The organism is Thermoplasmata archaeon, from assembly GCA_038851035.1.
Taxonomy (GTDB): Archaea; Thermoplasmatota; DTKX01; order VGTL01; family VGTL01; genus JAWCLH01.
The window spans coordinates 1-45,600 of the sequence record JAWCLH010000024.1 but is presented as its reverse complement, the minus strand read 5'-3'; the positions used below and the strand labels follow the sequence as shown (position 1 = coordinate 45,600).

Below are 45,600 nucleotides of genomic sequence, written 5' to 3'. Positions count from 1 at the left end.
GTCCCGTCATCTCCGTAGCAAAGCCTATCCAGGAGAACAAGGGTTGCCACATCATAGTCCTCGAACCTTATCCATCCTTCCTCTTTCTTTGTAGCAAAGCCTGTCCAGGAGAACAAGGGTTGCCACAACACTGTTTCCGCCGGAGTATCACAATCCCGGCAGGGTGTAGCAAAGCCTCTCCAGTAGAACAAGGGTTGCCACAACAGTACCTGCTTTCCGAACTTTCCCTCGACCTCTTGTAGCAAAGGCTCTCCAGAGAACAAGGGTCGCGCACGCGTGCATATCTTTATTATCGCCCACTCCTTTTATTTCCGCGCACCGGCAGGAGGGGATGGGTGGATGAGCTCCGGACCCCTGCGTCTCACCGGCGCCGCCGTCGGGCTTGGAGCGCTCTGCGCCCTCGCTCTTCTCATTCTCCTCCCGCGGCCCGCGGCCGCCCACACCCCGCCCCCGGAGTCGGGCGACTGGGAGATACGCGACAACACGACCTTCAGCTCCACGCTGGTCATGATGGGCAGCATAATCATTTACGAAGACGGCACCCTGAACCTGAGGGGCGGGGAGATAGTGTTCGACTGCTACGAGAGGGGTGAGTTCAGAATCGAGGTGAAGAGGGGCGGGGCCCTCCTGGCCGATGGAGTGACATTCTCCGCATCGGACCCCGCGAAGCCCTACAAATTCATCATCAACTCGGGCGCGAGGGCCGAGCTGCGCTCCTGCACCATCCGGAACGTCGGCTTCTTCGAGGCGAACATGACCTCCTGGGGCATCTATGTCCACAGCTCCGAGGCCTCCTTCGTTGACACGACGATAACGGACTGCAACGCCGGCCTCCTCATCCACGGCCAGGTCTCTCCGACGGTCTCGGGCTGCAACGTCTCCGGAAACGCTGACAGGGGAATCTGGTGTCGCTACTCCTCGCCGGAGCTCAGGGGCTGCACGATATCCGGGAACGAGTGGGGGATTTACATCGAAAACTCATCCTCTCCAAGGCTCCTGAACAACAACATCGCTGGCAACAGGAGGGGCGGGGTTTACGTGAGCCCGGACTCCAGCGCCGAGTGGAGCGTCAATACCCACACGGAGTGGCTCGGCTCATCCGTCTCCCTCCGGGGGAACCTGACGGTCGAGGGTGGAGGGGCGCTGACCCTGCGCTCCTCGTCGCTCCAGATGCTCTCGAGCGCCGGGGACAGGAAGCGCGTCTTGGTCCGCGGGGGCGGGGAGCTCCGGCTTCTCGAGGTCAGCTCGCTGGGCGCGGCGAAGGGTTTCGGGGCCTACGGCCTCTGCGTGGAGAGCGGAGGGCGGCTGGTGGTGGAGAATTCCTCCATCCGCGACGCGGGCTGGGAGGGCGGGGAGCTCGCCGACTCCGGTGTTTGTATCAGGGGCTCGGCTTTGATAGCGGGCGCGGAGCTGGCCGGGGGCCCGGGCGCCCTGATATGCGACGGAGCGAACCTCTCCGTGCACAACACCACCCTCCGGGGCACTGTTCTGGACATCTGGCTCGCCCGCTGCGCCCTGAGGCTGACCAACGTGAGCTTCCGGGCCGACCGGGTCCATTTCAACGATTCCAGCTCCAGCATGGAGGTCGCATGGCACCTATCGGTGGCCGCGATCTGGCAGAGCGGTGCCGGTGTGGAGGGCGCCAGAGTTGTGATAAGGGACTCGCGTCAGCTCGTCCTCTTCGACGGGCCCGTGGGACCCGACGGCCGGGTGAGGTGGGTGAGGGCGGTTCAGGAGCTCCTGACCAGGGATGGGTCCACCAACCTCAGCGCCCACACGATTCTCGGTTCAAGAAGCGGTCTGGAGGACGTCAGCCGCTCCGTCGCCGTTGACCGGAGCATGGAGGTCGCCCTCGTCTTCACGGACGGGGAGCCGCCGGAGGCGAGAATTCTCCAGCCGGAGGACGGGAGCGGAACCAACAGCACCACGCTCGTCGTCAAGGCCCTTTGCAGAGACAACCAGAGCAATACTATCGCCGAGCTGAGGCTCGACGGGGTGCTGGTGTGGAGCGACAGGGCAAGCGGGGAGTGGTCCCGCGAGCTCTCCGGTCTCGCGGACGGAGAGCATGTCATCGAGCTCAGGGCGAAGGACGCCGCGGGCCTCTCGTCCTCCTCCCGCGCGAGCTTCTTTGTTGACACCGAGCCCCCCACGCTCGAGCTCGAGGAGCCGTTTGAAGAGAGCCTCCTGGTCAACAGGACAGGAATCGTTTTCAGGGGCACGACCGAGAGGGGCTGCAGCCTGACAATCAACGGTGAGATGACCACGGTGCAGGCCAGTGGAGCGTTCGAGACAGTCGTGGAGCTGGGGGAGGGGACCCATGAGGTCCTGGTGGTCGCTAGGGACAGGGGAGGCAACACGGCGTGCGTTGTCCGAAGGATAATCGTGGACCTCATCCCGCCGACGATAACGATTCTGTCGCCGGCAAACAGGAGCGTGGTCAGGGCCTCCGAGGTCGCGCTCGTGGGCGTGGTGGAGCCCGGGGCGCGGCTGACAGTGGACGGCAGCACCGTGGAGCTATCGGCCGACGGCGGCTTCAGCCACACGGTCCTCCTGTCCGGTGGAACGAAGACAATTGAGCTCTGCGCCCGGGACGCGGCCGGCAATGTCAGGATTATGGAGTTCGTGCTTGAGAGGCCGATAGACGCCGGTGGAGGCCAAGCGGGCCCTCTCGAGGGCGGCCGTGTCCTGATTCTTGCTGCGCTCACGGTCATTGCCATTCTTGTCGCTGGCGTGGTTCTCTGGGCGGCGCGGCGAGCGAGGAAGCGCGGCGGCGGGAAATGAGGTGGCTGGCGGTACGGTGAGCGCCCGCCCCTGTGGCTCCCCGTGGGATTGCGCGCGCTCGCAGGCGGCGTCGGCAGGGCAGATTTGATAAGCCCCGCGCCCCATTCCCGTCACGCTGGTGGGGCCGATGGGGACGGACGGAGGGCCCGGTATCAACGAGTTCATGGACTGGTTTCTGACGGAGGAGGAGGCGGATGCCCCTTCACCCCCGGAGCCGATATTGATGAAGAAGGTCTGCATGCTCGGCGACCCGGCCGTCGGGAAGACGAGCCTTGTGGCGCGTTTTGTCTTCAGTGTCTTCGACGACAGGTACATCGAGACCATCGGGGCGAAGGTGGTCAAGAGGACGATGGCTGTGGAGAGGGTCTCGACGGGTGAGCGCTACAGGCTGAAGATGATAATATGGGACATCGCGGGCCAGAGGACGCTCGACTTCATCAAGCCGACCTATTACAGGGACGCGGAGGGCGCCATCGTCGTTGCCGACCTTACCCGCCGGGAGACGCTGGGCAACGTCCCCCGCTGGGCGGAATCGATACGGAGGGTGTGCGGTGAGATTCCCATCGTGCTCATAGTAAACAAGAGCGACCTGAAGACCCACGCCCAGTACACTGAAGCGGAGGCGGCGTCGGTGGCGGATGGGATGGGGGCCAGTCTCTTCATGAGCAGCGCAAAGACGGGGGAGAACGTCGAGAGCGCATTCGGCGCTCTGGGGAGGGCCCTGATTCAGAACACATTCGCCCGGGGGAGGGGAGCCCCCTCCAACTGAGTTGCGGGTGATGGAAATGGTGGGGAGGCGGTCCTCGGCAGAGGGCGCTCACGGGAACGGCAAAAGGGCCCGGGGCGGGCCGGGAGGCTCTGGCGGGCTGGACACGATTCTGATTCTGGACTTCGGGGGCCAGTACTGCCACCTCATCGGGAGGAGGGTGAGGGAGCTGCGGGTCTACTCCGAAATCGCTCCTCCGGACATCTCTCCTGAGGGGATAACGGCGATGGGGCCCCGGCTGCGCGTCCGGGGCCTGATTCTCTCGGGAGGGCCCTCGAGCGTCCACGAACCGGGTGCTCCGCGATTCGACCCCCGCATCCTCGAGATGGGACTGCCGGTTCTGGGCATCTGCTACGGCCACCAGCTCCTCGCCCTTCACTTCGGGGGCGACGTCAGGCGCTCGAGCGGCAGGGAGTACGGGGCGACGACGGCGACCATCCTTCGCCCCGGCACGCTTCTCGCCGGTCTGGGGCGCCGGGAGAGGGTCTGGATGAGCCACGCCGACACCGTTTTCTCCCTGCCCGAGGGCTGGGAGACCCTCGCCAGAACAGCCGACGCTCCCGTGGCCGCCTTCAGGGAGCCTAGGAGGAGAATCTACGGTGTGCAGTGGCACCCCGAGGTCGTCCACACCCCGCGCGGCCGGAAGATTCTCTCGAACTTCGTCTTCAGGGTTTGCGGCTGCAGGCGCGGCTGGACGATGGCCGGGTTCGTCAGGAGGGCGGTCTCGGAGCTCCGAGCCACAATAGGCAGGGGAAGGAGCATCATGGGCCTCAGCGGCGGAGTCGATTCTAGCACCGCGGCACTGCTCGCCTCGAGAGCGATAGGAAAGAGGCTCGTCGCGGTCTTCGTGGACCACGGTTTCATGAGGGAGGGGGAGCCGGAGCTCATAGCGCGGACCTTCTCGAGGTTCCCGATGAAGCTCGTCTGCGTCGACGCGAGGGAGCGCTTCATGCAAAAAATGAGGGGCGTCGCGGACCCGGAGCAGAAGCGCAGGATAATCGGCGAGGAGTTCATCCGCGTTTTCGAGGAGGTCGCGCGGCGCGAGGGCGCTGAGTACTTGATTCAAGGGACCATATATCCGGATAGAATAGAGTCTGGGTTCAGGAGGCACTCGGACAGAATCAAGACACACCACAATGTCGCGGGAATTCCAGCGGACATAAAATTCAGGGGAATCGCGGAGCCGCTTCGTGACCTCTACAAGGACGAGGTCAGGAGGGTGGCGCGCCAGCTCGGCCTGCCACGCCAGCTGGTCTGGAGGCAGCCCTTCCCCGGGCCCGGTCTGGCGGTCCGGATAATGGGCGAAGTGACTGAAGAAAAGCTCAATATCGAGAGGAGGGCAGACCGGATAGTCACTGAGGAGATCGAGCGGGCGAGGCTCGAGAGGAGACCCTGGCAGTACTTCGCCGTCCTCACGGACACGAAGAGCGTCGGGGTGAAGGGCGATTCGAGGTCCTACGGTTATGTTGTTGCGGTCAGGGCCGTGGTGAGCAAGGAGGCAATGACCGCGAGCTTCTTCCCCCTGCCCCACAGGGTCCTCGAGCGCATCTCGACCAGAATCACGAACGAGATTCCCCAGGTCACCAGGGTCGTCTACGACATCACCCACAAGCCGCCGGGAACGATTGAGTGGGAGTGAGCCCTGTAGCGCCCTCAGCCGATTCTTATCACCGACGGCATCTCGAAGCTCCTCGCCTCGGGCGGGGGCCGCTTCCTCTTCCGGGCCACGGCCCCCTCCTTTCGGAATTCGCTTCCCTCCCTCTCTCGCCTCCCGCGCCCCTCACCGACCGCAGCGGGTCCCACGCCCCCCTCCTCCTCAACAAGCTCTCCCACAACAACACCCTCCTCTCCAGCCCGCCCACCTCTCCCGTAGCTTTCATCCGCTTCATCCCCAGCCGCCCCTACCTCCTCCTCAGCACCGCGTCCCTCCGCCCCCTCATCGCCCTCGGAACCCTCCTCACCCCCTTCCTCATGGTGCCCTCCTTCCTCCCCACCCTCCTCATAATCCTCCCCCTCCGCCTCGCCCCCTCCGTAATCTCCTCCCTCGCCCTCCTCCTCTTCGTATCCCTCCTCCCCCGGCTCGCCGCACCTCCGGCGCAATCGGCCCGGCCTCGTCCCGCCCCTGCGGCTGTACAGGATGTAGCCCGCGGATGCGGCCGCCAGAACAACCGCGAGAGCCGCGAGCGCGCCCCATGGCACCTCCGCCTCGCCCTCCCCGACCTGCACGTACCTTGAAACATCATTGTTGATGTAGCTCAGCTCTTTGACCCGTGTGTGGGACGGGTGCTCAGGGTTGACCACGGCCTTTATCGTGTGGCCACCCGCGACCGCCTTCCACTCCGTTTGCACCTCGACTGCGGAGCCGAAGGGCACCGGCTGGGAAATCACCTCAGCCAGAATTCTCTCGCCGTCGTAGAAGCGCACGAGCACCGGCGGAGAGTCCCAGAAGCCCTGGTTCCGGATGCTCACGGAGAGCCTCGCTCTCTCTCCAGCGCGCGGGCTGGTCGGGCTGAGTTGAATCGTTCGCTCGATGTAAAGGTCCGGACGCTCGATCGCGAGGGAGAGGATGCTGGAGTGGGAGCTGGAGGGGTCGGTGGTCGAGCTCGCCGTCAGGTTGAAGTTCACCCTCGAGATGCCGGGGGTCTCGGCCGGGGGCTCGACCCTGAGCTCGAGCCGGAGGCTCTCGTCCGGGTCCAGGGTAACGCTCGAAACCTGTGCGCCATCCCTTCTTATCGAGTAGCTCCAGTCCCCGGGGAGGCTGGAGGGGCTGTCGGGCCTCACGCTCAGCAGGAACGTCTCCCTGATGTTGCCCGTGTTTCTGGCCGTGAAGTTCACGCTCCCGTACTCCTCCTGCTGGAGAGACCCCACGCCGCCCGTGACCACGACGCGGTATGTGAAGGGCTCCACGACGACCCTGATGTCCGCCCTCGACTCGAGCACCGCCGGCGAGTAGCGGGAGCGGGCCGTCGCGCTGAGGTTGTAGGTGCCGGGTTGTAGCGAGAGCGAGAGCGTCAGGTTCAGCCGGACCACAGTCTCCTCAAAGGGCCCCAGCTGGGCGCTCGGGGAATCGAGCTCCGTAGCGATGCCCGCGGGTGCGCTCACGCTCAGGTCGAAGGTGTCATTGCCGTTGCCGGCATTCCTGATGGTGAGCGAAGCGGAGCCGCTAGCGCCGGGGCTCAGGCGCGGGGGTTGAGAGGCCTCCAGCGCCACGCCGAACACCTGATTAACGGTCGTGACGGTGTCGATGTATCTGGAGACGGAGCTCTCGTTCAGGGAGGTCGCCGTCACCCTCACGCCGGCCCTGCTCCCGGCCCTGGCAGTTGCGGGCGGGGTGAGGCCGAGCTGGACATAGTCCGTCTGGTTGGGCGCAAGGGTGAGCAGCGAGGCCTGTTTTCCGGAGGAGTCGAGCAGCGCCGCGGTCCAGCCCTGGGGGAGGGTGGAGTAGTTGACGAGGAGCGTGTTGGGTTTGGAACCCACGTTGGTCAACCATATCTTGTATAGCGCCGGAATCTGGGGGTCGGTGTTGAGCTGAGTCCTCTCGGCGGCCATGAAAAAGTCGTAGGGTCCGGGGATGAGGAAGAGGTCCACCGTCTTTCCCCCATCCTCGGAGTAGACGAGGAGCGTTGTCGAGCAGGTTGTGAGGCCGTCCGTGGCGGTCAGCATCACCCTGTCCTCCTCCTGGTAGCCCCCGGGCATGGCGGACAGCTCTGTGGAATATTTCCCTAGGCCATTGGTGGTCAGGGAAACGTTCTCCATCGTGCGGAGGTTGCTTACCACCACAGACGCGCCTGAAACCGGCACGCCCCCGCGCTTGTAGACCGTCCCGCTGAGAACGTAGGGCCCTGAGGGGTATCGGGATTTCACATCAACGACGGCTGAGAGTATGTTGTTGGTCTCGTCAGTCTCTTTGATCATGTTCTCTGGGTCCACGGATGCGGAGAGATAGTGCCGGCCTTCCCCGGGGGTCCAGGGAATTCTGACGCTGCAACCGGCGCTCTTCTCTAGAAGTCCCAGTGACTCCTGTCCGATGCTGATCTCCCCCTCCTCGAGAACCACCCTCACCCCGCCCACGTCCACGTTCTCCCTGAGGTTCATCACGCTCAGGACCACCGTGGCGCTCCCGTTTTCAACAAGGTGAACTCTCGAGCCGTCGGCCTCCACTCCGTCGGCCCTCAGGAACCTCATGTCCACGACCGCCAGGTCCGGAATCGCCACGACGACCTGCAGCGTGGCTGTGTCCGTCTGGGAGGGGTCGCCCGCGGACCTTGCGATGAGCTGAATTGTGGCGGCGTCCCCCTCGGTAGCATAGGGAGGGGGCTTGACGCTCGCGCTGAGAATCATGCTCGCGCCCCCCTCGAGCCCGACCGAGTAGTGGCTGAGGAAGACCCGCCAGTCCGGGGGCGGGGTGGTGTTGTCGAGCGTTATTGTGTCGGCGGCATTCCCCACGTTGGTCACGGTCAACCTGATGAGCGCCCAGTCGTCCGGCATGACGGCGGTGGAGCAGTGGGCCGGCGAGATTCTGACGCCGTAGCGGCCCCTGATAAAGGTCGTGAGGGTGACTGTCGCCCTGTTCACGGGCGACTCCCCGGACCACGCGGTCACGTTCACGACGTACCCTCCAGCGGAGGCGTTCGATGGGGACCTGACGGTCACTAGGACGCTGGCGCTCTCGCTCGGGTCGAGCTCGAGGCGCTGTGGGTTGAGCGCGGCCGTCCAGTGCGCAGGTGCGCGTGTGACGTTGACGGACACGCTCTGCGCGACCGATCCCAGGTTCCTCACCTCGACAAAGTAGGCGGCCTCTTCTCCCGCGTTGATATAGCTCTCGTTCGTCCCGCACGAGGCGCCCAAGGTGTAGGGCGAGCTCACGTTGAGCTCCCGCCAGGCCCCGTTGTTCCCTTCAGAAACCTCCTCGAGCTCGTTCGAGGGGTCTGCGAGGGCGACTATCCTGTGTCTCCCTCCCCCCGCCGTGGGCCAGGTCACGGTCGCCCCCGCGCTCCCCCTCGCGCTCACGTTCACAACAGCCCTCGCGCTCCAGACCTCGGTCCCGTCGTAGACATCGGTGAAGAGCACCGAGACGTTGTTGAGGTCCTTGGTGCCCGTATTTCGGACGAACGCCGTGACCTGGACGCGGTCCCCCTCGTCGGGCGCGTCGTCAGAGAGCACGAGGTCCTCTGGGGAGAGGACGAGGTCCCCTATCCTCTCCGTGAGCGCTAGCCCATCGGCGAAAACTTCCGGAAAGCCATCGAGCTCGGCGTCTGCGATGGAGGGGCTCGAGAGGACCGAAGCGCGCGCAGAGCTTGTGTAGCTCCAGAGGTCCCTCCCATCCTTCCCATCGAGGGCCTCAACCCTCCCGTTCCACAGCGAGAGGACGATGTCGCTCCTGCCGTCGCGGTTCAGGTCCGCGAGCGCGGGCGCGGAGACGACCCTCTCCGTCATTAGAATGTCGCTCGTGCGGTCAATCGTCCTTGTCCAGAGCTCCGTTCCGTTCCTCCCGTCCACGGCGGCCACGGAGACGCGGGCGTTGCCGGTCATCAGCGTGAAGTTCCAGGAGGCCACTATGATGTCTGGAGTTGAGTCGTTGTTCAAGTCCCCGACTGCAGGGGGGGCCTCGCACTGGCCCGCCATCTGGATGGGGCTCCAGACAGGCGAGCCGTCCTGCTTGAAGGCGTGGAGCCTCCCGCTCCCGGACTCGAACGGAGAGAGGATGAGTAGCTCCGGGAAGCCGTCCCCGGTCAGGTCCGCGGCGACGGGCGAGGGGAGTGAGGTGAAGGTTGTGAAGGTTGTGCTCAGGGAGATGCTCCTGTTCCAAGACTCGAGGCCCCTGTTGCTGAAGAGGGTCAGATATGTCTTGTCTAGGAAGAAAGGCGTGATTGTTCCATTGAACGACTGTGCCGCGACCCAGAGGCCCCCGCCGCCGTAGTCTAGTAGTACCGGTGAGGAGGCGAGATTCCCGGGTAGCCCGGCGCTCCACAAGACGCTTCCGTTCGCTCCGTTGAGGACGTAGAGCGTCGCCCCCGCGCAGACTGCGAGGTCCGGCGTCCCATCTCCTGAGATGTCCCCAACCGCGGGTGAGGAGTAGATGACCTCGGCCCCAAGTGACCTCTCCCAGAGCCTCTGTGAGGTCAGGTTCGTGTTGTTCCACTGGTACGCCGACCCGTTCCACTCGAGAATGGGCTCGTAGCAGGTGACCGTTCCCTGCGCCGAGACCACGACTAGCTCCTGCCTCCCATTGTCGTTGAAGTCGGTGAGCGTCGGCGCCGCGAGGAGCGTTCCGGTCAGGGGTGCCTGCCACATAAAGACCCCCGTCGCGGCCTCCGCAACGACTGCCTGGCCCCCGTCAATGAAGGCGATGTGGAGGGTTCTCCGTCCATAATCTGGGGTTGCGTTGAGCATAATGTTGGCGGTGAAGTTGCCGATAGTCATTGTGTGGGACTCGACCGACGTGTCGGTGCTCCAGAGCAGCAGGGGGTCGGTCAGCTTCCGCGCGAACGAGCCCGCGTTGGATGTGTGGGATGGGTCCCTCATAAACATCGGCCATGGGTTGTTGCGGATGGCGCGACAAGTAGGCTCCGTGTCCTGGGAATCTCCCACGGCTCTGTCGGAAGAGGACGGGGAGCCAGCCGGAATCGTCTGGAGGGATGGGAGAAGCAGAATCGCGATGAGGACCGCTGGTAGCCATCCGGACAGGCGATGGCGGCGCCTCTTCTGGAACGCTCTCTCCGGACGCTGCCCGGGGACAGTGCTGCGCTCAGGCCTGGGGCTGGTCATGAATCTACAATGCAAGAGCCAATATAATAATATCTTTCTCCCTCCCAGTGCGCCTCGCCATCTCAGGCGTTTCAGGAGGCCCCACTGCGAAGTTGGCCGCGCCATGGGCCCCGGATGCGGAGGCCTCGCGAGCAGCAGAGGCCCGGGAGCGCTCCATCTTGTTGGTACCTACCACGCGCTCTTAATAAACAGGCTGTGAGTTTTTTTCTGATGGTGAAAGGAAAGGGTGGGTTGAATGGACGGCAAAGTGAAGGCAGCCGTGATGCTTTTCGCCTTTGCGCTCTCGAACGTTTGGGCCGCCGCTGGAGCGGCGGGAGTTACGGGCAGTATCCCAGAAACGGGTCAGACCGAGGGAGATGGGGCCGGGCCGCCCTCAGGCGAGCCATCAGGCGAAATCGGGGGCGCGGTTTCCTCTCGCACAGTCATCACGTTTCCATTCTCGGGGGGCTCCGACACTTCATTCAGGATATCCGCTCCAGTGCCGGCGAGGGTTCTCAAAGCCTCGCTCGAGCTCGAGGGCCGCTCCGCCCTGCCTCCCCCGAGCGACCGGAGGACGAATCCCTCCGGAGCGGGCAACAGGGCCTACGAAGGGGCGACGAAGGAGGCCTCGCCGAAGAGTCCCCCGTCATCGTTCCAGTCCCAGGTGATTCCACAGGCGGCCTGCGCCGACCTCTCTTACGAGGACGGCGTCGGCCACACCACCATCACTTATGGCCCCGGCAGCCCCTACCAGCTCTTCAGATTCAAAATCACGGAGGCGAGTGTTTCGGGGCTCAGGGTGAGGTGGGTTGGCACAGGCTTCGACCTCCTTCTGGACTGGACCGAGGCCTCCGTCTATCTCTACCGCTCAGGCTCGTGGGAGTGCGTCGGGAGCGTGGAATACGAGGGCGCGGACTTTGAGTACCACTCCGTCTCGCGTGCGATTCAGGCCGGTGCCCAGGGATGCGTCGACAGCGAGGGAATGGTCAATATTCTCGTGATGGGACCTTATGGGTTGATATATTGTGGAGTGGAGACGGAGCTCGTCGAGCTCACCGTGACCGGCTCCTCCCCCGTCTGGCCCACAGACCTCTCGGTAGATATAGGCGCCGATGGAATTGTCGAGTACCAAATGGCGGGCGAGCTCAGAGGCACCGTGGTCATCGGTGACGATTTCCTCAGGCCTCCGGCCCAGGCTCTGATCGACTCCTTTGCGGGCTCCGGGATGGTGGCCGAGGTGGTCCTGTGCATGGCCTCGAAGACAGGTGGCGTGGTCGCGGTGAACCGCGCGGAGTTCGACTTCGATCGGCCGCCGGAGTTCCGGCCCGTCCCTCCCGGCGCGGTGTGCTTCGACGAGGACACCGACGCCCCGGCGCTCCTCGACCTTGACGACTACGCCACCGACGACCGCGACAAGCGGCTGGGGTACGAGCTCGTCGTCTCGCCCGAGGACGGGAGGATAACGGCCGAGCTCGGCGCCGACGGCCACACGCTCGACTTTCGCTCGCCCTACTTGAACTGGTTCGGAACAAGGGAGTTCGCGGTCAGGGCGACGGATTCATCGGGACTCACAGCGGTCCTGTTCTTCAACGCCACCGTCCTACCCGTGAACGACCCTCCGACGGTATCCAATATCAGGGATCAGATCGCACCCGAGGACCTCCAGTTCTCCCTCGCGGTCCGGGCCCACGACGTCGACGACCCGAGCTACAACCTGAGCTTCTCCGACGACTCGCCCCTATTCGACATCGACCCCGTCTCTGGCGCCATCGTGTTCACACCGACGAATGAGCAGGTGGGAAGGTATCTTGTCACGATATCCGTGGAGGACACGAAGGGCGCCTCCTCGAGCGCTTCCTTCAACCTCACCGTGGAGAACCGCAACGACCCCCCAGAGCTCGAGTGCCCCGAGCGTCTGGAGGCCCTCGAGGACGAGCTTTTCGAGTACCGGATCGTCGCTGAGGACATTGACGCCGGAGACTCGCTGAGCTACTCTGTGGAGAGCGACATCGAGGGCCTCTCGGCCGACCCCGCGACGGGCGAGCTCAGCTTCTTTTTCGAGAACTCCCACGTCGGAGAGCACATTCTTAAGTTCTCCGTCTCGGACAGCGTGGGTGAGCTCGCCACCCGTCCCTGCCTGCTCGTCGTCCAAAACGTTAACGACCCGCCGGTCGTCGAGGACGGCCGGGAGCTGACGGTCAAGCAGGGGGAGGAGGTGGAGTACGTGCTTGAGGCGTACGACGTCGACCCCGGTGACTCCCTGACCTTCTCCACGACCTCCAGACTCGTCGAGCTGGACTCCTCAACGGGGGTTCTGAGGTGGGTTCCGGGCAACGAGGACGTCGGAATTCACAGGGTCCGAGTTCTGGTGCGCGACAGGGAGGGAGCCGAGGCCTCGGGCACGCTGACGATAGTTGTCGAGAACGTGAACGACCCACCAGTGAGCGTCACCATCGTGGCTCCGGGCAATGAGAGCCGTTTCATGGAGGGCGATAGAATCACCTTCATCGGGAGCGCGGTCGACCCCGATGCCGGGGACGTCTTGACCTACACATGGAGGGAGGGAAGAACCGTTCTCGGGCGCGGAGCCTCGATGGAGGCTAGGCTCGGGCCCGGCAAACACTTAATAGTTCTCGAGGTGTCTGACGGGGAGCTCGCGGCGACGGCGTCCGTCACCGTGAGCGTAGAACGGGCATCGAATTCCGGCGGGCTTCGTGATGTGCTCTCTGGATTCTGGCCGACCCTCCTTTTTGCTGCCGCGGGGAGTGCCCTAGCGGTTTGTGCAGCGGCGCTCGCGGTGCGCAGGAAGCGTAGAGGCGGAGCCAGGGAAGGCGCGTCGCAACTCCCTGCGCACTCACGCGATTCGCTCCCGCTCACGCCGTCGGCGGAGTCATCCGGCGCGCCTAGGGCCAACGAGGCGGGGGCCGACATGCCGCCCCCATCAGCCACCAGCCCTTCGCACCTTCCGCAAGACCCCGCTCTCAGGCCGCTCCATTCGCTCTCACCACCCACGGGTCCGGCCACCGCACTTCCCACTTCCCCCACCCAAGCGAATGACTTTCACCTAATCCAGAGCCCCGTGGCTCCTCCCGTCACCTCCCCCTGCGCGTATCCCCCATTTCCACCCGCAGCATCGGCGTCCCCAACAGTCCCATTCCATCCGGGCAGCGCGGCCGGGGGGCGGCTCGGGGAAGTCAACGCTTTGCAGCCTGCGAGTGCAAGGAGTTACCCATTGATTGCCAACGGCGGCTCCGGATATTCTGCCGGCGGGAGGGAATCGGGTCGGGACCCGCCCGAGGCGGAGCCCGTGCCGGAACCCGCGCCGGATGGAGAGAATGGGGAGGGAATTCCCGTCGGTTTCTTCAGGAACCTCAGGCCGCTGGAGGACGGCGCCGTCACGAAGGACGCTATGAGGGCCGCGATTCTCGATGCCAGAGAGGCGATTCGCGCTGGGAAGGCCGCCGGTCTCGAGCTCCGGGAGTGCGAGAGGCTTCTGGCGGAGGCAATGGCCGCCTCATACAGAATGGACTACAACAGGGCGCGAAACCTCGCTAAAAAGGCGGAGGCGGTTGCGCTCTCACTTCTCGAGCGGATCTCCGCTGGAGAGTAGAATTTGCGGGGGCCATAAATTAATTGAGCCGCGGTGAATTCAGGGCGGAGGGGAGGAGGGGGCGATGGTGCGCGCGCGTTTTCAGTTAAAAGAGGGGGGCGGGAGCGGCAGGCCCGCAGGGTCTCCTCCCCCACCCTCCCAGCGAGCCACGGTGGCCGGGAAGCCAAGTGGCCCCGGACATTCAGAGCCACAGCCCTCCAGAGTGTCTCCCTTGAACCGGGGGCCTCAGCGCCGGGAGGAATCAGGGGGTCCGAGAGTCGATAGAGAGCGCCGCTTTCATCCGGGCGAGGGTTCACGTCAGATGGGAGTCGAGAAAGAGAGGGAGTCGGGCACCCTGCCCGGAGACCGCCGGTACCGCTTCCACCTCCCGATGCTCCTCCTCTGGCTGTTCCTCGGAACATTGATCGCCTTCACGAGCGTGCTGGCGCTACAGCTCGGCGTCGAGGCCCTCTACCTTTTGGTCACCGGTTGGATAATCGCACCATTCTTTCTTCACTGGCTATACAGAAAGCTCAAGAGGAGGTCCGGGAGATAGTCAGAGACCTGCTCAGAGAGGCGGCGCTCTCCATTACCCTGCGGCCATTGCTCAGTGGGACCCGGTGCGAGAATCGCAGTGCCAGAATCGAGTTCTCGAGAGGAGTCCGAGGGTGCGATGGGGCTGATGCCCCGCTCAGCCCTCTGCCATGAACTCAATGAATTCTTCTTTAGACCTCGGCTCTAGAACGTAATTGGTCCTGCGCTCCTGACCTAGCGAGGAGGTTGGCCTCGGGCCGTAGTCGTGGCCCGGGTAGACCTCGACCTCGTCCGGCAGCTTGAGAAGCTTCCCGAACAGGCTGTCGTAGAGTGCCCCAGAGTCACCCCCGGGGATGTCCGTCCTTCCGCACTCGCCGACGAACAGCGTGTCGCCGGTGAAAAGCTTTCCGTCGATGAGGTAACAGACGCTGTCGCGTGAGTGGCCGGGGGTGTGGATGACCCTGATTCTTAGTCCCCCGACCTCGAGCGCACTCCCATCATCGAGCGCGAGGTCCTTTTTTATACCAGCGCCCCTGTGCGCGCCAACCCTCGCTCCCGTCTCCGCGAGCAGCTGCTTGAGTCCTGAGGTATGGTCGGGGTGGGAGTGGGTGATGAGGACGAGTTCGATTCTAAGCCCCTCGCTTTCGACCATGCGCATGACCTTCGAGAGGGTCCCGGCAGTAGGGTCAATCACGACCCCCCGGCCCGAGTCCTCGTCCGCAATGAGATACGTAAAATTGGCCATGACGCCCTCCTTGAACTGTCTGAGGAGCATGGTCGATGAATTAAGAGTGACGGTTAATATTTTTTATGCATGCATGTCCATCCGGCCGAAGCTGAGGCCGGTCCCGATAGCCTCCCGTGGGCGGCGGTTCCCCTGTGCCGCAGCGCCCCTCACCGCCCCACCCACCCCCGCCCGCCCCCCCTCCTCCGTCGCAACCCCCCACTCAACGCCTCCCCCTCCCGACCTAATACTTTCCAAACGGCTTAATACGGCTTAATAAAACCAACGGGTTGTGGAATATTATTAAATAATTAAATCATTGTAGAGATATACCGACCAGTAGGGGTGAAATGAATGGCAAGAAGAGCACTCGGCGCCGCCCTCCTGGCATTGATCCAGCTCGGGACATTCCTTTGCGTCCTTCCCGGCCTCACGGACGAGGCGGAGGCTGAGAAGGGGCTGGTCAATGCGTTCACCAATGGAAACAGTGTCCATGAGATGATTCTGGAGGAGCGCGGCGAGAACTGGAGCCTTGCATTCAGGCTTCCAGCCAACGCCACCGTCGTGAATGCCACTTTCAAGGTGACGGGAGAGTTCCTCGAGAGGGTGCGGCACGTCGACCACACAAACGACGCCCCCGAGGGATGGGGCGGGGAGGGAATGAACCAGCCAGAGGCGAACAACACGACCAGCGCAGACAACGGTGAGAACCTCGTCCTGCACCTATCCCAGCTCGGGCCCCTCTTGCCGCGCGTGACCTTCGGCGCCGGCAGCAACCCCACTGGCATCGCGGTCGGTGACATCGACTCGGACAACAAGAACGAGGTGGTGGTCTGCAACCAGGGCAGCAACAACATCACCGTCTACGACACAGGCTCCAAGGGCCTGACCTATAAGGCCACATACTCCACCAGCTCCGGCCCTTGGGACGTCGCCATAGGCGACCTGAACAACGACGGCAGGAAGGACGTGGTGGTATCCTGTGGGAACAACGCCATCTGCTACATCGATGTGTTCCTGCAGAAGAGCGATGGAACGCTTAGCTCCAAGGCATCGTACCAGGCGAGCACCTCGAACTCGAAGGTCTACTTCGTAGACGTCGGTGACGTCAACTCCGACGGCCTCGACGACGTCGTCACTGTGGACCAGAGCAACAACTACCTGAAGGTGTTCCTGCAGAATTCGACCACGGGGACTCTGGACAGCGCGAAGGACTACACAATAAGCAACGGCGGGAGCGGAATTGCCATTGGAAACGCGTTGATGAGCAGCAGTGGGAACGAGGTCGCGGTTTACTACGAGCCCCTTCAGTACTACAATTATTATATTAATCCCACGCTGGCTGTCTACAAACAGACCAACGGCTCACTTGTTAACTACAAGACCTTCACGATGAGCACGTGGGTCTACTACTATGGCAAGGTGGGGACGCCGCGCCCGGTTGCAATCGGGGACGTGAGCGGAGACGGGAGGTCCGACGTGATTGTGACTTGGGGAGACTACTACGGCTCCTGCCATATGTTTGTGTATTTACAGGACAGCAATGGGGAGCTAACGTCCTACACTGACTACACCTCTAGTGTCACCTCCCCGAGGGACATCGCGATTGGAGACATCACTGGGAACGGAAAGAACGAGCTTCTCCTCGTCAATGTGGACAGCAACAACTTTGTCGTCTTCAACCAGACCGCTCAGGGCAAGCTCAACCAGCTCAGGAGCTATCAGGCATCAGGAACGGGGCCGACCGGAATAGCGATCGGCGACGTCAACGACGATGGCAAGAACGACGTCGTCGTTGCTGAGAGGAGCGCGGGCAATGTCGGAGTGTACTACCAGCCCGCCTGGTTCAACGGCTCCTTCCTGTCGAAGAGGCTGACGGGCCCGAAGCCCAACGACTACGCCGTCATCCTTGGCGCGAGGGTCTACTGGAACGTGACCAACAACGGAGAGCAGTCCACAGTCCTGATATCCAACGACGACGGTCGAACATGGGAGAATATAAACAACAAAAAGGGGCAGTGGATTAAATTCAACACCACTGGCTCCGCCCTCAGGTACTGGATATGGCTGAACTCGTCTAGGGGCCACGTAACCCCAAAATTCCACGACATCTCAATAGACTATAGATACGGGGCCGACCCCAAGGACATCCAGATCGACATCTGCAACGACCAAGAGAACTACGAGTACATCCACAACGGGTTCCTGAACGGCTCGGAGTGGGTCAACGATTTCTCAGCGACCCTGAACCGTTACATCCAGGAGAATCAGGACCTGAAGGACAGCTATGGGTACATCACCATTCCGATCTACTTCAGATGGGGAGGGATGGGCAAGCTGACCTTCAGCGACATCCAGATAAGGTATAACAGGCCCTCCTCCAGACCCACGCTGCTGGAGCCTCTCGACGGGCAATACGTCGGCTCCATACCCGTGCTCAGGCTCGTGTGCACAGACCCCGACGAGGACATGCTCCTTTACCGCGTTGAGATATCCGAGAAGCGAGACTTCTCGACTATGGAGCGGGTTCTCGACATGACCTCGAGCACCGTTGGGTGGACAAACGCCAGCTACAGATCCGGCGAGGTGGCGGAGTTCGAAACGCCCCCGCACATGATGTTCCCGAGCGGCAAGAGCTACTACTGGAGGGCCAAGGTGTTCGACGGGACGGTCTGGTCCGAGTACTCCCGGGTGGGGAACTTCAGCATAGACAGCGAGGCGCCGCTAGCGATGGCGGTCTCCCCGCAGTACACGAAGGACAATCAATTCGAGGTGAGGTGGGAGGGCAGCGACCCGATGCCGGGCTCTGGGCTGGCCGAGGCCCCGTTCGATGTGCAGTACAGAATCGACGACGGGGAGTGGACCGACTGGAAGGTGAGGACCGCAGAGACCTCGGCGATATTCACGGGGGAGCCGGGGCACACCTACTACTTCAGGGCCAGGGCAATCGACGTGGCGGGGAACAGGAAGATATACAGCGGTGGGAACGGGGACACGAGCACCACGATAGATCCCAACCCGCCATCCTCGAGGGTGGAGCCGCTGCCGGAGTACATCTCAAGCACGAGTTTCACGGTGGGCTGGACGGGGACGGACGGCGCGGGCGGGAGCGGTATAGAGAGCTTCGACGTTCAGGTGAGGGACGGGAACGGCCCATGGATGGATTGGCTGCTCGGGACCTCGAGCCTGAGCGCGGACTACGTGGGTGTTAATGGACACGTCTACTACTTCCGGTGCAGGGCGCGCGACAGGGCCGGCAATTTGGAGGACTATCCGGACGCTGCTGGCGATACACGGACGGAGATCGACACCACCCCGCCCATGGGCAGCGTGGAGGATGAGGGTGCGGAGACGCCGAGCGCCGTGAGCCTGAGGGCAAGAATGAAGTTCTCCGACCCGGAGAGTGGAATCTCGCGTTACGAGTACCGGGTTTCCACTTCTGTCGATGGTCCGGAGATTGTTCCCCCGACCGCCACGACCGAGACCGAGGTCGAGATCGCGGGGCTCAATCTCTCCGTGGGCGGGATGTACTTCATAGGCGCGAGGGCGAGGAACGGGGCGGGGCTGTGGAGCGCGTGGGTCTGGAGCGACGGGATAATAGTCAGCGCCGCCGGCATAACGGCCAGCCTCAGCTACCCTGAGGGCGTGCAGAACGCTCGCGAGATACTCGTCGAGCTCGGCGGGAGCGAGGCGAGCGGGGCGAGAATTGTCGATGGCGACCTCGAGGTCAGGAGCGCTCCGTACTATAGGGGCGAGCTTGGGAGCTGGGGGAGCTGGAGCGAGGTCGGGACGGACGGGGGGGACCTGGGCAGCGTGGTCTATGTCGGCGAGAGAGGGATGGTATACGAGTTCCGCTATAGAATTCGGAGCGAGTATGGGGTGTGGAGCTCATTCGTCGTCGGAGACCATCGAATTCGGATAAACGCACCCCCCGTTGTGGTGCTTGGGCCGGACCTGAGCTGCGAGGCCGGCAAGAGCCTCGCGCTGGATGGAACGCGGTGCTGGGACCCCGACGGGGACGGAATCGTTGCCTGGCTCTGGGACTTCGGCGACGGTAGAAACTCGACCGAGGCGACGGTGAAGCACAGGTGGAGCAAGCCCGGGAGCTACACGGTCACACTGACCGTGAGCGACGGGAACCTGACCGCCACGGACTCCATATCGGTGGTGGTGCGCGAGAGGGCGAGCGTGACGACGCCCGGCTTCGAGGGAACCGCCCTGCTGGCGGCCGCGGCCCTCCTCCTCGGGCTCTGGAAGAGACGTAAGTAGGGCGCCCGCGAATGGCTGGCGAAGCCCATGAAGGTCCTGATAATGGGTGCCTCGGGCTTCATCGGCTCACACCTGGCATCTCATCTCATCTCCAGGGGCCACGAGGTATGGGGCACTTGGTTCTCAGAGAGGGAGAGAACCGCGCTAGAGGGGATGGGGGGGAGGGTGCGCCTAGTCCGCTGCGACGTCAGGAAAAGAAATGAAGTGGAGAGGGTTCTGAGAAGGTGCAGGCCGGAGAGGGTCTACCACCTCGCGGCCCAGAGCTTCCCCACGGTCTCGTGGAGGCGCCCCGCGCTCACGATTACGACCAACGTTATAGGCACAATCAACCTTTTCGAGGCCATCAAGGGTCTCGGGCGCGGGGGGCGCGAGCTGAATGCCCGCGTTTTGATCGCGGGTTCAAGCGCGGTCTATGGGCTGGTCAATGAGGACGAGGTACCGGTCAGGGAGGACCACCCCCTCAGGCCCCTCCACCCCTACGGCGTGAGCAAGGCGGCGCAGGAGATGCTGGGCTATCAGTACTTCAAGAACTTCGGCATCTGGAGCGCCACTGCGAGGATATTCAACACGACGGGCCCGGGCAAGGTGAGCGACGTTTGCGCGGACTTCGCCTCCCAGATCGCGAGAATCGAGGCGGGGCTGCAGAGGGGACCGATGAGGGTGGGGAACCTGTCGGCGCGCCGGGACATCACCGATGTGAGGGACCAGGTCAGGGGTCTGGAGGCGGTGATTGAGAGGGGGGAGCCGGGCGAGGCCTACAACCTCTCGACCGGTCGCGCCGTCCGAATTCGGGATATTCTGGAGCACCTGATCTCACTTTCGACCGTGAAGATAGAGTACCGTGTGGACCCGGCCCTGCTGAGGCCGACGGACGAGCCCGTGATAATGGGCGACAGCTCCAAGGTGAGGAGGGCGACGGGGTGGAGACCCAGGATACCGCTCCGTAAGACCCTACAGGACACGCTCGACTTCTGGAGGAGGAGGGTCGCATCACGAGCCCCCGGCCCCCAGTCCGCCTGACCCGAGCCCGGCGCGCGCCGCGCTGGCTGAGGGGTGGCAATGAGGGTGCCTAAATGGAAGCGCGCAGCCAATCGCGCCGATTGAGGCCGTCCCGGAACCCGTCGCTCCCCGCGGAATTCCGAGCGGCTCAGCGCCGCGCGGGGCGGCCCCCCCTCGCTCCAGCTCGAGCGGGAGGGGCTCGGGCGCGCTCGCCGAAGAGCTCCCTCTCGACGAGCTCGCAGAGGATGTGGCCGAGGGTGATGTGGACCTCCTGAATTCTGGGCGTCTTCAGCGAGGGCACGGTGATGCAGAGCTCGCACTCCCTCCTCATCGGCTCCCCCGCCAGCCCTGTCAGGCCGATGGTCCTCGCCCCCCTCTCCCTCGCCGCCCTTATGCCCTCGAGAACGCTCGGCGAGCGGCCGCTGGTGCTCAGCGCCACTGCAACGTCGCCCTCGCCGACGAGAGCCTCGATCTGGCGCGAAAAGACGTACTTGTAGTCGGAGTCATTGGCGATGGCGGTCAGAGCGGAGGTGTTGACGCTCAGCGCGAGAGCTGGGAGGGCGCGCCTCTCCAGCTGGAACTTACCGACGAGCTCTGCCGCCAAGTGCTGGGCGTCGGCGGCGCTGCCGCCGTTCCCGAAGAAGACCGCCTTCCTACCGGCCCTAAGCGCATCAGCGATGATACCGCCGGCGAGGGCTAGCTTCCCCGCCTCCTCCATCGATAGCTCCATCTTTGTCCTTGCGCTCTCCTCCAGAGCCCTCAGGACCGTCTGGAGAGCGTCGGCGGGGGGCGCGGCCTTCCTCGCCCGCGGCGTCACACCCCTCCTCTTCCTCGAGTTTTTGCACTTCTTTCTATCGACACCCATCTCCGTCACCCGTCTCTCTTACCCCCGGGCCCTCCTCTACCCCGCCTTCCGGCCCGCTATGCGTCCCGCCCCCCGTCGTTTCTTCCCCCTTCCTCCTCGCCCCGCCCTCGTTGTCCCGCAAAGCCCCCGCTCCACCATTTCCATTCTATCTTTCCCGCTCCACCTTTCCTGCCTCCTCTTTCCCCCTCCACCATTTCCATTCTATCTTTCCCGCTCCACCTTTCCCGCTTCCTCTTTCCCCCTCCACCATTTCCATTCTATCTTTCCCGCTCCACCTTTCCCGCTTCCTCTTTCCCCCTCCACCATTTCCATTCTATCTTTCCCCCTCCACCATTTCCATTCTATCTTTCCCGCTCCACCTTTCCCGCTTCCTCTTTCCCCCTCCACCATTTCCATTCTATCTTTCCCGCTCCACCTTTCCTGCCTCCTCTTTCCCCCTCCACCCCCTTTTGTTCCACCAGTTCCCGCTCCAGCGCCGCGTACCTGCCCCCCGGCTTGCGCCGCCGCATCTCTCCCCAGCGCGCGCCGCATCGCGCTGACCGGGCGCCGGCTATCTCCCGGACTCGTTGACCTCCCACGTCCTGAGCCCGTGGGGCTCGAAGCCGAACTCCACGACCTCCCCGCCCGCGCGCTCCAAAGCCTCGGTGACAAGGTGCTTCCGCCTGAAGTCGCAGTACAGGAGCATGTAGCCGCCCCCGCCGGCGCCCAGAATCTTTCCTCCGATCGCGCCCTTTCTCCGGGCGAGCTCGTACATCCTCTCTATCGCTGGGTTTGTGATGCGCCGCGCGAGCTTCTTCTTCTCCAGCCACCCTCTGTGCATGAGCTCTCCGAACTCCTCCAGCCTTCCGGTCAGGAGCGCGTTCTTCATCTCGATGGTCAGTGCCTTCATCCTGTCGAGCGCTTCCATGACGTCTCTTTTCTTCTCCACGTAGGACCTGACCTGGTCCTTGATGATGTTTGCGGATAGGCGAGTCCTGCCAGTGTAGCAGAGGACGAGGTGGTACTCGAGCTCGTTCAGATAGTTCTCTGGGACCTTCAGGGGGTTGACAACGACGCGGTCTGGGTTGAATTCGATGAGGTTGAAGCCGCCGAAGGCGGCGGCGTACTGGTCCTGCATCCCTCCGGGAATTCCGAGCTCCCTCCTCTCGATGTCATAGGCCGTCTCGGCGATCTCATAGTCCGTCATCGGCCTCTTCAGGTAGTGCCTGAGGAGCCCGACGAGCGTAACCGTCATCGTCGAGGAGGAGCCGAGGCCGGAGCCCGGCGGGGCGTCGCTGTGCAGGAATAGCCTGAGGCCTCCGCTCACGCCCATCTTCCTCAGCGCCGCCTTAACGAGGTCGAGCTCGCCGTTGTAGATGAGGTCGGAGGGCGTGTCGTAGCTCGCCACGACGTTGTAGTCCAGCGACCTGACCTCGACGCCCCTCCTCTTTGCGGGAATCAGGGTGCCGTAGGCGTACTTGTTGATGCTCGTGCTGAGCACCACCCCGCCCCTCTCCTGCGGGTAGGGCGGAACGTCGGTCCCGCCGCCGCAGAAGCTGATTCTCAGCGGCGCCCGGCTCCTGATGAGCAAGCCAACACCGGCGGGGGGAACGGGCCGGGCGGCTAAAAAGGTTTCCGGGGGCGCAGCCGCGGCCGCGGCCGCGCGCTTTCGGCCAGAATGGACGCGCGCCCCGCCGCTCCAGAGAGCAGCGCGAGCGTGGTGGAAGCGGCTCCCGGCCCGTTTCGCTGGGGCTTCAATCTGGCCCGATGGGCCCCAGAGTAAGGCTGATGGTGTCTCAATCGTGCTGGACGGACTTTCTGCCGAGGCCGATGGGGCCTCAATCGGGCCCGATGGTCACAAGAAGAGGGTCGATGGGGCATCAATCGAATCCGATGGGCCCTAGAGCGGGGGCCAATGGTGCCTCAATCGTGGCGGAGGGACTTTCCGCCTGGGTCGATGGGGGCTCAATCATTGTGGAGGGGCTTCCCTTAGGGGCCAATGGGGCTTCAATCGTTGCACACGGGCTCTCTGCGGGGGCCAATGGTGCCTCGATCGTTGCGGAGGAGCTTCCCGGCGGGACCGAGGGTGCTTTAATAGTGGTGGATGGGCTGCTCGCCGGGGTCGATGGGGGCTCAATCATTGTGGAGGGGCTTCCCTTAGGGGCCAATGGGGCTTCAATCGTGGCGGATAGGCTTCCCGTCGAGGTCGATGGGGCTTCAATCGTGGCGGATAGGCTTCCCGTCGAGGTCGATGGGGCTTCAATCGAACCCGACGGGCGCCAGAGCGGGGTCGATGGTCCTCTGGTCGGGGTCGGCGGGCCGCCGGTCGGGGCCGATGAACCTCACGTCGGCGCCGGCCCGGTCCCCTCCGAATTCCGGGGGCGGGCCTGCGGGGTGTCCCGGCGGCGGCTCATGGAAGCGAGCGCGCGGGTCTGGCGCTCAGGGGACCGCGGGCGCCTTCCGCAACTTTCCCTCGGTGGCGGGCTCCAGCTCCATCATCTTCGGCGAGCGTGGGCCGTACTTCGCCTCCCAGCGCCTCTTCAGCGCCGCCTCCTTCCTCCGGAGCTCGCGCATGGCGGCGTTGACCCTCTGGGTCGCGGCCTTGAGCTCCGCCTTCAATTTCTCCTGCTCCTGGTTCTCCCTCTCGAAGGCCGCGATGTCCCTCTCGAAAACATCGAGCTCGTCCTTCAGGTCGGGGAAGTCCTGGAGGTTCCTTCTCGTGGCGAGCAGGTAGTGCCGCCACCTCATGATACAAGCGCTCGTGGCCTTGCTCTTCTCCGGCATCCGGTCACCGGGAGGGAAATCGACCCTCGGGATTATTACTCTTCCGGCCGCGTGGGAATTCCGCCGGGTTCCCGTTTGCACGGCGCGCAGCGCCCGTGCGCGGGTTCTCGCGGGAAGCGAGCCAAATCCCCGTGCGTCCCGCGGGCGCCCAGCCAGCGCCTCGCGCGGGCGCGCCCCGGGAGCCCAGGATGCAGAATATTTATATTCGATAAAACATAGGGAAAAGCGCCGATGACGCCCTTCTCGCTCCCCCCGCATCCAGCCCCCTCAAACATCCGGGCCATCCACTGCCCCGTCTACCAGACCAGCGGGGTGGAGAGCGTCCTTTTCTGGATGCTGGTCATAATGGCGATAATACTCGGGGCGGGGCTGGTGATCTACTTCTTCTACATCCGCTACACCTCCGAGATGGACCGGCGGGCGGCGAGGGCGGTGATTGAGGCCCGGAGAAGGGCGGCCCAGAGGGCCCGCGTGCCCCCGGTGCCCCCGGCCTACGACTCCTACCAGCCCTACCAGTCCTACCGCACCCCCTCCTACCCACCGGCCTACCGCGAGCCCTCCGTTGAAGTCGTCTCCGAGCCCTCCGGGGCGCCGGCGGCGTCCTACGACAGGGAGCTCGGGATGATCGACCGAATTCTCCACGAGGAGGACCGCAAGCTCCTGCGCGAGGAGGCCCTTGAGCCAGAAACCGGGCCGACTGGGGAGGAGGTCCTCTTTGTCGAGGACGAGCCTGAGGTTCTCGAGATGGAGCCCCCGCCCCGGGCCGTCTACGAGGAGGGCCCGCTGGCTGAGGTGATCGGGACCAGTAGAGGTGCTGGAGGGGCCGCCGTGAGTGGAGCGGCCGCGCCGCCCGCGCCCCGCGGGCCCGCGTGGAGGGAGGGAAGGCCAGCCTTCGGCACACCCCTCCAGCAGCCGGACGTGGCGCCACCGGCGGTCCCGCCGCCCGAGGAGCCCGCGCCTGAGAAGGACTTCGTCCAGGGTCCTCTGGCCCTCGTTCTCCTGCAGAAGGACATCGAGCGAACCATTTCCAAAAAGGCTCCGCAGCCATCGATTCCCCCGACGCCGAGGCAGGGGAAGCCAGAGGTCAGGCCACCACCGCCCGAGCCCCCGAAAGCCCGGGGCGTGGACATGGACGCCCTGACCTCCCAGCTCAAAGCCCTCCAGGAGAAGAAGAGGGAGGAGTTGAGGAGGGCGGAGGAGGAGAGGCGGAAGGCGGAGGAGAGGAGAAAGGAGGAGGAGAGGAGAAGGGAAGAAGAGAGGCGGCGCAGGGAGGAGGAGGCGAGGAAGAGGGAGGCGGCGGAGGCCGCAGGTGCCGCGGGAGCGAGGTCGCAGGTCACGGAGGGGGAGCTCCCAGTCTCGCGCGCCCAGGAGGCGGTCCCCAGCGAGGAGGAGAGGCGCCGCCGGGAGGAGGAGAGGCGGAGGGAGGAGAGGAAGAGGCGGTGGGAGGAGATACAGCGCAGACACGAGGCCGAGACGGTTGACGATGTTCTGAGGAGAATTGGAATTCGCTAGGCCTCCCGCTAGGTCCCCCCACGACCTGAAGGCCCAAGCCCCCTTTCGACACCGCCGATTCCGCCGCGCCGCAGCATCTCCCTCCCAGATTGTCCATTGTCCAGTGTTGCTTCCCGTCAGCCTCCCGCCCCCCCCCCCCCCGGGCCGGGAGCGAGCACCCTCCTCCGTCCCCTCCCCGGGGCCCGCCGCCCCTGCCGCCGACGCCATGGTAAGCCCTCAGGAAGTCGTCCCAGAGGTGGGAGGCGCTGAGTGCCAGGGAGGTGTACGAGGATTTGTAGCCGGACGGGTTTCTTGGGAAGAAAATCGAGATGCCGCGCGAGTTCGGCCTCTGCGCCCCCGAAATGCTGAGCGCCACCGCCGAGTCAATGGCTGAAATGAGGGCATCAGCGCTCGCGTTCAACGAGTCGCTCGAGCTTCTTGAGCGCAGCTCCCTGACGAAGTGGTGGAGGTCCATGTAGTCCGGCTTTCCATAGGGCTCCACCCTCATCCTGGCCTCTGCGATGGCCGGGCTCAGGGGGCTCAGACTGCCCATGAGCACTCGCGAGAGGTTGTCCAGCCTGAGAGCCACCTCCTCCAGCGCGTCCGCCCCGACCGCTGAAATCGTGAAGGTCTCGTTGTCCTCGGGCCAGGGCTTTCCGTCGGTGTAGGCTTCAGCGAAGGTCCTGACGGCCTCGACCGCGAGCTCCCCGGCATCCATGGAGGGGCGGGCTCCCAGCTTCTTAAGTAGCTCGTCGTAGCTCTGGCCAGTGCTGGGGTCGATGTCCTCCGAGCCCACGATGTACTGTACACTGCCCCTCAGGGGCCACCCGGTCTCGAGCATCGCCCAGTAGCAGACGTCGAGGTGGAGGACATCCAGAGGGGCTCCCCTCACCTCGGCGAAGGCGCGCACCGCGGAGGCGACGCCCTCTGTAGAAATTCTTGAGTTGCCGTCGGAGAAGTCCTGCAGGATGCCCGGCCACCCATCGCCGTGCCCCCCGATTACCAGCATATAGTTTTTGGCGGGGAAGTGCTCGAGGCCCCAGAGGAGGAAGTCCTGGAGGGTCTGCTCCGACCCCGTGTTGACCTCGCCCAGGCTCTGAAGGAGCCTCGAGCCGATGGACCCCATCTCGCCGTCCCGCTCGATGCGGTACCTGCGCGCCTCGCTCCAGTCCCCGCTCGAGGCGTCGTAGTTGGGGTGGCGGTCTAGCTGTGCGACGACGCTGATATTCGCGTCCGAGCCAACGCTCTCCATCTCGTTTATGTCCTCAATCAAGTAGGGCTCGAGGTCGCTGTCTGCACACATGTAGACGAGGACCGTCCAGAGCGCCGTCCTCCTCAGCGCCCTCACGGTCCAGCTGCGCGACGCGGTGTCGGCGCCGTCGGAGAGCTCGGCGCGGACGGTGTGGTTTCCCAGAGCGTTGTATCCAGGCACATAGTCGAAGCTCCAGCCGTAGGCCGTTGGGTCGCTCGCGTTGTCCACGAACCACCTGACGCTCAGGGGGTCGCCGTCCTCGTCCCACCCCCACACCGACAGCCGGAGGGGCTCGTACTCCCCCGTGGCGACCTCCTCCACCTCAGGCTTCACCTGTGAAATCACTGGGGGGCGGTTCAGGTTGTCAACAGTGACCCTCCACTCGACGCCGGTCTCAAGGAGGCCATCGGAGGCGCTGGCGCGGACGGTGTGGCCCCCGTGGGAGTAGTAGTCGGTTGTATACAGCCACCTCTCACCGGTCCCAGCCACCGCTCCGTCAAGGTACCAGACCACGCTCACCGGGTCTCCGTCGTCGTCCACGGCCTCCAGCGAGAACTCGACGCTCTCCAGCTCCCTGATTTTGACCCCCCCCTCCGGCGACCTCCACACCACCCTCGGGGCCCTGTTCACATCCAGCACCGTGATGCTCCAGACGGCCTCGCAGAGGGCGCTCCCGTCCGAGGCGACGACCCTGACCCGGTGCTCCCCGGCCATGGTGTAGTCGGTCTCGAACCTGAACGATGAGCGGCCCTGGCCGATGTGAACTTCATCGGCGAACCAGCTGAGCACGACCGGGTCTCCGTCGGCGTCGGCGACCTCGACCGCGAGCTCGAGGGCGTAGCCCTCGCTCACGGTGAGGCTGCCGGCGGGGGGGTCGGTCCGAATGAAGGTCGGGGGGTGGTTCACCCTCATTACTGTGACATTCCACTCGTGCCGCGCGGTCAGGTAACCGTCAGAGATAACGGCGGTGACCGTGTGCTCGCCGACGGCCCTGCCGGGATGGTAGACGAAGACGAAGGGCGGGGCCGAGGTACAGTTCAGAACACCGTCGATGTACCAGCTGCACCTCAGTCGGCCGCCGTCGGGGTCCTTGGCGACGACCCGGAATGTGACACAGCCCCCCTCGGGCAGTGCGGGGCTCCCGGAGGGCTCGAAGCTCTCGACGACAGGAGGGTGGTTGAGGCTTGGGCCGGTGCAGCCCGAGAGCAGAACCGCAAATGCCGCAACTGCAGCGAGGGCCGCCGCCCGCCGGGTCATCAGGGGTTAAAAATGAGGGTGGGTCTATATATAGAGTTTGGTCGGCGCGGCGGAGCGCGGGATAAAATGGGTAAAGGGCGGAGGTGGCGGGACGTGGACACGCCCGGCCGCGGGACCTCTGAGGCCCTGAGGCTCTGGGAGGCCGGAGCGCAACGCCATGTGGGATCGAAAATGGGCATTACCCGCGCGAAGACACGACGCGCATCCTCCGGTGTTGGTCTGGAGGATTGATAGAGCCGGTGAATTGGCTGTGTGAGGGAAAGACAGTCCTCCGCTCATCGAGGGGACAAAGGAGGAAAAGAAAAGGAAAAAAGGGGGGAGGAAGGGCCTACTCAGCCCTTCCTGCGCCTCAGCAGCACCGCCGCAATGGCTATCGCCGCGGCCAGGGCCACGACCTCGAAGCCCGGCGTGTACTTCAGGCTGCACTTGGCCTCCGAGGTCGCGGGCGCGCCCACGTCCCCTGTCAGGGTGACCACGGCCTTGTGGTCGCCCTCTCCCTTGACCTTCCAGGTGTAGGTCTTGGTCGCGCTCGCCCCCGGCGCTACCGTCACGTCCTCCCTGGCGATCTGTTTTGTCTTCTCCATTATCAAGACGGTGACGGTCCCGGAGAGCTCGCCGGTGTTCTGGAGCACAAGGGTGAGCGTGTAGCTCTGGGTGCTGTCCCTGGGCTGGTCGGTCTTGGACTTGGGCTTGACGGTGAAGCTCGATATCTTTATTGCGGCGGGGTTCAGCCTCCTCCCGACGTTCTTGGTCACATTCGCCTGAGCGTCCAGCGCCTTCGCGAAAAAGGTGTGGTTGGCGTCGGGGTCGCCGGTTATCGTCACGTTGACCATAACTTCCTGCGAGGACCCCACCGTCAGGTTGAACGGCTCGCTGGCGCCGAGCTTGGTCGTGTTGTCGTAGAACTCAACAACCATCTCCACAGCGTCGGCGGTGCCGACGTTCTTGACAGTTGCCCGGAGCTGGACCGTGTCGCCGATTCTGATTCCATCCGGCACCGTGAAGTCCAGAATCTGCATCCTGGGCACTCGGTCGAGAACGGTTACCGTCGCGGTGGCCTCAGCCTCACCGGCCCTTGCCTTAATCACCCTCTCCATGTCCCCCGTTGTCGGTGAGAGAGTGATGGTGAAGGTCACCTCCTTCGTGGCTCCCCTAGTCACATCGACCTCGCCCACGCTCCCGGCGCTCGTCTCGCCCTCGAAGAACTCAACGGTCAGGTTGAGGGCGTCCGCGGTGCCGTTGTTGAAAAGGGTGGCCGTGACCGTCACATTCTCCCCCTCGAGCGCCTGCGCCGGACTCACGGAGATGTCTTGGATGGTCACATTTGCTTTGGGAGTAGCGAGGGTGATGTTTGTCTCGGCCCAGACCTCGCTGCTGCGGAAGTCATGCATGGCCGCTCCAATCTGGTACTCGCCATCCGTCAGCTCGGAGAAGTTGGTCTCGAACGTCCGCTCGACCGAGGCTCCGGCCATCACCTCCGTCCCGATAGACCCGAGGGTGCCCTCGTCCGTGGAGCTCTTGTAATTAAAGTTGACGCTCGCGGGGCCGTCCTTGTTCCCGTTGTTCGTGAGCTTCACCGTGATGGTGACCGTGTCAACGCCGATGAGCGCGGTGGTCGCGCTCAGCGTCACCTCCGTTATCACGATGTCGCTCGCCAGGAGTCTGTAGTAGCTGGTGGCGACGGTCTGGTTGGCCTCGTCTGTTCCGTTGATGGCGATGACCTCGATTGTGAAGTCGCCGTACTCCGTGGAGCTCCACTGCCAGGTCTGTTCCCTGAACTCGCCGACGTTGAGAGCTCCTACGTGGGTGCTCTCTTTCAAGTTCCCGTTCACGAGCAGCTTCAGGCTGAGGTCCGTGACGCTCTCCTGACCCTCGGCCAGGGAGACATTGGCGGTTATGTTCACGGGCTCGCTCGCGCTCCAAACCGAGGAGTTGTCGTGGCTCCCGTCCGGGTTGGTGAATGTCACGCTGACCACGAAGCTCCCCGCCCTGCCCTCCGCTGCACCGGCGGGCGCGGAGAAAGCGAACGCGCTCATAAGAAAGCCGAGCGCCATCAGCAGGGCAGTGCCTTTCATGCTGGTTTCTCTCATATCGCTCCACTCCCGTTTGTGAATGGTTACTGCCCCCATTTAAATACTGAATATAAATAATTTTCCCGCTTATAATATTATGTATATAAAAAATTGTCCCGGCGGCACCGGACCCTGCGGGCCCTGCCAACGGGCCCCGACCCGCGCAACCTATTTCAGCCCCAAGCGGCATCCACCCGGCGTGAAGCGGGAGGACGTGAGGGTCTGCGTCCTGCGCATCGAGGGCACCAACTGCGAGCAAGAGATGCACGATTGCTTCAAAAGGCTCGGCGCCCGGCCCGAGCTGGTTCACCTGAAGCAGCTGCTGGGGCAGGACGTCTCGACAGAGGAGAAGAGGGACCTGATGGATTACCACTGCCTGATGATTCCGGGGGGCTTCTCCAGCGGCGACTATGTTCGCGCTGGGGCGATTCTGGCGGCAAGGATGAAGAGCGCCCTCCGGTACCGGCTCGTGGAGTTCGTGGAGAGGGGCTACCCCGTCGGGGGCATATGCAACGGCTTTCAGGTGCTGGTCGAGCTGGGGATGCTGCCCGGCTTCGGCTCCGTGATTACCGAGGCCCCCGAGGCCGCGCTTGCGACCAACGAGTCCGGGAGGTTCGAGTGCAGGCCGACATACCTCAGGCACGAGAGTGACGGGAGGTGCGTGTTCACCCGGAGAATTCCGAAGGGGAAGATAGTCCAGATTCCCTGCGCCCACGCCGAGGGCAAGTTTCTCTTCCCGCTGGAGAGGCAGGAGGAGCTGATGGGGAGGCTTGAGGAGGAGGGGCGGGTGGTCTTTAGATACGTGGACCCGGAGGGCAATCCGGCCGGATACCCCTGGAACCCCAACGGCTCGCCGGGCAACATTGCCGGAATATGCAACAGAAAGGGCAATGTATTTGGCATGATGCCTCACCCCGAGAGAGTCTTTTACAGATTCCAGAACCCGGACTGGACCCGCAGGGGCGGGCCGGGGGGCGCGGGCGACGGGAGGGCGATATTCGAATCGGTGCTGGACTATATCTGCACAAATTTCTAAAGAGAGGGCCGGTGAACTCCCTTCAACTCGGCCGTCCATGCCTCCGATTGATGGTGGCGAGAGCCATCGCGGAGGCGAGGGTAGCGGGGGCGAGATACGCTGGTTCGGGAATGAATCTCGGCCCGCGGGGTGTCGCTGCGGGGACGGAGGTCACGGTCACGGCCTCGGACGAGGCGAGTTCTGTGCCATTCTCGTCTCTCAGCGCGATGTAGAATCTATAGGTCCGCTTCTCGGTGGTCGAGAGGCCGGTCACCGTGTAGTTGCACCGGTCGAAGCCCTTGAAGAGCTTCAGGAGTTCCCACGATCCGCCCTGGTCCCAGTATAGCGCCAGCTCACCCCTCTCGGGAAACCTGCCCGTCCAGGAGAGCAATACCCTGCCATCACTGGTCCGGTTCTTCGCGCTCGAGAGGGAGACCCAGTAGACCGGGTTCGGTCCGGGTGGCATCTCCCCCGGGCCCAGAACCGTTATTCGTACGGAGGCCTGCGCCGTGTTCCCATCGGAATCGGTCGCCACGACCGTGATGGTGTGCACACCAGCAGGAAGGGCGACGAGGAGCCTCTGGCCCGTGCCCAGCGCTCCCGAGGCGCTCGACGACCATTTTATCGTTTTGCCGGTGAGGGGCCCGTCGTCGGGGTCGTACGCGAACGCCACGAGCGAAATCAGGTCGCCGGTCTCGAAGGGCCCCGCGGCCGGCTCAGGGCGCTGCAGGAAGACGGCGGGTGGCCTCCCCGGCAGCGAAACGGGGGGAGACTCCGCCCTCACCGTATTGAACCCGTCTGATGCGAGCACCCGGAACTCGCCGGCACCTCCCCGGAGGCCGCTGGTGTTCACGATGAGCGAGGTGCCCTTCAGGCCGCTGGCCAGGGTGAGCCACAGACCCCCGGAAGGGCGCCAGAGAACCGCGAAGGTCAGGTTGTCTCCGTCAGGGTCGCTCGCGCTCCAGGAGATGTTGACGTCCCCCGAAATCGCGCCCGCGGGGCTCAGGACGGTCAGGGTTGGCGGCGATGGGCTTCGATTGATTCGGGATATCTCACTCGCCCCGTCCATCAGAACCACGGCGGAGAGCCCCTCGGGCCAGGCCGCTCTAAAGGCGAAGTACCGACGGCCGCTGCCCAGCTCAAGGGGCTCCAGGGCATAGCTCAACAGGGGCGACCCGGCCGCGTCGAGCATGAGAACGGTGACATTTCCGGGTGGCAGCTGGCCGGGCTCGGGCGGGCGGTTGATGGAGAATAGTGGCTGGAGCCCGCCACCGGGCCCCAGGAATCCTGAGACGAGCAGCGAGCGGTTTTCAGAGCCCCCGCCCTGACGGCCGCCCGGGGCGGTGGTCAGAGCCCTCAGAACCACGGAGTAGTCCTTCAAACGCACCCAGGAAATGTCGCAGTTCACCGGACGCTCCCGGAGGATGTTGTTGAGCATGTGGGCGGGGGTCTCGTAGAACGACATGGGCTCGTGGAGGCTCACATCATACCCGATGATGTCGTGAGTGGTCTCGGAGTGGTCCAGTCCGTAAGAGTGCAGAAGCTCATGGGCGCAGTCGGTCGTCTGGACTTTCCAGTTTGCCGGAATGGGCTCCTCCACCAGCACAGCCGTCCAGGTCTTCCACTCGTAGAGGCCCCGAGTCCCGTCCCAGCCCTGCCCCTCGTTAAGCCAGTCGTAGGGGACGACACCGACATACCGCTCGTAGTCCGAGAGGAGGCAATCGTAGTGGAGAGCGCTCAGCTCCTCGACATGCGCGCTCAGGCCGTTCATCCAGGGGTCCAGAGGGGAGTAACCGAAGGCGGATGTGATGGTCGGGTTGGTCCAGGCCACCGGAAAGACCTTCTCAACGTAAGAGTCCCAGCCGCTTGTGAAATTGATGATCTCCTGGGTCTGGTTGAGGGAGTAGTTGCCGACCCTGATGGGGACATAATATATATTGTACCCGAGCCTCTTGGACGGCAGGACCCTCGTGACCGTGCTGTTAGAGAATCTTTTCAATTCCTGCGTGTGCTGCGTCAGCGGCTCGACGATGGCCTCCACGGTGTGCTTTCCGGCCACGCGATAGAATGAGAACTCTCCGAGCTCACTGTCGAAGTCCGTCGAGGCCCTGCCCGCCGCCAGCTCCCTCGGGCTGAGGCTCCACATGGGTCTCAACAGCGCGGACTGCCTGCAGGATTGGTCGACGCCGTCAACCCGGAGCCTGACCGAGGCGGTGACGTTGGCGACATCGCACTGGTCGGCGGGCCACTCAGGGAAGACGCGAACAACCGTCGGTTTGTGCTGGACGAGGTCACAGCCCTCGACCACCTGTACAGGGACGACCCGCAGTGTGATGTTTGGCATAGTCAGGAAAGAGAAGTTGTAGTCGCTTCCCAGCGCCACGCCAAGGGTGCTCTGGATGCTCTTCGAGACGGTGACGTGGATGCGCTTCCCCTCTGGCAGCTCTCCGGCGGGCTCGAACCTCGCGGTGAACCGGGCCGGGTCGTATGACGTCAGCCCATCAATATCGACGCGCTCCGTTCTTTCTATATTTTTGTAGTAGTAGGCTTTGATGCAGCCCTCCCGGACCGTGCTGGCGTTGGCCGCCATTGAGAACGCGATCGAGATGGATGGTCTGATGGTCTTGGAAAGGTCCGCCGGTAGGTTGATATCCCTGTCGGCCGGGTAGGTCGAGGCCACCCAGAACTTCCCTACGACCTGAACCCTGTGCACCAGGCCGGGAGCGCCTGGGGGGTCGTGGGCAGTGCTGTTGCCGGCGGTGGCCTTGATGTAGTAGACGAGCTCGCCCAGCTCCTTTTGAGCGGGTAGGCTCGCGCGGAAGCTGTACCGGTTTCCGCTCATGCCATCGGGGGACATCGGGACCGTTATGAACTCCGTGTCGAGCACACCGCGGTAAAAGAGCTCGACCGAGGGGGCGGTCTCGGAAAACACGTCCGCCGTCAGATTCCTCGCCTCATTGACGTTCATTGACTTCACGGGCGTGTGGATGATGGTCAGGGGCACCGGCGGAATCTGCTCCACCTGAGTAATGCTGTATGCTGATGCGAGCCACTCCTCGCTGCCGCTGAAGGACGAGCCTCCGAGAGCAGCCTCCACGAAGGAAGCCGGCATCACGGGAGAGAAAGTGACGCAGTTGGCGCAGTCCGCAGCCGCTATCACATAATATGCGGCGGGTTCGAATCTCGACAGGGAGAGGGCATAGGTGTACTGGGCATAGGTGAAGAACGCCGTGAGGTTGCCGCCGAAAGAGACGTTCCCCGTGGAGCCGGGGTCCGGGTCCAGGCCGGAGGACCAGGTGCGGTTCGCCTGCCAGCGCTTGGATATGTTCGAGTACTCGAACACGAGCACGTTTTTGATATAGCCATTGTCCCTGACCGTAAAGGATATGGGCAGACGATAATAGTCCCCCCAGGCTGGGTCCCATTCGATGATTTCCGGGCAGGAGTGGGCAATGGCCGGGCAGTCGTTCGTGGAGACGTCGAGCGTGAACCAGCCCGCAGCGTTTCCGTCCTTGACGAGGCCGGGGGGACCCAGCCAGGCGGTATATACAGCACTCTGCGGGGTGATGAAGCTGAATTTTAGTTTATAATTAATGGTCCGGTACTTGATGAAGCCAGTGTCGTAGACGCTCGTCAGCGGCCTGAACTCCAGACTCCATTTCTCGCCCGTCATGTTATACCAGAAGCTGCTCTGAGGTATTGTGAGATTCTGTATCTCGAGGGACAGCTCGTGGAGAGGGAACCCCTTGTCCACCTTGAATGTCCCGGACATCCTGATAATGTTTCCGTTATGCGCGGGAGGGGGTTCAGTGAAGGTGACGGTCATTGTATAGGTCCCGTACGAGTCACTGAAGTCGGTCGAGAAGGTCGCCCGGGGGCCCGCCGCATCAGAACCCCCGCTCCCCGCCCATTCTACGGAAATAACCGAGATGAGGTTCAGAAGCAGGACGGCCGCTATTATCCCTGTTTGTGCTCTCATGATTTTCAGAAGAGCCATCTACTAATATATTTTTTCCTGGAAACCTCCACTCTCATACCAAATCAGGAATCAACAGGACAGTTATTTGCGCGTTCTGCGCCCCTGCTCTCCAACTGCCCCGTGTCTCTCCACCCTTACTTCCTTCCTACCTTTCCCCTCTCTCTTTCCCACTACGCTCCCAGGACCGACCTCACCAGCTCCGCGCCGTACTCGGCCATCTCCGCCGCCTTCTCATCGCTCTCCGCCTCGGCGAAGACGCGCGCGAGGGGCTCGGTCCCGCTCAGCCTGATGAGCAGCCATGAGCCGTCTTTGTATATGACCTTGAGGCCGTCGAGGTCGAGGGTTCTGTCCACGTCCTCGAACGGGTGGGAGTCGAGGAGCTTCCGCACCTCCGGGTAGATTCGCGGCTTCTCGCTCTCCGGGCAGGGAAGCTTCAGCTTGTGCTGCGGTCTCGGGGGGAACTCAGCCGCCAGCTCGGAGGGCTTCTTCCCGCTCGTGGCCATTATCTCCAGCATCTTGAGCGTGGCGAGAATTCCGTCGCACCAGAACTCGTCCCTGACAAAGTAGTACTTGCCCGACTCCTCATAGGAGAAGACCGCCCCGTGCTGCTTTATCGCCTCCATCGTGGGGGGCTGACCGACGCGGCAATAGTGCAGCTCCACCCCAGCCTCCCTACAGACCCTCTCAATCATAGTAGAGGAATTGATTGGTACGACCACCGGCCCCTTCCTCTTTGCCAGCACGTATTTTGCGAATATGCAACCGGTGACGTCCTCCGGAATCGGCCGCGCTCGCTCGTCCAAAAAAACAACCCTGTCCGCGTCCATGTCCGTCGCCGCGGAGAGCTCCGCTCCGGCCTCCCCAGCCCTCTTGATAGTTCCACCGAGTGTCGACGCCCGGGGCTCCGGGTCCCTGTCTGGGACGGGCTTCGGCTCCTGATTGATCGCGATGACGTCGCAGGAGAGTTCCCTAAGAAGGCGGGGAAGCACGGCCCCAGCTGTGCCGTTGCCGGTGTCCACGAGGACCCTGAATCTCGCTAGCGATATCGCCCTCCTGTTCACCATCCTCCCCACCCTGCCCATGTACCTCTCCAGGGGCCTGTCGGCCGGCCTGAGCGTGCCCACCCTGTCGAATGGGACGGGAACCCAGCCCCTGCTGGCCCTCAGCTCCTCGACCCTGTCGGTGAATGAGTGCGGGGCGTAGGCGCCCTCCGAGTTCAGGAGAATCAGGCCTATCCTCTCCGGTGGCATGTGGGACCCCGTGACGAGAACACCGCCGTCCAGCCCCTCGCTGACTATGTGGGAGGCCAGTGCCGGCATCGGCACGACGCCGCAGTCCCTGACGCTGACTCCGCACGAGGTCAGGCCAGCGGCGGCGGCGAGGGAGAGCATCTGCGCGCCGTGGCGCGTGTCCCTCCCGAGCGCGACTTCCTTCCCGGTGCCGAGAATGGTGCCAAAGGACCGGGCCAGCTCCAGAGCGAGCTCGGGTGTCATCTCGGAATTGGTCAGACCACGGACGCCGGAGGTCCCGAACAGGCGCGCCATGCTGACCGTATCGTGTGGTTAAACTTTAATCCTTGCGCGTCGCTACGTGATACGTGTCCGAGCCCCGGCCCCCGGAGAGCGAAGCCGACGGCCGCCTGTCTTCCATGCCGAGGGAGAGGTTCTTCGAGGCCCTCATAGCGCTTTTCGAGGCGCTCGAATTCGAGCTGAGGGATGCCCGCGTCACTGGCGAGGTTCTTCGGATATCGGCCGCGCTTGGGGAGAGGGAGTTCTTGATAATGGCCCGCCATGGCGAAGGTATTCTCGAGGAGCTTCAGGAGTTGCAGGCATCGCTCGGAGGGTTGCAGGGCGTCTACGCCGCAATCGACAACTTCGACGAAAAAACAAGGGAGGAGTGGGCGGCGAGGGGCGTCGAGCTTCTGGACGCCTCCGACCTGACTAGAGGCATCGAGTCCTTCAAGGTGCTCGATAGGCTCGAGAAAATGGAGGGAGAGATAGAGGCGCTCGTCAGCGCTCCACCCACCGAGACTCGCACGGCGGCTAAAATTCTGACACCAGAGGCCGCGGCGGAGGAGCTTGCCCCGGCGCTCCGGAAGCAGGTTCTGAAGGCCATTAGGCTAGCGCGCGAGCAGATTACGCTTGGCGACCACAGGCGCGCCATCCAGCACTGGGACCAGGTGCTGGAGCTCTGCCCGGATATTAAAGGAGTGTGGTTCGAGAAGGGGAACTCCCTACATGCCCTCGGGGACCGCCACGGAGCCATTCGTGCCTACAACACCGAGCTCAGGGTCAGCCCGGACGCGGCGGAGGTGTGGTACAACAAGGGAGTGGTCTACGGGGAGATGGGCAACGGCGAGAAGGAGCTCGAGAGCTACCTGCGCGCAGTCGAGCTCGACCCCAGACACGAAAAGGCCCTGAACAACCTAGGCGTGGCCCACCTACAGGCGGGAAGGTACGAGGAGGCCCTGAAGGTGTACGAGAGGCTGCTGGCGCTCAACCCCTCCTCCGCCAAGGCCCACAACAACCGGGGTGCCGTGCTGAGGGCGATGGGCCGGCTCCAAGAGGCCCTGGAGGCCTTCAACCGGGCCCTAGAGCTTGGCCGCGAGCGGGAGGTTGCGCTGCACAACAAGGCCGAGGTCCTCTCCCAGCTCGGGAGGCACAGGGAGGCCGCGGAGGCCTACGAGGCCCTGCTGGGGCAGGGCCGTGTGGACGAGGTGGTCTGGTATTCCTATGGGAGGGAGCTGGAGGAGCTCGGCAGGAGGGGCGAGGCGCGGAGGGCATATGGCGAGGCAGTCAGAATCAACCCCAATTTCCCGGACGCCTGGGCCAGGATGGACGCCCTCGTCGAGCCTTCGAGGGTGGGTGCCGCGCTCGCCGAGTGCGAAAGAGAGCTCGCGACGAGACCGGAGGATCACCTCAGAATCTATGAGAAGGCTAGGCTGCTGCGAAGGGCGGGGAGGGCGAGGGAGGCGCTGGAGTCGCTGAAAAAGGTCGTCGAGCTCAACCCCTACTTCGCGGTCGCTTGGCACGACATCGGGAGCATCCTTTACACACTTGGCAGGCCCGCGGAGGCGGCGGAGGCGCTGGAGAAGGCGACGGAGTTCGAGCCATCGAGCGAGGCTGGCTGGAGGGACAGGGGAAACGCCTACTTCCTTCTCGGGAGGTATTCCGAGGCGGTCGCCTGCTACGAGAACGTGAAGAGTCTGAGCGATGAGTTCGCGGAGGTCTGGCTGAACAAGGGCAAGGCCCTCTCGAGGCTCGGCAGGGACGAGGAGGCGCTTGCCTCTTTCGAGAAAGCCCTCTCTGTGAGGCCGGACCACGCCGAGCTCTGGCTCAACATAGCCCTCACGAAAAAGAGGCTGGGAAGGCACATCGAAGCGCTGGAGGCGCTCGACAGGGCGATTCAGATAAAGGTTGATTACCACGAGGCCTGGTACGAGAAGGGCAACCTTCTCTCCGAGATGGAGCGCTTCGAAGAGGCGGTCCCGTGCTTCGACAGGGCGATGGACCTGAACCCCGGGAGCGAGGAGGCCTGGTGCGCGCGCGGCAACGCGCTCCATGTGCTGGGGAGGACCGACGAGGCCATTGAGTGCTATGACAAGGCGCTCCAGCTGAACGAGAACTTTGTTGAGGCCTGGTTCAGGAAGGGGAATGCGCTGAGCTGGGCGGGGAAGAGCGCTGAGGCGTTGGAGTGCTACTCAAAGGTGTTGGAGAAGGACCCCCTGCACGCCGAGGCCTGGAACTGGAGGGGCACAGTGCTCTTCAACATCGGCGACAGGGAGGGGGCGAAGGAGGCCTTCAGGAAGGCGCTGGAGCTGAACCCCCACGACGCGAAGGCCTGGAGCAATCTGGGTAGCATCCTGAACGCGGAGGGGGACTATGCAAAGGCCTTGGAGGCCTTCGAGAGGGCCTTGGAGGCGGAGCCCGGCTTCGTCCACGCGCTCGTCGGAAAGGGCAACGCGCTGTTCGGCCTGAATAGGCCTGAGGAGGCCATCCGAAGCTACGACAGGGCATCCCAGCTAGACCCCAATTATCTCGAGTCTCTGCGGAGCAAGGAAGCCGTGCTCGCGAGCATAGGCCAGCTCGAGGAGGTTGTGAAGGTCTGCGACGAGGAAATAAAGAGGGCGCCCCGGGACTGGGGGGCGTGGGAGAGGAGAGCGGACGCGCTCAGCAGGCTCGGCAAGTACAACGAGGCAATTGAGTCCTACAGAGCGTCGCTGCAGCTCCACCCAGACAACCCCGCGGCCTGGAGCCAGCTCGGCGAGCTCCTGCACGGGCTCGGGCGGCACTCCGAGGCCCTAGAGGCCTATGACAGGGCCCTCGAGTATGCTCCCGAGAACGCCGCTGTCATGAATAACCGGGGTACCGTTCTCTTCGCCCTCGGAAGGTTTGAGGAGGCCCTGAAGGCCTTCGAAAGCTCTCTCGAGTGGAACTCGAGGGCTCCATCGGTCTGGAACAACAAGGGCAATCTGCTCGCGAGAATGAAGAAGCTCAAGGAGGCCGTGGACTGCTACGAGCGCTCTCTCGAGCTCGAGCCTGGCGACCCGGAGGTCTGGAGGGCGCTGGGGAGCGCGCTGGGGGCCCTGCACAGGTACGAAGAGGCCCTTGAGGCCTTCGACCGCGCCCTGCGGTTGAAGGAGAGCGAGAGCTACTGGGAGGGGAAGGGCAATATTTTCCGCGAGATGGGAGACCTTGAGAACGCGCGCGATTGCTACGACCAAGCGCTCAGAATCAATCCCAAATCGGCCCGCGCCTGGAACAACAAAGGAGCGGTTCAGCTGATGGTGGGCGACCTGCAGGGGGCGGAGCAGAGTTTCGCAAGGGCAACGGCTATAGACCCCGGCTACGCCGTGCCCTGGAACAACCGCGGCGTGACGCTCGAGAGGCAGGGGAGGATAAAGGAGGCGGTCGAGTGCTATGAGAGGGCAGTGAAGACGGACCAGGGCTATGCCGAGGCCTGGTTCAATCTGGGCAATTCCCTTCACATCCTCGGTGACCTTGAGAGGGCAGTCGAGGCCTACCAACGCGCCCTCGCCAGCAACCCCGGCCTGACCTCTGCGCTCGTGAGGCAGGGTGAGGCGCTGAACGCAATGGGCAAGTCAGGGAAGGCGCTCGAGGCGTTCGAGGCCGCTCTGGGTATTGACGAGAAGAACCCGCAGGCCTGGCTCGGGAAGGGCAACGCCCTACTCGAGCTGGGGAGGAAGGGTGAGGCGATAAGGGCATTCGACAGAGTCCTGGTCCTCAAGCCCGACAGCGCCGAAGCGTGGTTCAAGAAGGGCCACATACTCGAGAGCATGAGGCACACGGTCAAGGCTCGTGAGTGCTATCGAAAGGCGATCGAGCTCGAGCCCGTCTACAAGGACGTTTTGGAGGCGAGGGAGAAGAAGAGGGAGCCTCCGGCCGCGCCCCGCCGCTCGATGGCCGGTGAGATACCGGAGCCGGAGGAGGGCGGAGAGTAGCGCCTCACACGCCCCCGGTCTTTTCCACCAAAACGGTGAGCGGCCCCACGTGCAGTGCCTCCACCCTCCGTCCGCCCGCGAAGGTGGCTCTCTCCAGTTTGACCATCTCCGGCGATACTGACACCCCCTTGCCGTCAGGGAGCTCGAGCTCCAGCCGGCCACCGGCAAGTGCCTCCGCCACCCGCGACGGCGGGAGGGCCTCGAGCGCCGATGCGACCGCCGCAGCATCGGCTTTGAAGAGAGGCCCCAGCCTCGACTTCACGGGAGTCACTCTCGTGACCTCCTCCCTCAGGTCTGGGGGGCGCTCGAGAACGACCTCCGTGGCCCGCAGAGTGCCTTTGATATCCTCCAGCGATTCTCTCAGCAGCTCGGCCCCGGGGCCGAAGGCGAACACCCTCCCCATCGGCTGCCTAAGCCCGATTCCCTTTTCCACCTTCCAAGCCCTCAGCCTTGCGATTACGTCTCGCACTAGGGCCCCGGCCCTCTCGGCGTCTGGGTCCCTCAGCACGGGCTCGGGCCATTTCGAGATGTGGATGCTCTTTTCCCCCTCGGCCTCCCTGAACCACCGCTCGAAGACCTCCTCAGTCACGTGCGGCATGAACGGCGCGAGCATCTTCGCGACCCCGAGGCCAATTGTATATAGGGTGTAGCGCATCGCCCCGTCGCTCCTGTGCTTGACCATCTCGATGTAGTGGTCTGCGAACTCGTGCCACAGAAAAGCCTCGAGCTCCCTCATAGCTTTGTCGAACTGGTACTCGTCCATGAGCGCCGTAACCCTCTCGACAATGCCGGAGTAGACCGAGAGAATCCAGCGGTCAACAGTCCTCAGGTCGTCAGGGCGCGCGGGCCTACCTGCTCCCTGAGGCCCTCCTCCACCTCTCCCTACCCCAACCCCATTCCCGCGAGCCTCATCCCCTCCACCGATGGCCATCCCAACGAACCTCTCCACGTTCCAAAGCTTCATCACCAATTTGCTCCCATGCACAACCTCCTTGGACTGGAACGCGTGGTCCATTCCAAGCGTGCAGGAAGCTGCGTAGTAGCGGAAGGCGTCGGCGCCGTACTTCTCTAATAGGGGTAATGGGTCTATTACATTTCCCTTCGAGGTGTGCATCGGCGTCCCGTCTGGGGCCATGATGAAGCCGTTGATGATGATCTCCCTCCACGGAATGCTGTCGAGGAGCAAGAGGTGGCGGTGAATCGTGTAGAAGGCCCAGGTCCTGATGATGTCGTGGCTCTGGGGCCTTAGGGACATGGGGAATAGCCTTTTGAACTTTGTTTCGTCCCTGCCCCAGAATGTGTTGTACAGGGGGGTGATGGAGCTGTCCATCCAAGTGTCGAAGACGTCCTCGCAGCCTTTCAGCTCCCCACCGCAACTCGGACATTTTTCCACTGGCGGTGGGGTGACGGTCGGGTCGACATAGCACTGCTCCGGTCTCGCGGGCACGGCCTCCCCACACTTTGTGCACTCCCATATGGGAATGGCGGTGGCGAAGTACCTCTGCCTCGATATGCACCAGTCCCAGGCCAGCGAGCGGGTCCAGTTCTCGAGCCTGACCTTCATGAACTCGGGATGCCAGCGGATGCTGTTCGACTTCTCCAAAATTTTGTCCTTGAAGTCTAGGGTCTTCAGAAACCACTGTGGCACGCTTAGGAACTCGACCGCGGTGTGGCAGCGCCAGCAGGTCCCGACGCTCTGAACCAGCTCCTCCTGTTTCACCAGGAGTCCCTCCTTCCTCAGCTCCTCAATGACCGCCTCCCGCGCCTCCCGAATTCCCATCCCCTCGAATTTCCCCGCCAGAGCGGTCATTTTTCCGTCCGCGTCTATCCCCTTCTCGATTGGGAGGCCGTACCTCTGCACCCACTCAAGGTCGTCCTTGTCGCCGATTGTGCAGACCATGACAACCCCTGTGCCAAATTCGGGGTCGACCTTACCGTCCTCCCTCACCGGGACCTTCTTGCCAAAAAGTGGTACGGTGAGGCTCGTCCCAGGCAGGTACCTGTACCTCTCATCCTCAGGATGCACTGCCACCATCTGACATGTGCACAGGAGCTCCGGGCGAGTGGTCGCCACGACCACCGTCCCTCCGTCCTCTGCGCCGAACTTAATATAGTTCAGCTTCGTCCTCCTCTCCTGATACTCCACGTCCGCGCTCGCGAGCGCGGTGCCGCAGTGGGGGCACCAGGTCACGGGGTGCTCCTTTTTATAAACCAGCCCCCTCCGGAGCATCTCGAGGAATGTCAGCTGGGTTATCCGCCTGTACTCCGGGCTGTCGGTCTGGTAGTAGATGCTGGGGTCCATCGAGTGACCCAGAATTCTGAACTGGCGCTTCATCTCCGCGATGTTCTCCGCAGCGAAGGCCGAGCAGAGCTCGATGAGCCTCTTTCTCGGAGTGTTCTTCCGGCTGACCCCGTACCTCTTCTCCGTCGATACCTCGATCGGCATCCCGTTGACGTCCGCGCAGAGCGGGAAAAAGACGTTGTAGCCCCTCTGCCTCTTGTACCGGGCGACGAAATCAATTTGTGTGTAGGAGGTGGCGTGGCCCAGGTGGAGCGCGGCGTTGGCGTATCGCGGGGGGTTGTCAATGCTGTACACCGGCTTCTCAGATGACCAGTCGAACCAGTAGATCCTCTCCCTCTCCCACCTCTCCTGCCACTTCGCCTCCACGGCCTTCACGTCGTAGTCGGAGTGGCTCTGCGCCTCCACTACCGTCCCGGATGCACTCTCGCCGGCCATCACTCTCTGCATCGCCAAAGCGCTCGGTGCTTAAGAAATTTCCCTTCAGCGGGCCACGAAGCGCGCCCCCCTTTTCTCCACCTCTCCCTCCTCAACGAGCTTCTCGAGATGCTTGACGACCATTGTCTCCTCCCAGAAGCTGTACGGGAGTCTGAGAGCGGCGGGCGAGCCGCCGTAGAAGGGGTGGCGAGCGAGAATCTCCGCCAGTGTCAGCGGGCTCTCGAGAAGGCTCAGGAGCCTCCTCTCCCTCCAGCGAATTTTGTCCCGGTACTTCCGGAGCCTCGAGACGATTCTCCGGCGGATGGGGGAACCGTGGGCGGGGACTAGGATATGGGGCCTCATAGCGATGATACGGTTTATGGACGATGCGAAGTCCTCCATCGAGGAGCAGGCATGGCCGTACCAGGGGCCGAAGTCGTCCGGAACTATGTCCGCGGAAAACAGGACGCGCGCCTCGCGCTGGAGGAACCCGCAGTGGCCGGGCGAGTGGCCGGGGAGGTGGACGACCTCCAGCTCGACGCCGCCGGCCTCGAAGACCTCACCTCCATCAAACGTGCCCACGCGCGGGCCCGGCGTGTGGGGTATGAAAGTGAGCGTGAAGCGCTTTATCAGCGCGGCGTCCCTCCTGCCCGCGAGCCCCATCATCCTGAAATAGACCCTCATCGAGTTGAGCATGGGGGCGTCCAGGAAGTGTGCCTTCACGGGCACATCTTTAAAAAGGTAGTTTCCCCAGGTGTGGTCCCTGTGATAGTGGCTGTTGAGGACCAGGCGGACCCCGAACCTCTTCTTAAGCGTGCGGAGCGGCCCGGGGCCCAGACCGGTGTCCACGAGAATTCCCCCCCTCCCCGAATCGCCCGGGACCAGAATCGAGTGGGCGTAGGGTATCCTGCCCTCCATGGGGGCGTGAACGAGCAGGAGCCCGGGAGCCAGCTCCTCGAGCCCCGGTCCGCCTCCCCGTCCATCGCGCATCGCTGGCGGGCAACGAGAGATGCTGGTATAAATCTTCGCGGGCCGGCACCCCGTAGCCCGATCTGATGGTACCTACCACGCGCTTCTTAAATACCCCGGCGACGAAAGGACCGGGTGGTGCAGGTGAGGGAAATGATGAACAGCTGGTACGTGCCGCCGCCGCCTCCGATATCCCGGAAGCAGCAGATGCTGGGCAAGTTTAATAGAGCGTGCGGGATGGCAGGAATCTGTCTGACCGCAGCGATGGCCGTGCTGGGAATCTTCCTGCCGCCTTTCCTTCTTGTGGTGGGCCCCGGTCTGATCAGCAGTATCGTATGCCTCACCAACCATGCGAGGCTGCGCAGCGTGCCCCTCCCGGGCCTCTCCTACGACCCGAAGCTGTATCCAAAGGACATCTGGAAGGTCTGGCTCGAGCAGTCCCGGAGACAGCAGACGCCCCAGCAGGCCTGGAGCCCGCCCCCGGCCCAGTCTACAGTCCAGCAGGCCCAGTACCCGCCTCAGTGTTATTACCCCTATTACTATTCACAATCCCCCCAGTCCTATCCCACCAGCCCCTCCTCCTGCCCCGCGCCGCAGGCTCCTGCGCCCCAGTATCCGCCCCAGTTACAGAACTCACCTCCTTCACCCTCTCCTCCGCAATCCCCGGCCCCAACCCAGCCTCCATTTCCGTCGATTCCCCGGTAGCCTGCCGAGGGCCTTAGGTAGTAGCTTGAAGAGTTGACTTCGTCTAAAAAATCCAGCAAAAATCACTGCCCCGGCGTATTCCCCTCGGCGCCACCCGGGCTCTTCGACTCCATCTTCTCCTCCGCCGCGGGAGCCTCGCTCTTTTCATCGGCTCCTTGCCCGGAGGAGTCCTCACTGGATTTCTGTTCAGAAGGGGCCGCATTTGCGACGCCCTCAGGTTGCGCGGCCTCTTCTGGCCGAACTTTCCTAGGCCTTCCTCTCTTCCTCTTCAGGGGCACTATCGAGGTTGCTGCGGCTGGCTGTGTCTGTGGAGCCTGTGCGGCTGCGCTCTGAGGCTGCGGGGGGGCTACAGCCACGGCCTGTGCCGGAGCCTCCTCTGGCCGAACTTTCCTAGGCCTTCCTCTCTTCCTCTTCAGGGGCACTATCGAGGTTGCTGCGGCTGGCTGTGTCTGTGGAGCCTGTGCGGCTGCGCTCTGAGGCTGCGGGGGGGCTACAGCCACGGCCTGTGCCGGAGCCTCCTCTGGCCGAACTTTCCTAGGCCTTCCTCTCTTCCTCTTCAGGGGCACTATCGAGGTTGCTGCGGCTGGCTGTGTCTGTGGAGCCTGTGCGGCTGCGCTCTGAGGCTGCGGGGCGGCTACAGCCACGG

The 45,600-nt window shown here is 63.5% G+C and carries 22 protein-coding genes; 10 read left to right on the top strand and 12 right to left on the bottom strand.

From position 1 onward, the window contains the following. Window positions 1-339 precede the first annotated feature (339 nt). The 3 genes from QW379_08025 to guaA all read left to right on the top strand — a co-directional run bounded on the left by QW379_08025 (window position 340) and on the right by guaA (window position 5,186). The gene (locus QW379_08025) at window positions 340-2,781 is read left to right on the top strand and encodes a right-handed parallel beta-helix repeat-containing protein (GenBank protein MEM2870347.1); all 2,442 of its coding nucleotides are present in this window, start codon (window positions 340-342) and stop codon (window positions 2,779-2,781) included. A gap of 127 nt (window positions 2,782-2,908) precedes the next feature. Further along, window positions 2,909-3,550: a GTP-binding protein gene (locus tag QW379_08020; GenBank protein ID MEM2870346.1), complete on the top strand. Its 642-nt coding sequence runs from the start codon at window positions 2,909-2,911 to the stop codon at window positions 3,548-3,550. Between the two features lie 10 nt (window positions 3,551-3,560). Continuing rightward, window positions 3,561-5,186 (top strand): glutamine-hydrolyzing GMP synthase, encoded by a 1,626-nt coding sequence (guaA, locus tag QW379_08015; GenBank protein MEM2870345.1) that lies wholly within the window; start codon window positions 3,561-3,563, stop codon window positions 5,184-5,186. Between the two features lie 14 nt (window positions 5,187-5,200). On the opposite strand, the gene QW379_08010 is transcribed toward guaA, so the two are convergent. Then, window positions 5,201-10,315: a CARDB domain-containing protein gene (locus tag QW379_08010; protein MEM2870344.1), complete on the bottom strand. Its 5,115-nt coding sequence runs from the start codon at window positions 10,313-10,315 to the stop codon at window positions 5,201-5,203. A 235-nt stretch (window positions 10,316-10,550) separates the two neighbouring features. Here QW379_08010 and QW379_08005 point away from each other — a divergent pair, with 235 nt between their 5' ends. Together QW379_08005 and QW379_08000 are read left to right on the top strand one after the other, a co-directional pair. Then, window positions 10,551-13,904: a putative Ig domain-containing protein gene (locus tag QW379_08005; protein ID MEM2870343.1), complete on the top strand. Its 3,354-nt coding sequence runs from the start codon at window positions 10,551-10,553 to the stop codon at window positions 13,902-13,904. Window positions 13,905-14,205: 301 nt separating this feature from the next. Next, on the top strand, window positions 14,206-14,439 hold the full coding sequence (locus QW379_08000; protein ID MEM2870342.1) for a hypothetical protein: 234 nt from the start codon (window positions 14,206-14,208) through the stop codon (window positions 14,437-14,439). Window positions 14,440-14,574: 135 nt separating this feature from the next. On the opposite strand, the gene QW379_07995 is transcribed toward QW379_08000, so the two are convergent. Continuing rightward, window positions 14,575-15,192 (bottom strand): MBL fold metallo-hydrolase, encoded by a 618-nt coding sequence (locus QW379_07995; GenBank protein ID MEM2870341.1) that lies wholly within the window; start codon window positions 15,190-15,192, stop codon window positions 14,575-14,577. Window positions 15,193-15,495: 303 nt separating this feature from the next. Between QW379_07995 and QW379_07990 the strand changes: the two genes are divergently transcribed. Further along, complete coding sequence (locus QW379_07990) at window positions 15,496-19,410, top strand: FG-GAP-like repeat-containing protein (GenBank protein MEM2870340.1); 3,915 nt, start codon at window positions 15,496-15,498, stop codon at window positions 19,408-19,410. A 27-nt stretch (window positions 19,411-19,437) separates the two neighbouring features. Next, complete coding sequence (locus tag QW379_07985) at window positions 19,438-20,430, top strand: GDP-mannose 4,6-dehydratase (protein ID MEM2870339.1); 993 nt, start codon at window positions 19,438-19,440, stop codon at window positions 20,428-20,430. 127 nt (window positions 20,431-20,557) lie between these two features. Here the strand turns inward: QW379_07985 and QW379_07980 are convergent, their stop codons facing one another. The 5 genes from QW379_07980 to QW379_07960 all read right to left on the bottom strand — a co-directional run bounded on the left by QW379_07980 (window position 20,558) and on the right by QW379_07960 (window position 30,166). Continuing rightward, on the bottom strand, window positions 20,558-21,274 hold the full coding sequence (locus QW379_07980; GenBank protein MEM2870338.1) for a D-sedoheptulose 7-phosphate isomerase: 717 nt from the start codon (window positions 21,272-21,274) through the stop codon (window positions 20,558-20,560). A 550-nt stretch (window positions 21,275-21,824) separates the two neighbouring features. Beyond that, the gene (locus QW379_07975) at window positions 21,825-22,844 is read right to left on the bottom strand and encodes a GHMP kinase (protein MEM2870337.1); all 1,020 of its coding nucleotides are present in this window, start codon (window positions 22,842-22,844) and stop codon (window positions 21,825-21,827) included. Window positions 22,845-23,692: 848 nt separating this feature from the next. Then, a complete protein-coding gene (locus tag QW379_07970) occupies window positions 23,693-24,037 on the bottom strand; it encodes a hypothetical protein (protein ID MEM2870336.1) in 345 nt (114 codons plus the stop codon). 1,333 nt (window positions 24,038-25,370) lie between these two features. Beyond that, complete coding sequence (locus QW379_07965; protein ID MEM2870335.1) at window positions 25,371-28,037, bottom strand: clostripain-related cysteine peptidase; 2,667 nt, start codon at window positions 28,035-28,037, stop codon at window positions 25,371-25,373. A 332-nt stretch (window positions 28,038-28,369) separates the two neighbouring features. Beyond that, the gene (locus QW379_07960; protein MEM2870334.1) at window positions 28,370-30,166 is read right to left on the bottom strand and encodes a CARDB domain-containing protein; all 1,797 of its coding nucleotides are present in this window, start codon (window positions 30,164-30,166) and stop codon (window positions 28,370-28,372) included. Window positions 30,167-30,308: 142 nt separating this feature from the next. Between QW379_07960 and purQ the strand changes: the two genes are divergently transcribed. After that, window positions 30,309-31,145, top strand: a complete 837-nt coding sequence (purQ, locus tag QW379_07955) for a phosphoribosylformylglycinamidine synthase subunit PurQ (GenBank protein MEM2870333.1) — start codon at window positions 30,309-30,311, stop codon at window positions 31,143-31,145. 22 nt (window positions 31,146-31,167) lie between these two features. Here purQ and QW379_07950 read toward each other — a convergent pair whose 3' ends face one another. Beyond that, entirely contained in the window at window positions 31,168-35,103 is a 3,936-nt protein-coding gene (locus QW379_07950; GenBank protein MEM2870332.1) for a hypothetical protein, read from the bottom strand. A gap of 170 nt (window positions 35,104-35,273) precedes the next feature. Continuing rightward, window positions 35,274-36,647 carry a hypothetical protein gene (locus QW379_07945; protein MEM2870331.1) on the bottom strand — a complete coding sequence of 458 codons (1,374 nt, stop codon included), beginning with the start codon at window positions 36,645-36,647 and terminating at the stop codon, window positions 35,274-35,276. 53 nt (window positions 36,648-36,700) lie between these two features. Here QW379_07945 and QW379_07940 point away from each other — a divergent pair, with 53 nt between their 5' ends. Then, window positions 36,701-40,564: a tetratricopeptide repeat protein gene (locus tag QW379_07940; GenBank protein ID MEM2870330.1), complete on the top strand. Its 3,864-nt coding sequence runs from the start codon at window positions 36,701-36,703 to the stop codon at window positions 40,562-40,564. 4 nt (window positions 40,565-40,568) lie between these two features. Here the strand turns inward: QW379_07940 and QW379_07935 are convergent, their stop codons facing one another. Continuing rightward, complete coding sequence (locus QW379_07935) at window positions 40,569-43,313, bottom strand: valine--tRNA ligase (GenBank protein MEM2870329.1); 2,745 nt, start codon at window positions 43,311-43,313, stop codon at window positions 40,569-40,571. 33 nt (window positions 43,314-43,346) lie between these two features. Then, on the bottom strand, window positions 43,347-44,270 hold the full coding sequence (locus QW379_07930) for an MBL fold metallo-hydrolase (GenBank protein MEM2870328.1): 924 nt from the start codon (window positions 44,268-44,270) through the stop codon (window positions 43,347-43,349). A 117-nt stretch (window positions 44,271-44,387) separates the two neighbouring features. On the opposite strand from QW379_07930, the gene QW379_07925 reads away from it, so the two are divergent. Continuing rightward, a complete protein-coding gene (locus QW379_07925; protein MEM2870327.1) occupies window positions 44,388-44,954 on the top strand; it encodes a hypothetical protein in 567 nt (188 codons plus the stop codon). Between the two features lie 62 nt (window positions 44,955-45,016). Here the strand turns inward: QW379_07925 and QW379_07920 are convergent. Continuing rightward, on the bottom strand, window positions 45,017-45,600 hold a 584-nt coding region (locus QW379_07920; GenBank protein MEM2870326.1), incomplete at its 5' end, for a hypothetical protein.

Coding starts and splice junctions, on each gene's coding strand:
- QW379_08025 (MEM2870347.1), top strand. CDS start 340: ATGAGCTCCGGACCCCTGCGTCTCACCGGCGCCGCCGTCGGGCTTGGA.
- QW379_08020 (MEM2870346.1), top strand. CDS start 2,909: ATGGGGACGGACGGAGGGCCCGGTATCAACGAGTTCATGGACTGGTTT.
- guaA (MEM2870345.1), top strand. CDS start 3,561: ATGGAAATGGTGGGGAGGCGGTCCTCGGCAGAGGGCGCTCACGGGAAC.
- QW379_08010 (MEM2870344.1), bottom strand. CDS start 10,315: ATGACCAGCCCCAGGCCTGAGCGCAGCACTGTCCCCGGGCAGCGTCCG.
- QW379_08005 (MEM2870343.1), top strand. CDS start 10,551: ATGGACGGCAAAGTGAAGGCAGCCGTGATGCTTTTCGCCTTTGCGCTC.
- QW379_08000 (MEM2870342.1), top strand. CDS start 14,206: ATGGGAGTCGAGAAAGAGAGGGAGTCGGGCACCCTGCCCGGAGACCGC.
- QW379_07995 (MEM2870341.1), bottom strand. CDS start 15,192: ATGCTCCTCAGACAGTTCAAGGAGGGCGTCATGGCCAATTTTACGTAT.
- QW379_07990 (MEM2870340.1), top strand. CDS start 15,496: ATGGCAAGAAGAGCACTCGGCGCCGCCCTCCTGGCATTGATCCAGCTC.
- QW379_07985 (MEM2870339.1), top strand. CDS start 19,438: ATGAAGGTCCTGATAATGGGTGCCTCGGGCTTCATCGGCTCACACCTG.
- QW379_07980 (MEM2870338.1), bottom strand. CDS start 21,274: ATGGGTGTCGATAGAAAGAAGTGCAAAAACTCGAGGAAGAGGAGGGGT.
- QW379_07970 (MEM2870336.1), bottom strand. CDS start 24,037: ATGCCGGAGAAGAGCAAGGCCACGAGCGCTTGTATCATGAGGTGGCGG.
- QW379_07965 (MEM2870335.1), bottom strand. CDS start 28,037: ATGACCCGGCGGGCGGCGGCCCTCGCTGCAGTTGCGGCATTTGCGGTT.
- QW379_07960 (MEM2870334.1), bottom strand. CDS start 30,166: ATGGGGGCAGTAACCATTCACAAACGGGAGTGGAGCGATATGAGAGAA.
- QW379_07950 (MEM2870332.1), bottom strand. CDS start 35,103: ATGAGAGCACAAACAGGGATAATAGCGGCCGTCCTGCTTCTGAACCTC.
- QW379_07945 (MEM2870331.1), bottom strand. CDS start 36,647: ATGGCGCGCCTGTTCGGGACCTCCGGCGTCCGTGGTCTGACCAATTCC.
- QW379_07935 (MEM2870329.1), bottom strand. CDS start 43,313: ATGCAGAGAGTGATGGCCGGCGAGAGTGCATCCGGGACGGTAGTGGAG.
- QW379_07930 (MEM2870328.1), bottom strand. CDS start 44,270: ATGCGCGATGGACGGGGAGGCGGACCGGGGCTCGAGGAGCTGGCTCCC.